32 protein-coding genes and 2 pseudogenes are annotated in these 48,329 nt (G+C 57.6%); 22 read left to right on the forward strand and 12 right to left on the reverse strand.

The window, feature by feature from the left end:
- The first annotated feature begins 298 nt into the window (after positions 1-298).
- Entirely contained in the window at positions 299-862 is a 564-nt protein-coding gene (gene ahpC / locus KSY55_RS08640; RefSeq protein ID WP_033501889.1) for an alkyl hydroperoxide reductase subunit C, read from the forward strand.
- 103 nt (positions 863-965) lie between these two features.
- A complete protein-coding gene (locus KSY55_RS08645) occupies positions 966-2,729 on the forward strand; it encodes an FAD-dependent oxidoreductase (RefSeq protein ID WP_217749707.1) in 1,764 nt (587 codons plus the stop codon).
- Positions 2,730-2,945: 216 nt separating this feature from the next.
- Here KSY55_RS08645 and KSY55_RS08650 read toward each other — a convergent pair whose 3' ends face one another.
- Positions 2,946-4,214 (reverse strand): OFA family MFS transporter, encoded by a 1,269-nt coding sequence (locus tag KSY55_RS08650; RefSeq protein WP_065447136.1) that lies wholly within the window; start codon positions 4,212-4,214, stop codon positions 2,946-2,948.
- 274 nt (positions 4,215-4,488) lie between these two features.
- Between KSY55_RS08650 and KSY55_RS09270 the strand changes: the two are divergent.
- The 5 genes and pseudogenes from KSY55_RS09270 to KSY55_RS08680 form a co-directional block, all read left to right on the forward strand.
- Positions 4,489-5,359, forward strand: a pseudogene (locus KSY55_RS09270) (helix-turn-helix domain-containing protein); the annotation flags it as partial.
- A 190-nt stretch (positions 5,360-5,549) separates the two neighbouring features.
- A pseudogene (locus tag KSY55_RS08665) lies at positions 5,550-5,866 on the forward strand (MFS transporter); the annotation flags it as partial.
- Positions 5,867-6,153: 287 nt separating this feature from the next.
- Positions 6,154-7,521, forward strand: a complete 1,368-nt coding sequence (locus KSY55_RS08670) for an ABC transporter permease (RefSeq protein WP_195327858.1) — start codon at positions 6,154-6,156, stop codon at positions 7,519-7,521.
- Positions 7,518-8,741: an ABC transporter permease gene (locus tag KSY55_RS08675; protein WP_004221017.1), complete on the forward strand. Its 1,224-nt coding sequence runs from the start codon at positions 7,518-7,520 to the stop codon at positions 8,739-8,741. The genes KSY55_RS08670 and KSY55_RS08675 overlap by 4 nt, the downstream gene beginning before the upstream one ends.
- Positions 8,742-8,753: 12 nt before the next feature.
- Positions 8,754-9,389: an ABC transporter ATP-binding protein gene (locus KSY55_RS08680; protein WP_055063844.1), complete on the forward strand. Its 636-nt coding sequence runs from the start codon at positions 8,754-8,756 to the stop codon at positions 9,387-9,389.
- Between the two features lie 245 nt (positions 9,390-9,634).
- Here the strand turns inward: KSY55_RS08680 and KSY55_RS08685 are convergent, their stop codons facing one another.
- Positions 9,635-10,072, reverse strand: coding sequence for a GNAT family N-acetyltransferase (locus KSY55_RS08685; RefSeq protein WP_081291361.1), 438 nt, complete (start codon positions 10,070-10,072; stop codon positions 9,635-9,637).
- Positions 10,073-10,275: 203 nt separating this feature from the next.
- Here KSY55_RS08685 and KSY55_RS08690 point away from each other — a divergent pair, with 203 nt between their 5' ends.
- From KSY55_RS08690 to KSY55_RS08700, 3 genes are all read left to right on the forward strand, one after another.
- Positions 10,276-10,977: a phosphatase PAP2 family protein gene (locus KSY55_RS08690; RefSeq protein WP_065435269.1), complete on the forward strand. Its 702-nt coding sequence runs from the start codon at positions 10,276-10,278 to the stop codon at positions 10,975-10,977.
- A 232-nt stretch (positions 10,978-11,209) separates the two neighbouring features.
- Entirely contained in the window at positions 11,210-13,639 is a 2,430-nt protein-coding gene (locus tag KSY55_RS08695) for a glycoside hydrolase family 3 C-terminal domain-containing protein (protein WP_217749708.1), read from the forward strand.
- Complete coding sequence (locus tag KSY55_RS08700; RefSeq protein WP_055063846.1) at positions 13,632-14,189, forward strand: GtrA family protein; 558 nt, start codon at positions 13,632-13,634, stop codon at positions 14,187-14,189. The genes KSY55_RS08695 and KSY55_RS08700 overlap by 8 nt, the downstream gene beginning before the upstream one ends.
- A gap of 70 nt (positions 14,190-14,259) precedes the next feature.
- Here KSY55_RS08700 and KSY55_RS08705 read toward each other — a convergent pair whose 3' ends face one another.
- Positions 14,260-14,733, reverse strand: a complete 474-nt coding sequence (locus tag KSY55_RS08705; protein WP_217749709.1) for a hypothetical protein — start codon at positions 14,731-14,733, stop codon at positions 14,260-14,262.
- Between the two features lie 413 nt (positions 14,734-15,146).
- Between KSY55_RS08705 and KSY55_RS08710 the strand changes: the two genes are divergently transcribed.
- The 8 genes from KSY55_RS08710 to KSY55_RS08745 all read left to right on the forward strand — a co-directional run bounded on the left by KSY55_RS08710 (position 15,147) and on the right by KSY55_RS08745 (position 29,960).
- The gene (locus KSY55_RS08710; RefSeq protein ID WP_217749715.1) at positions 15,147-22,892 is read left to right on the forward strand and encodes an LPXTG cell wall anchor domain-containing protein; all 7,746 of its coding nucleotides are present in this window, start codon (positions 15,147-15,149) and stop codon (positions 22,890-22,892) included.
- 97 nt (positions 22,893-22,989) lie between these two features.
- Complete coding sequence (locus KSY55_RS08715; protein ID WP_065440061.1) at positions 22,990-24,618, forward strand: SpaH/EbpB family LPXTG-anchored major pilin; 1,629 nt, start codon at positions 22,990-22,992, stop codon at positions 24,616-24,618.
- A 91-nt stretch (positions 24,619-24,709) separates the two neighbouring features.
- Positions 24,710-25,696: a class C sortase gene (locus tag KSY55_RS08720; RefSeq protein WP_217749710.1), complete on the forward strand. Its 987-nt coding sequence runs from the start codon at positions 24,710-24,712 to the stop codon at positions 25,694-25,696.
- Entirely contained in the window at positions 25,680-26,468 is a 789-nt protein-coding gene (locus KSY55_RS08725; RefSeq protein WP_217749711.1) for a cell surface protein, read from the forward strand. The genes KSY55_RS08720 and KSY55_RS08725 overlap by 17 nt, the downstream gene beginning before the upstream one ends.
- Positions 26,469-26,479: 11 nt before the next feature.
- Positions 26,480-26,812 (forward strand): HTH domain-containing protein, encoded by a 333-nt coding sequence (locus KSY55_RS08730; RefSeq protein ID WP_226557207.1) that lies wholly within the window; start codon positions 26,480-26,482, stop codon positions 26,810-26,812.
- A gap of 171 nt (positions 26,813-26,983) precedes the next feature.
- The gene (locus KSY55_RS08735; protein ID WP_065447125.1) at positions 26,984-27,325 is read left to right on the forward strand and encodes a DUF4143 domain-containing protein; all 342 of its coding nucleotides are present in this window, start codon (positions 26,984-26,986) and stop codon (positions 27,323-27,325) included.
- Positions 27,326-27,402: 77 nt separating this feature from the next.
- Entirely contained in the window at positions 27,403-28,761 is a 1,359-nt protein-coding gene (locus KSY55_RS08740) for a chloride channel protein (RefSeq protein WP_217749712.1), read from the forward strand.
- A gap of 77 nt (positions 28,762-28,838) precedes the next feature.
- Positions 28,839-29,960 (forward strand): FIVAR domain-containing protein, encoded by a 1,122-nt coding sequence (locus KSY55_RS08745; protein ID WP_217749713.1) that lies wholly within the window; start codon positions 28,839-28,841, stop codon positions 29,958-29,960.
- 29 nt (positions 29,961-29,989) lie between these two features.
- On the opposite strand, the gene KSY55_RS08750 is transcribed toward KSY55_RS08745, so the two are convergent.
- Complete coding sequence (locus KSY55_RS08750; RefSeq protein WP_217749716.1) at positions 29,990-31,333, reverse strand: sensor histidine kinase; 1,344 nt, start codon at positions 31,331-31,333, stop codon at positions 29,990-29,992.
- A gap of 104 nt (positions 31,334-31,437) precedes the next feature.
- Positions 31,438-32,190 carry a LytTR family DNA-binding domain-containing protein gene (locus tag KSY55_RS08755; protein ID WP_217749714.1) on the reverse strand — a complete coding sequence of 251 codons (753 nt, stop codon included), beginning with the start codon at positions 32,188-32,190 and terminating at the stop codon, positions 31,438-31,440.
- Between the two features lie 283 nt (positions 32,191-32,473).
- On the opposite strand from KSY55_RS08755, the gene KSY55_RS08760 reads away from it, so the two are divergent.
- Positions 32,474-33,601 (forward strand): ABC transporter ATP-binding protein, encoded by a 1,128-nt coding sequence (locus tag KSY55_RS08760; protein WP_004220968.1) that lies wholly within the window; start codon positions 32,474-32,476, stop codon positions 33,599-33,601.
- A 363-nt stretch (positions 33,602-33,964) separates the two neighbouring features.
- Positions 33,965-35,374, forward strand: coding sequence for a DUF4032 domain-containing protein (locus KSY55_RS08765; RefSeq protein WP_004220967.1), 1,410 nt, complete (start codon positions 33,965-33,967; stop codon positions 35,372-35,374).
- A gap of 386 nt (positions 35,375-35,760) precedes the next feature.
- Here the strand turns inward: KSY55_RS08765 and rlmB are convergent, their stop codons facing one another.
- The gene (rlmB, locus tag KSY55_RS08770) at positions 35,761-36,762 is read right to left on the reverse strand and encodes a 23S rRNA (guanosine(2251)-2'-O)-methyltransferase RlmB (RefSeq protein WP_004220965.1); all 1,002 of its coding nucleotides are present in this window, start codon (positions 36,760-36,762) and stop codon (positions 35,761-35,763) included.
- 79 nt (positions 36,763-36,841) lie between these two features.
- Here rlmB and KSY55_RS08775 point away from each other — a divergent pair, with 79 nt between their 5' ends.
- Positions 36,842-38,152, forward strand: coding sequence for an MFS transporter (locus KSY55_RS08775; protein WP_065440894.1), 1,311 nt, complete (start codon positions 36,842-36,844; stop codon positions 38,150-38,152).
- Positions 38,153-38,286: 134 nt separating this feature from the next.
- Here KSY55_RS08775 and KSY55_RS09230 read toward each other — a convergent pair whose 3' ends face one another.
- The 5 genes from KSY55_RS09230 to KSY55_RS08795 form a co-directional block, all read right to left on the reverse strand.
- Positions 38,287-38,409 carry a hypothetical protein gene (locus KSY55_RS09230; RefSeq protein WP_004220960.1) on the reverse strand — a complete coding sequence of 41 codons (123 nt, stop codon included), beginning with the start codon at positions 38,407-38,409 and terminating at the stop codon, positions 38,287-38,289.
- Between the two features lie 232 nt (positions 38,410-38,641).
- A complete protein-coding gene (locus KSY55_RS08780) occupies positions 38,642-38,971 on the reverse strand; it encodes a type II toxin-antitoxin system RelE/ParE family toxin (protein WP_004220956.1) in 330 nt (109 codons plus the stop codon).
- Positions 38,968-39,285 (reverse strand): type II toxin-antitoxin system Phd/YefM family antitoxin, encoded by a 318-nt coding sequence (locus KSY55_RS08785; protein WP_055063854.1) that lies wholly within the window; start codon positions 39,283-39,285, stop codon positions 38,968-38,970. Before KSY55_RS08785 ends, KSY55_RS08780 begins: the two co-directional genes overlap by 4 nt.
- Positions 39,286-39,472: 187 nt before the next feature.
- Entirely contained in the window at positions 39,473-40,381 is a 909-nt protein-coding gene (locus KSY55_RS08790; protein ID WP_117650235.1) for an HdeD family acid-resistance protein, read from the reverse strand.
- A gap of 324 nt (positions 40,382-40,705) precedes the next feature.
- Entirely contained in the window at positions 40,706-43,825 is a 3,120-nt protein-coding gene (locus tag KSY55_RS08795) for a glycoside hydrolase family 2 TIM barrel-domain containing protein (RefSeq protein WP_254881899.1), read from the reverse strand.
- A gap of 406 nt (positions 43,826-44,231) precedes the next feature.
- On the opposite strand from KSY55_RS08795, the gene KSY55_RS08800 reads away from it, so the two are divergent.
- Positions 44,232-47,228 carry a cation-translocating P-type ATPase gene (locus KSY55_RS08800; protein WP_022245465.1) on the forward strand — a complete coding sequence of 999 codons (2,997 nt, stop codon included), beginning with the start codon at positions 44,232-44,234 and terminating at the stop codon, positions 47,226-47,228.
- Positions 47,229-47,406: 178 nt separating this feature from the next.
- Here KSY55_RS08800 and KSY55_RS08805 read toward each other — a convergent pair whose 3' ends face one another.
- On the reverse strand, positions 47,407-47,868 hold the full coding sequence (locus tag KSY55_RS08805; protein WP_004220947.1) for a helix-turn-helix transcriptional regulator: 462 nt from the start codon (positions 47,866-47,868) through the stop codon (positions 47,407-47,409).
- Positions 47,869-48,329: the final 461 nt, after the last annotated feature.

The following is a 48,329-nucleotide window of genomic DNA, read 5'->3' on the forward strand; positions in this document are numbered from 1 at the left end:
GCGATGGTACTGCACTCGAGAGGGTGTGGGAGAGTAGCACGCCGCCGCATTCAACGTCGGGGTTCCCGTCGAGCGTGACGCTCCGGGAACCCCCTTTTTTTGTCTTTTGGTTCTTGTTTCCCGCGGCGCGCGGGAGGCTCCCAATCCACAACACCCTTGCATCGCATGGTCCGTCAGCGTGACTGTTAGTAATGATGTGATGAGGCTCACGCGTTACGCCCGCGCGGGTTCCAGAGAATCACGTTACGATGGAAAACGGCAGAAGCCCGATAATTGACAATCAGCGAAAGGACCGATGATGACTCTCCTGCAGCATGAACTGACCGATTTTAAGGTGAACGCGTTCCAGAACAACGAGTTCCATGAGGTGACCAAGGCTGATGTGCTCGGCCACTGGTCCCTGTTCTTCTTCTACCCGGCTGATTTCACCTTCGTGTGCCCCACTGAACTTGAGGATCTGGCCCGCAACTACGCCAAGTTCAAGGAAATTGGATGCGAGGTCTACTCTGTCTCCTGCGACACCCACTTCGTGCACAAGGCATGGCATGACGCCAATGAAAAGATCGCCAAGATTCAATATCCGATGCTTGCCGACCCGACCGCTCTATTGGCCAAGGATCTCGACACCTACAACGAAGTCGATGGCATGGCCGAACGCGGTGACTTCATCGTGAGTCCCGAAGGCAAGGTCGTGGCTTATGAAGTCATCTCTTCCAATGTGGGCCGCAATGCCGAAGAACTGCTACGCCGTGTGCAAGCTTCTCAGTTCGTCCACGAACATGGCGATCAGGTTTGCCCTGCCAACTGGACTCCAGGCGAGGACACTATTGAACCTAGCCTTGATCTTGTTGGTCAACTGTGATCGTCGCTTGGCGGACGGCTTGTCAAGCTAATCCGACGGGGTGCCCAGGAGAATCCTCTGGGCACCTCCTGAATAGCCAGATCAAGGCACGAAGGGAGTCGTTATGTCTCGAAATGATTTGTACGATGTCATAGTCATCGGCGGCGGTCCCGCTGGTCTGACGGCGGGATTGTATTTGGCCCGTGCCCGATATCGCGTACTGATTCTCGAGAAAGATGATTTTGGCGGACAGATCACCATCACCAATGAGGTGGTCAACTATCCGGGCGTTGGCCGCACCACTGGCCGTGCGCTTACCCAGACCATGCGTCAGCAGGCGCAGGATTTCGGCGCTGAATTCCTTTCCGCCGAAGCCATCGGCCTCGACGTGCATGGCGATGTCAAAACCGTGCATACTTCGCGCGGCGACTTGAAAGCTTTTGGTATTCTCATCGCCACCGGTGCCAGCCCACGCAAACTAGGGTTCGAAGGGGAGTCCGAATATGCTGGCCGCGGTGTGGCCTACTGCGCCACCTGCGATGGCGAGTTCTTTGCCGGCAAGGAAGTACTGGTGGTCGGCGGAGGGTTCGCAGCAGCCGAGGAATCCGTGTTTCTGACCACATACGCCTCCAAAGTTACCGTTCTCGTACGGGAACAGGACTTCACTTGCGACGCTGTGGTGGCCGCCGCAGCAAAAAACAATCCGAAGATCGACGTGCGTTACCAGGTCGAGCTGCAAGGTGTCACTGCCGGGCAAGGTGGTTTACGTGAAGCTTCGATCCTAAACCGGGCCACTGGCCAGACCGAAACGTGGAAATCTGCTGACGGTGGCACGTTCGGCGTGTTCGTGTTCGCAGGATATGTGCCCGCCACGAATCTGGTGCGCGGCGTGGTGGAACTGGACGATTATGGTTACGTGGTCACGCACGGCTATCTCGAAACATCGGTGCCGGGCGTGTATGCGGCCGGTGATCTGCGGGCCAAAAACCTGCGGCAAGTGGTTACTGCCACCGCCGATGGTGCTATTGCCGCGGTGGAGTTGGAACGGTACGCCAAGCGGATGAGCGAGAAAACCGGTTTGATACCACAGCGCCCGACCTCTTGCGTCTACGAGCAGTCCACGGCGAAGACAGATGCCGCCTCGTTGGCTGACACCACGCCCGCACCGGCACCCGTCAAACGCAGCACCGATGCCGCTGCCGCAGCAAACGCCGTTAGGAAGCCCGGCGAATTGTTCTCCGACACTACCAAACAGCAGCTCAACGTGGTCTTTAACCGTATGTCTCGCCCGGTCACGCTTGCTTTGGAACTGGACGATACGCCGCTGTCCACGGAACTGCGGGGATTCATCGATGCGATGGTCGCGTTATCCGATGGCAAGCTGAAATCGGTAGTGGTCGATGGTGAGTACGAGAAGGATGATACGGGGCGTGCGGTATTCGACGTGGAACACGTGCTGCCGGCAGCGCGTCCATGCGTGCGCATGGTGGTGGATGGCGAGCCGACTGGTCTCGCCTTCCATGGCGTGCCCTCCGGTCATGAATTTAATTCGTTCGTGCTGGGCCTGTACAACGTGGCTGGTCCTGGTCAGCCGTTGGGCGATGATCTGATCGAACGGGCAAAGTCCATTGCAAGCCCGCTGAGTATCATGATTCTCGTCTCGCTCACCTGCACGATGTGCCCGGAGACAGTGCTCGCCTCCCAACGCCTCGCCTCGCTAAACCCTGCCGTGCGCGCCGAGGCCTACGACGTTTCGCATTGTCCTGAGCTTAAGGACCAATACGGCGCAATGAGCGTGCCCTGCATCGTCATCAACCGTGGTGGCGAGCAGACCGTCGAATTCGGCAAGAAGAGCATTCCTCAGATGCTTGATCTCATCGGCGCGTGACAAGCTGTGACAAACGGTGATAAGCGCGTGAGCACGCTTCGGCCCACGGGATTCCGTCGCCTGATTCTGTGAACCGAATGCCACGCGATGACGAATATGCCCGGAATCAGGTTTTGGCTTGATTCCGGGCATATTTATATGCGATGGCGCAGGCACCCAGTTCGTGGGATTATCCGCTGTAATCCCACGAACTAGGAACCACGAACCTATGGGGGACTAGGCGACGGCGACGCGCTTGCCTGCGGCCTTGACCAGCGAAATACTGATCAGCGCGATTATGAACAGCACGATGAGTACCGGAATCAACGCGGCATAACGGTGCGCCTGATCGGGGGTGTGCGTGACGACGAACGACGCCAGCTGATTGCCGGACAAGCCGGCGAATGCCCAGGCGCTCAAGGTCAGCCCATGCGTGGTGGATACGGTTTTCGTGCCGAAGTGCTGATCGAGCAGTACCGGCAGGGTGGAGAAGCCGCCGCCGTATCCGGCGTTGACGAGGAACAGCATCATCAACACGGCCCACAACAAAGCGCGGTCGATACTGTTAGTGCAAACCTGCAGCAGGCATACGGCGATCGATATCACGAAAATCACCTGATATACGGTTTCGCGGCGCTTGAGGTGATCGGACAGCGTGGAGAAGCCCACGCGGCCGGCGGCGTTGAACACGGAATCCACGGCGAGCACCAAACCGATAATGCCGGAAATGGCGGCCGCGAACGCGCTCGGGCTTAGCGGAGCGTACTGCGGGAACGCCTTCAGCACATCATGCAGGATGTCTTTCTCTTGGCTGATAAGAGCTAGACCACAGGTGATGTTGATGTAGAAGGCGAGCCAGATGCCCCAGAACACGGGTTTCTTAAGAATCGAGACGCGGCTGACATAGGAGGTCGCGGGATCATAGACCCAGCCGGCGGGGCGGCGTATGAGCAGGAATCCCACGAGCATCATTATCGCGTAAACCACGGCGAGCGTATAGAACATGTTCACCAGGCCGATCGAGCCGATCAGGTATTCCATCACCGGACTGGCAATGGCTTTGGCCAAGCCGAAACCGGCGACTGCGATACCGGTGGCGAGGCCCTTGTTGTCGGCGAACCACAGCATCAGGTTCTTGACCGGGGTCAGGTAGCCGATGCCCAGGCCGACACCCATGATCGCGCCGTAGCAGATGAACACGCCGGGCAGGAATCCCAAGGCGATGCTCACGCCCGTACCGGCGAAACCGACCACAAAGCAGACCATTGAGATAAGAGCAGATTTCTTGATGTTTTTCTCAACCATCGGCCCGGCGAATGCAGCGGACATGCCGAGAAAGAAGATGGCGAGAGAGAAGCCCCATTCCACGGAGGCGGGGCTGGCGTGAAGCTGGTCCGCGATCAACTGCTTGAACACGCTCCAGCAATAGACGGTGCCGATTGGGATATGGATCAATAGTGCGGGGATGATTGCGCTGGTCCAACGATTCTTGGTAAACCTTGCCATGTATAGGCGAATCCTTTCGCAACTGGCGTACGATGACCTGCCGGTTGGAACAAGAGGAGTTTCGTCGAGGAAACGGATGCACACCACATGTACTGCGAACAATTCGCTGAACATCTTTGGTGTTGTTTTCATCGGCGCCGCTGGCTCTTGTCGACGCCGACAAACAGCACTATAACGCCGTTACGGTGATTCCGTGGCCGATTATCGTGGGTTGCGACCGTGAGCTTATTCACATCGAAAACGGTTATGGAATGGTATCAATGTGAGTAAACTTGTGCTGCTGAACCATGAAAGCCTGACGGTTGAGTTTACAAGCGAGGCATCCCGACCTCAGATTGACGATGAGCTCGTGGACAACGTGGTGGCGTTGGCCAATACCGAAAAACGGGTCGTTGTACCTTGGCATCGAAGACAATGGCACGGTAACCGGTGTTAGCGGGGAACATCGCAGCGTTGACGGGCTGGCGGTGTTTATCTTCTTCAGCAAGACGGTGCCGCAGGTCGCGTGGTGCGTGCTGAAATCATCCATGCGGACAACGGGTTGCCGGTGGCGTGTATCGAGGTAGACCGCAACTTGCAGATTGTGTCCAGTATCCAGGGGGCGGGACAGCGCCGTCTGAAGGCGGATGGAACGCCCGAGGTGGTGCCGCTGTTCCCGAGCCGGTTCGTCAGTCGCCTATCCCAGTTGCGCAACTACGACTACAGCGCCCAGCCCGCGCGGAATCACGATTGGAAGACTGGGATCCTGCCGCGCGCGAACGGTTGCGCGACAGGATTCGTCTCACCAATTCCGGCGATACATTGCTGCTGTTAGATGACGATGACCTCGACCATGCGTTGTTGATGGTGGTGGACGGTCCCTACGGTCCGCAACCATCGCTTGCCGGAGTGCTGACCATCGGCAAGGTGGATGCGATCCGACGTTCCATGCCCATGGCATCGGAAGTGTTTCAAGTGGATGAAAGGGGCGTCTTTGGCCGTCAACGCCGAGCCCTTCGCGGATGCCGTTGGTTGATATGTTCTCGCACATCAACGCATTGAAGCCTTGGAATCCGAATCACGAAATCATGAGCGGTCTGGTTCATGTCAATCTGCCTGATTTTGACCGTCAGGCGTTCCGTGAGGCAATGGCCAATGCGTTCTGCGATCCTTCGTCGCCATTGAGCAATGGCATTGTCGGGAAAGTTGGACGAAGTCGGCGAAGCGGATAGGTGGATTTGGGAACGGCTGGGGCATATATGGGAACGCCTCGGCTGCTGGACCGGTTCATCACAGCAGCCGAGGCGTTTGATAAAGACTCAAATCTTACTTGCTGAAAACCTTCTTGAACAAGGTGTCGGTGGCGCCATGTCCAACGGCATCGTCGGCTTCATCGCCATTGCCGCGGGCATGACCGGTGACGCGACCGCCGCCGACATGACCGCCGCGAACATCAACACCTTCAAGACCTGCGCGTTCTACGTGCCGCTCGCCCTAATCGTGCTCAGCCGCCTGATGTTCGCCTTCAAGGTGAAGATCAACGAGAAGATGCACGCCGAAATCGTCGAGCAGCTCGAAGCCAAGCTCGCGGCCGGTGAGATCCCCGACGAGGAAGTCAAGACGGTCGAGACGGTTGAAGCGTCAACGAGAAGGCCAAGATTCTGACCGAATAAATAACCAATACTTGCCACTCCTTCCTTTCTCTCTGATGGAGGCCCCAATTTCGATTGGGGCCTCCATTGGTATATGCACTGTTTTATAGCCGTTCAAAGTTTGTCAAATGAACAAAACGACCGATGTCCCGGAGCATAATGCAACCAATGTTGTTTCGTTTTTTCGCTCAAGGCATATCTTGCCATGTTCCGAGGTGAACCATGTATTTTGGCGAATGACCAATCGAAGAATCGAATTAGATTTCATTGTTTCGGATGAGAAGGTCCCAGCTTCACAGGGGGTATTAATGACATTCATCTCACGAGCGGCGCGCTATGTGCTCAGAAAGCGAGTGCGCACCGCAGTGCTGTTCATTGTGCTGACCATCATAACGGCGAGTATGCTGTCCGCAACCGCAGTTTCTCGGGCAGCGCAACATGAGGCCGGACAGATTGAGAAACAGGCGGTCGGCGGATTCGTGCTGGCCAGTAACCTGCAAGGCAGCATGCTGACACCTCGCGGAGGCGGAATGGTTCGTCCCGCTGATGTGCAACGAATCTCGAAGCTGTCCGGTGTTGACTCGTACATGGTCAGGCAGAACGCCACCGCCGATCTCGTGGGAGCCAGCGTGGTGAAGGTCCCCGGCGGCGATGATTACGATGCGGAGAAAGAACAGCAGTTCGGCAATACGGCCAACGTCATAGGCACAAACGATTCGTCAAAACTCAATGTGTTCACGTCGCACACGCTCAGCATGGTCGACGGACGTCATCTCAAGGCATCCGATAAGCATATGTCGATGGTCCATGAGGATCTCGCCAAAACCAATGGGCTTAAAGTCGGCGATACCCTCACGCTCAAGGCCAATCCATATGATGCCGACAATGAGTCGCATTCGACGGCAACCGTCAAAACCACCATCGTTGGAATATTCAAAGGAGACAGCGACAGAAAGGTATCCAGCCGCGCGGAACTCACCTCCAACACTGTGTACACCGATTTGGACACTACAAGTACTCTGTACCAGTACAAGGCCGGCAAGGAAATATATCAGGATGCCACTTTCGTTCTGGACAAGGGTGTCGACGTGGAGAAAACCATGGAAGCGGCGAAGAAGCTTCCAGTGGATTGGAACAACTACCAGATCACACGCAATGACCAATATACGTCGAGCATGCTGAATGCCGCCCGAGGTGTGCGTTCCATGATGCTCGGCGCTTTGATCGGCGTGATCATTTCGGCCGTGATAGTTCTCAGTCTCATGCTCTTACTGTGGATGAACGACCGACGTCAGGAGATGGGCGTACTGGTGTCCCTTGGCATCGGCAAGCCATCCCTGATCGCCCAATATCTAACCGAGATGATTCTGATCGGTCTGCCGTCCCTGGCCCTCGGATGGTTGTGCGCACGAGGAGTGGCCCAATGGCTTGGCACTTCGGCCCTCCGTTCCGTGAACGCCTCCGCGGCGAAGGAGCTGAGCAGCATGGGGCAGGTTGGCGGCGATCTCGAATCCAATATGTCGGTTCGTACCTTGGATTCGCTCACGGTATCGATCGACACGACTGCCGTACTGTATGTGTCGCTCGGCCTGCTGGCGGTGATGCTGGTATGCGTCGCCATATCGTGCATACCGATGCTGCGCAAGTCGCCGCGAAGCCTGTCGGAGCTCCGATGACGGGCATGAACGTGTGGAATCGTGCCACGCTGGCAATCGTGCGTAAACCGGTACGCAGCGGAATCATCGGACTGCTGATGCTGATGGTTTTCACCAGTCTTGTGGCTCAGGTTGGAGTGTCAACGGCACTTCAGAAAATGTCCGACGATATCGGCAGAAGCATGGGAATAGGTTTTACTGTCGACACAGGCGAGAATCCTGCAAGTCTAAAGGAAGCGAGCCGGTTCTCGCGCATCCCCGGCGTAGGAAAAACCGTTTACGAGCGTAAGACCTTGGCAGGGGTGGATGGAGCGCATCCGGTTGTCCCCGAACATGGTCCTCGGCTGGATTCCGGTCTATCCACGCAGGTCAGCGTGCTGGGCACCACTGACTCCTCGTTGTCCGAAGAGTTCCAAAGCGGTCTGTACCGGTTGGAACAAGGACACCACATTTCAGGTAATGGCCGGAACGTACTGATTCACCGGGATTTCGCACGTGAGAATGGGCTATCGGTGGGATCAACACTCCGGCTCAGTCAGGAAGACCGCGATTCCACCGTTCGCGTGGCCGGAATCTTCTCTGGCAATGTGCAGGCACAGAGCCCTATGCCATCGGACGCATCGGAGAATCTTATCTATGCGGGTGCCCAAGTGGTTTCCGCGCTGACTGGAGAGGAACGGGTCGGCACGATCCGGTGTCTTTCGGATAATCCGCAGGCTCTCTCCGCCGCAGTGGCCCAAGCGAAAAAAATCGCTGGAAGCAAGTATGGCGTCACCGATGACTCGGCGCGGCTTTCCGGCGTGCTGCAGTCGGTGGAAACGGTGCGCGATCTGGTTCGTATGGTGCTGTTGTCCGTTTGCTTGGCTGATGTGTTGGTACTGGGCATGGCGCTTGTCTTCTGGATCCGCTCACGTATTCATGAGATAGGCACCCTTCTGGCTCTCGGCATCGGCAAGATGCAGATTATCGCCCAGTTCGCAATCGAAACCGGTCTCATGGCTGTGGTCGCAGCCCTGTGCTCGCTGGGCACGGGCTCCCTATTGTCTGGATACGTGTCCTCGCTTCTGCTGCACGATTCTGGAGTCGCGCCTCTTGAATCATTGCAGGTGGAGGCTCTGCCGCCAGAACAGACGCTGCTCATCCTGCTGCTCGGATGCGCGGTCATCGCAATCGCGCTTGCCGTATCGTGCGCCGCAGTGCTGGCCAAATCCCCGAAATCCATTCTTTCCTCTATGCGTTAGGAGATATTAATCATGACTGTCTGTCTGCAATTGGACCATGCCAATTACTCATATGGCGCGGCGAAGATCCGTGTTCTTTCGGATGTGAACGCAGATTTCGAATCCGGAAAGATGTATGCGATAACCGGCCCATCTGGAGCGGGAAAGAGCACTTTGTTGTCCCTGTTGGCCGGTCTGGATGCCCCCTCTGATGGAGTGGTTCGTTTTGAGGGCGAGGATATAGCTACGACGGGTTATTCAAAGCACCGTCGCGAACACGTGTCCTTGGTATTCCAGGACCATAATCTGATCGACTATCTCACTCCCGAAGAGAATCTGCGTTTGGTCAATCCCAAGGCCGATATGAAGATCCTCGAGGATCTGGGACTGAGCCGTGAGGAATCGAAGCGCAACATCATGCACCTGTCGGGCGGTCAACGTCAGCGAGTGGCGGTCGGCCGTGCCCTAGTGGCGCCCGGCCGCGCGATTCTGGCGGATGAACCGACTGGCAGCCTGGATCCGGAAATGACTGATGAGGTGATTGATCTTTTGCGGCATGCCGCTCATCAACTCGGTAAATGTGTCATTGTGGTGACGCATTCCAAGCGTGTCGCCGATTCCGCCGATGCCGTTTACACTCTCAGGCACAAGAAGCTAGCCAAGGCATAGTTCGCTCGTACAGGCTGCGTCTTCCGTCTGAACAGCGATCCACCATCGGTGGCCTCTCGGACTTCCGTTACGGCAGGGGCCTCTTGACACGTGGCTGCTGTGCCACGTAATGAACGCGTTGGGCCGCGGCATCGCCGCCGCTGCCTACGTGTCCATGGGTGGGGCGGCATGCTGGCCGGCTTCTACTTGCTGTCCGCGAACAACGTGGGCTGGGCGACGTGCACGGCATCGTGGATGGTTCGTTATTACAACGGCAGTTCTCGATAAACCAAATCGTCACGGACTGCAAAGCCCTGCCGTTCCCAGAAATCGTTGCCGGCGTCGTTGTCTGCGGGCACTCCGACAGCGACTTTCGGCAGACCGATTGCACGAAGCGTTTCAACCACACGGCCCACCAACATCGAGCCAATGCCCCTACCGCGTGCGTCGGGGTCGACCGCCGTGTGGTAGATGCGTGACCGTCTTCCGTCGTTGCCGGCAAGAATCGCGCCAATGATCCTTCCGTCATCGTCCTCGGTTACGAAACAGGTGTCGGGATTGCGTTTGAGAAACGTCTTTATCGCATCCTCGCAATCGTCTATATCCCTCATAGTGAAACCTGTGCATCGTGTCCACAGTCCGTATACCAGCGGATAATCCTCGATTTTCATATGGCGTATGGTCATTGCGATTGGTTCGGTCATATTTCCTTCTTCCTTCTTAAACGCCAATTCCGATTCTCGCATCGTTCGCGGTACTTCCCGTGTGGGTATGCCATATTTGTGTTGCGCGGCCGTCTGCAGCGCGCGTGTCGGGGAAGCCCCCTGAAGGATAATCCTCGATTTTCGGGGATACCCCGGATGTGAACATACGGCAACGGTATGGTGAACTGTGCTTAACTGGAATCATGCATACGAAGAACGGAAATAACGCGAGAGCGACAGCTGTGGTAATCGCAACCGCCATATTGTGCGGCATTGTGCCTATGATTGGCGTCGCACTGCGCAATTCGGCAATCGCGACAATGCGTGAGACCAATATTTTGCAGGCTTTAGCGGCGCTGCCAGAAGGGTTGCGCGACTGCTCTACGGTACTTGCGTATTTGTTTTCAACGGTAGGCTGCATCGCAATCGTCGCCGCGCTTGCCGCTGTCGATTTGCGTATTACCGGCAGCAGGCGCGTCGTCATCCGCGATGTCGTCGTGTCGGCGGCGCCGATACTGTACGTGACCGGTGTCAAATGGCTGGTCGAACGCCCCCGTCCGATCACGTCCGTCGGCAGTGATCTATTGCCGGGCGATCCAAGTTTTCCGAGTGGTCACACGGCAGCCGCGGTGATCGTATCGGTCATGATGATTCTTACCGTGCGTAATTTCGCGCGCAAACGCTTTCCCGACGGAGAAGATGACGGGCGTGCAAACGGAAGACGGGTGTTCCTCCGCAGGGCGGTCATCGGCGCTGTCGCGCTTGTCGCGGCGGTCGCCTGTTCGCGATTGCTGCTCGGCTTGCATTATCCGACCGACGTGATTATTTCCGCCACCATCTGTCCACTCATTTCCTACGCCGTATGGTGTGTATGGAACGCATACGAAAGCGCGGCGGAGCGGTAAAAACGTATCTGCCATGTGAGTTCCTTTGATTCCCAAATCAGTTAAGGAATGTCCGATTGTGCGGGCAAAACGACAGGTTGTGTAATGGAGCGCAGGTTGGCGGCGAAAGGCTGGTTCAATCAAACTAGCGGCGGATGCTCACATGCGATGCAGCCAAGAACATCCGCAACAAGAACAGCGCAGGCTCAGGGAGGGCCAAGCGGGTTCGAGGAGTTAGTGCAAGGGAGAACCAATGGAACTCGAAGAACTTTCGGTCGTTGAAAAGGCCGCAATGCTTTCCGGTGGATCCGAATGGGATTCGCGAGGCAACGACCGCGCAGACATCCCCAGCTTCGTGATGAGCGACGGCCCCCACGGCGTGCGCCGCCAGCTCGGCGAAGGCGATCATCTCGGCATCGGCGCATCCAAGCCGGCCACCTGCTTCCCGACCGCAGGAACCGTGGCCAATTCTTGGGATCCGGCGCTCGCCGAAGAAATGGGCGAGGCCCTCGGCAGCGAAGCGCACGATCTTGACGTGAACGTGCTGCTCGGCCCGGGTCTGAACATCAAGCGCAACCCGCTGTGCGGACGTAACTTCGAATACTATTCCGAAGATCCGATCGTCGCCGGACGTATGGCGGCAGGCCTGATCCGCGGCATCCAGAGCAACGGCATCTCCGCATGCCCGAAGCATTTCGCGGTTAACAGCCAGGAACTGCGCCGCCAGGCCAGCAACTCCGTGGTCGACGAGCGTACCATGCGCGAATTGTATCTGACCGGTTTCGAAATCGCAGTGCGTGAAGCCAAGCCGCTGACCATCATGACCTCCTACAACGAGATCAACGGCGTCTACGCGCACGAAAACAAACATTTGCTCCAGGAGATTCTGCGCGACGAATGGGGCTTCGACGGCATGGTCGTCTCCGACTGGGGCGGATCCAACTCCGCGGTCGCAGCAGTCAAGGCAGGCGGATCGCTGGAAATGCCGTCTCCGGGCTTCACTTCCGTGCGTGAGCTGGAAGGCGCGGTCAAGGCGGGAACTCTGTCTGAAGCCGATATCAACGCGCGTGCCGCAGAAGTCGCAAAAATCGCGGCAGCGACCAAGCTGGTCGGTGTTGGACGTAACGATCTGCTCAAAGACGATATCGCAGCAGCGCATCACGACGTGGCACGCAAGGTGGCCGAAGGCTCCAGTGTGCTGTTGAAGAACGATAACGCGACCCTGCCATTCAAGGCCGGCACCCGCGTGGCGGTGATCGGCGATATGGCCGCAACCGCACGTTATCAGGGTTCCGGCTCCTCCAAGGTAAACGCCACCAAGGAAGAGAACATTCTTGAAGAGGTCAAGAACGCCGAAGACCTCGTGCTTGCCGGCTATGAGCAGGGCTATGACCGCCAGGGCAAGGCTGACCGCGTGCTCGTGGAAGACGCAGTCGCGCTGGCTGGCAAGGAAAGCGTTGATGCGGTGCTTGCAGTCGTCGGTCTTGACGAACGCAGCGAATCCGAAGGCCTTGACCGTTCCACCATGGCGATTCCGCAGGTGCAGAACGATCTGGTCGAAGCGCTGAAGGGCGCGGGCAAGCCGATCGTGGTCGTGCTTGTCGCCGGCTCTCCGGTGGAACTGCCGTGGATTGACGACGTTGCCGCAGTGCTTTACGTGGGTCTGTCGGGTCAGGCCGGCGCTTCCGCGACCGTGCGCGCGCTGACCGGTGAGATCAATCCGTCCGGCCACTTGGCCGAAACCTGGCCGATGCATTACGAGGATTGCCCGAGCTCCGGTTGGTATCCGGCGATTGGTCGCGATGCGATCTATCGCGAAGGCCCGTTCGTTGGCTACCGTTATTACGAGACCGCCGGTGTGCCCGTGCGCTTCCCGTTCGGTTACGGCTTGAGCTACTCCACGTTCACCTACAGTGCCGCCACTGCTGGTGAGAACGGCATTGACGTGATGGTCAGCAACGATTCCGATGTTGCCGGTTCGACCGTTGTACAGCTGTACGTGCGCGGTCCGCAGGGTGGTGTGTTGCGTCCGGATCGCGAGCTCAAGGGCTTCGCCAAGGTTTCGCTTGCCGCACACGAAAGCAAGAGCGTGCACATCGATTTCGACCGTTACACCTTCCGTCACTTCGACGCTGCCAGCAACGAATGGAAGACGGAAACCGGCGAGTGGACGCTGATGGTGGGCGACAACGCCGAACACCTGCCGCTTACGATTCCGCACACCGTCGCAGGCGATGTCAATCCGGTTGCCGCGGATACTGCGCTCGGCCATTATCTCAGCGGCCACGTCAAGGAAGTGACCGACGCCGAAATGGCCGTGCTGTTCGGCCATGAGGTTGTGGCACCGGGCAAGCCGGTGACGTTCGGCGTGAACGATCCGATCATGTCGTGGGTGGATTCCAAGGGCTTCGTGGCGCGTACCGTCGCCAAGACGCTCACCAAGCAGGAGGCCAAGATTCGTCAGAAGACCGGCGCTCCGGACCTCAACACCCTGTTCATCCTGAACATGCCTCCGCGAGCCATGAGCAAGATGACCCAAGGCATGGTCGATTCCGCGATGGTCGACGCCATCGTCAAAATCGCCAACGGACACACCTTCCGCGGATTGGGCGGCGTCATCGCCGGCTTCTTCCGCAACCAATCCGCAAACAAGCGTACTGCAAAGGAGCTGAACAATGACTGATAACAACGCAACGCAGCCGGCTGAGAAGGTCGGTCCGATCCGCCAGTGGATCAAGGACCACCCGAACATCTGGGAGTTCATCCTGTTCAACGTGCTGTCGAACATCTCCACCATCACCCGTTTCGTGGTGACGTGGATCGGCACCGCCATCTTCATCAGTGGCATGGGCCTGACGCAGCCGTTCCACTTCCTGATCTTCAACTACGACACTCAGGGCAACGGTCTGGGCGGCTTCCTCACCTTCCTGCTTGCCGAGGCGCTCGCCCAGGTGGTGAACTTCTTCGTGCAGATGAAGTGGGTGTTCAAGTCTGACTCCAGCTTCAAGGATGCCGCTTGGAAGTACGTGATCCTCGCTGTGATCATCGTGGTTGTGAACCTTGTGCTGCCGGGCTATGTGACCGGTCTGTGCCAGGGTTGGGGCATGGGCGCTGGCATTGCTGGCACCATCGCTTCCGTGGTCAACACCCTGCTCGCCGTGATCGTGAGCTACCCGCTGCTCAAGTTCTGGGTTATGCCGAAGAACAAGGACTCCAAGGAGGCCGCCAAGTAATCCATAACTGACCTCCTTTTCTTCCCTTCCTCAACCCGCCCAGTCTTCCCTCTTTCCCGGGCGGGTTTTCTTATGACCTTTTGCTGCTTTCTTGTGATTTCTCAATATCGAAAGTGTAATCGTCAGCAGTGTTGTCGGCGTAAACTTGAAAGCGAGATTGGCGTAAACTTGAAAGTGCGGAATGATGAGTGATTTGGCGAGGTCCTAAAGCTTCGTCAACCATTAAACGGGGTCGTTCTCTTCCTCTCTCATGACCTCGTTGGAAAAGCCCTGCATAGCTGCGGGGCTTTTCTTTTTGCTCAGAAAGACATACGCTAACCGGCCCCAGCAAATGAACGTTTTTTGTTCTTTTGTCAATCTCTTCCGTATAGTTGTATGCAGTAATCTCCCGAAAGGGGATTGCGAATCTATGAGGGGAGACAATGAGCTCGGAATTGAAGTTCGTCCGTTGCGGGTTTAACGGAGGAACGGAACAGGAATCTGGACGGCAGTGCCTGTCTTTGAAGCGTTGCCTTGCTTCGGTTATTGCTGTTTCCTTGTCCATCGTGTGCATGGTGCCTGCAGCATATGCTCAGAATATAGACGATGTGAGTAGCTCTCCTAACGCCGTAATTTCTGGAGGGGGGGGATAATACTGTCGTAGCTGCTCCTTCTGCCCGCAATGTCAACGTTGACGATAAGACGTCAGAAGAGGCCAATACATCAAACGGTGCGCCAACACCTTCCGAAACGAATCAAGACGCACAGCAGGATTCATCTCCTTCATCTTCTACTACTGGTGATTCTTCCGAATCCTCAAATGGTGCGACAGACAATAAGGCGGACGACTCAGCAGAAGCTACCGCTGGCAATTCCGCTAATGATGGAGCCCAAACGCAGGCTCCAAACGATGCTTCTTCTCAAGATGCCAAGAACGATTCCTCAAATGCGATGGATCAATCGCCGGCGAAGGCCGATGTGCAGGTCGCCGCGACGGCGCTTGGCGGCCGTGACTTTGAGGGTCAGGCCACCAAGGAGATCAACGGCAAGACCTACATCCTGATTGGTAACGAGCAGCAGCTGCGTGCGATTGGTTCTGGCAAGAAGGTTATTGGCCGCATCAACAAGGTCACGCAGACTTGCATACAGCAAGGAGCCCTCAATTATCAGTGGGTGGACGGCACGCCGTCTTCCGAATACGCCGGTGACGCCGATCTCTCCGATTCAGATATTTTGCGCGATACTGATGCCTCCGACCACGACAGTCCACTGCTGGCATGCACGGCGTTAAGCGTCAACAGGACCCGCACCAAGTATTACGGCGTGGGTGCTGATGGCACGCAAACGGACTACTCCGCTGCCAACACCGGCCTGACCTATTCCGCAGACGCCAACTACCTGATCTTCCGTGACATCGACCTGTCCAAGAACGCGGCGGATACCAACAACACCGAGTGGACTCCGCTCATGTTCTCCGGCACTATGCTCGGTGCGGTCTCCAATGACGGCGACACCGAAGCCAGCCTGTGGAAGGCTGTTGGTGCCGATGGCGCAAGCGTGGTTCACGCTACCGCAGCTCGGCCGGTCATCAGCCATGTGGTCGTCAATCAGAAAGATATGGTCTCTAATGTCAAAGGCGACCAGCTGGATGTCAGCAAGCAGCAGGGCATCGGCTTCTTCGCCTCGATCACGAACAAGACCGTGATGAACAGCAACAGTCTGGGCAGCGCCGGTACGGCCGTGGTGTCGAACCTCAAGCTGCAGGATGTGTCGGTGACGAATCATACGAGTGAATCGTATATTCCGCCGACCTTGCTCAGCGCACTCACTTCGGCAGTGGGTGGACTTTTGGATCTTCTGCTTAAGGCGTTGAAACTGCTGACATTCGGACAAGTAAATCTTGACCTCAATCTTCGAGGTCTGCTCACCCTGCACAAAGACAATCCCTCCAATCTCGCCACTGGCGCATTTGCCGGCCGTATCTACGGGGACACCAAGGTTACGGACTGCGAGGTAGCAGATGTTTCGGTATCCAGCGTAAGCCGTATGACCGGTGGTTTCGTGGGATATGTTGAGGGCGCAACCCGATACGATGCAGTCTCCGACATCGTAGGAGCGCTCACCAATGTACTCTCGAAGATCTTGGGTGTCATCCCGTTCCTCGGGCTTGGCGATCTGGTGAATTGGCTGCTGTCCGGCACGCTCGGACTGAATGCCTTGGTTCCGGTCGGCTACTACAACCCGGTCATCTCGAACAGTTCGGTGAACGGGTTCAAAGAAAACGTGGTGATCGGCAACAAGAATAATCCGCAGGCCGGTGGCTTCGTCGGTGCGCAGATTGGCGCAATCGTCGAGAACTCCTCGGTGACGAGCACGAACGGTTTCACCGTGCAGGCAACGCAATACGCCGGTGGCTTCGCCGGAGTAAGCCGCAACGGCAACGTGGGTGGTCTGCTCAATTCGCTTGGTATTGATTTGCTGTCTGCGCTGCGTCCGCAGAGCCTCATCGAGAACAGCAACCTGACCGTCGACGGCGATGGCAAGGTCACTGTATCTGCCACGGACTATGCCGGTGGATTTAGCGGCGCGATGGCCAATGCCTACGCGGTCAATAATACGATTTCAGCCACGGCTGCCGTGTCTACTGATAAATCCCATGCCGGCGGATTCACCGGATTTGCCTCCGTGGGATGGGGCCTGGAACTCGGCACGGACGATGCCGCGAACGCATCGCTGCTGAAACAACTCACCAAGGCTGTGGCCAAATTGCTGAGCGGCAGCGGTAGTGGTGCGGGAGAACTGCTGTCCATCGTCGGTGTGAATCCCTCCGTGATTCTCGGCACGCAGATGAAGGGCTCCCTCACCGTTAAGGCTGGTGGCGATTACGCGGGCGGTCTCGTGGGCGAAGGATCGGGCACGGTGATCGGCGACTCCTCACAGGATCATCTCAAGAACCTTACGTTCTGGAAGTACAACAATCCTCGTGACTTCCCTCAGCAGCGCTCCACCACCATAGAAGGCCTTGAATCGGTCACGGCCACGGGCTCCTACGCGGGTGGTATCGCCGGCAATCTGCAACCGACAACGGTAGCTGGGTTGCTCAACAGTGTGGTGAAAATTGGCGATATCGCCACGCTCAAGAAGTTCGACCAGTTTGCCGCGTTCACCGTGGAGAACATGTCTGTCACCGCTCCGGCATCCGGTTTGACGGTGACGGCTGGTTCATACTATGCGGGCGGTGCCATCGGATGCGCCACCGGCGGCGACGTGGCCAACACGAACCTTACCAATCTGGCCACGGTCTCGGCCAGGGGAGAAGCCGGCGGTTTTATTGGCTTCTCTGGACCAGGCGACGCCGTTGGTGCCGGCGGGCTCAATGTGCTTGGGCTTATCAAGCTTTCCGGTCTGCTATCGGTTGCCCAATATTCTTCGGTTGCAGTCACTGCATCGAATGTGAACGGCATCGCCAACGGATTCACGGTCAAGGCGACCGGCAAGAACGAGAACAACGAGACCACCGATTACGCTGCGGGCGGTTTCTATGGTCAGGCCAACAGCACCAAGACCCGGGAAAGCCATGTGACGAACCTCAAATCGGTCACAGCCGATACCAGCACGTCCGATGGCATCGCGGGTGGTTTCGTGGGCTTCTCCACCACCGGCGGCCTCGCCGACGCACTTAGCAACGCCGATGATTCCAGCGTGTTGGACAACCTCATCAAGGGCGGACTGCTGTCCGTGAACGACCTGCTCGGTGCCATGCCGTATCTGATTCCAAGCTATACGTATACCACCGTGACGTACGTCAACGGCGGTTACGTCGAAGGTGATATCGCGGGCGGCTATGCGGGAAACTTCCAAAGCGGCAAGGTCAATCAGTTCTCCGAAACCGATCTCGAGAACGACTCAACGCTGGCAGACGTGCAGTCCCGCGTTCAAGCCAACCCCGTGGCCGTTGTCAACCTTGACCATGTGACCGGCGGCGCATACGCAGGTGGTTTCGGCGGCAAGGTCGTTTCCGGCGCGCTCGCTTCGGCTGGCAACGGCGGCCTGAGTTTGCTCGGCAAATTCGGTACGGTGGATCTCGCCAACCTGTTGCAGGTGGTGCAGGGCTATGTGCCGTTCATCTCCTACGCGGGTGTGCATTCCGATGCCACCACCGTGGAGGCAACTAGCGGTAACAAGATTTCCGACCCGGATGATCCCGGCTTCACCGTTTCCGCCACCCGATTTGATCAGTCCGATACGCAATCCGGTTCCGCCGGCGGCTACATTGGATACGGTTCCGGTGTGCAGGTGTCCCATTCCAGTGTGACCCAACTGCGCCGTACTGATGTCAAGGCACCGAAGAATCTGGAAACCACCGGATCCATCGACGACACCTATCTGAGCAAAGACAGCTCGTATGCAGTCACCGCCGCTCGGTATGCCGGCGGCTACATCGGCAAAATGGACATCGGCTCGGCGGCGGCCGTGGGCGGCGGCTTGAGCCTGCTCGGCCAGAACGTCAATCTCAACGATGTACTCAGTGTGCTGGATGTCGTCGTCTCGACGATTGAACATTCCGATGTGACCGGCGGCATCGGCGGATACTCCGTGCTGGCCGGCACGGCAGACCATAGGAACGCCAACAACAAGCCCGATCCACTGGGTATGGCCGGCGGCTTCGCCGGAGACATCGAAGGCGGCCATATTCAGGACTCGAGCTCGCATGAGTTCGTATACATCATCGGCCAGGTTTCGGCCGGCGGCTACGTGGGCACCATGCAGCCGGGAGCCGTGGCAAACGTACTCGGCGACGGCAGCGTGCTCAAGAAGCTCGTCAACCTCGACAACCTGCTCTCGCTCGTGCAGGACTTCGTGCCGACGATTCGCAACAGCTCGACCGATGCCACAGTGTGCGGCGGCGCGGTGCGCGCACAGGCGGCATCGGATACGACCACACGCCGCGGCATGGCCGGCGGCTATGCGGGACGTAACCGCGGCGGCCATATCTGGGGCAACAACACCGCAGCATGGAAGCAGGAGAACACCGACGGCAAATACAACGGGCCGCAACGCGTAGCCTATGCCGCGCGCATCCGCAGCGTATACGGTGCCGAAATCGCCGGCGGCTACACCGGCTTCATGGAAGCGGCCGATACCGCTCAAGGCGGTTCGCTCTCCTTGCTCGGCGGTCTCATCAAGGCCGGCAACCTCGCTGGCGTGCTGTCCGTGGTCTACCCGACCGAGGAGCACTCGAAGGTCACTGGTCCGCTGCGCAATATGAGCTACGACCAGTGGAAGACGTGGGTCGACAACATCGGCAAGTACGGTGCGTATGGCAAGGAATTCACCGATGTGACCACGGCTGATGGTGCGGGCTCTGTTACCGACCAGGATTCCCTGGACAAGTTCCTCGAATCCTACATCTTCGGATTCAACGTCGTCGCAGGACGTGCGGAGTATCGGACTGGCGCGAACTTGCATGATTCCGGCGTCGCCGGCGGACACGTCGGTCTGATGCGCACCGGCACGATCACCGATGGCCAGTCGATGGATGTCAAGACCGTCTCTGCCATGCGTGCGGCAGGCGGTTATGCAGGCACGATGGAATCCGGCTCGGCATCCTCGTTCGGCTCTATCCAACTATTCGGCGACAAAGGCATCAAACTTGATTTGGGACAGATGCTCGACGTGGCACAGGTATTTGTGCCCGTCGTCAAATCTTCGAGCGTGGCCGGCTACCGCAAGGGTATGAAGGTCGTGGCCACCGGTGAAGACATCACGCACGGTACCGGTAATGCCGGAGGCTATGCCGGTCTCGCGGTCGGTGGCCAGGTCTGGGGCGATCTCGACCAGAGCGGCCAGAAGCTTGTCGAGGGTGTCACCGCTGCCGGCGCCAACGTTTCCAACCTGCGCAAGGTGGAAGGGCGCAACAATGTCGGCGGATTTATCGGCGTGGCCACTGCCGGTGCGGTTGCGGATGTGGACACCAATGCGTCCGAGGGATTCCTGCAAGGAATCCTCGACTCGCTGGTATCGAACCCGGCAAGTCTGGTCAGCGTATTGCAGGCCACGGTTACGACGATTCGCGGTGCACATGTGAGCTCGGATGACCCGGCATGGGGATACACGGTCAATGGCGCATATGAGAGCAAGGACGATAAGGGTAATACCACAACCAAGTATGCCCTGAACGCCGGCGGTTTCGCTGGTTCGTTGCAGGCCTCGATCCTCGGTGACAAGGATTCCGCCAAAGGCACCGGCAGTGAAGCGGATCCGAACAATGACCCGGCTTCTCTTACTGTTAACGGGCTGCGCGCTGTCGAAGGCGGGCAATACGCCGGTGGCTTCTTTGGTCTTGCTGATGTATCCAGCGTCGCTTCCGTCGGCGGTGGCGAGGCCGGCGATAAGCAGGATACCAACCTGCTGCTCAAACTGCTCAAGGTCGGCAACGTGGGCGTGCTCGAAGCATTCCGCACCTTCATCTATGACGGTCAGGTCAACGGTGTGAGCGACGGCATCCAGATTGTCGCCCATGATTCCACCACAAAGGGCATGCTTGACTCGAAGCGTTACACCGGTGCGGTCGGTGGCTTCGGCGGTGGACTGATCAATGGCTCTGTGAAGCAGTCTGCGGTCACCAACCTCAACAGTGTGACCGGCGTGAACTACGTGGGCGGCTTCATCGGGCATCTTGGCAAATCCGGCACGGTCGCCGCCGACAATGCACAACTCGGCACGGATGCGCTCAATCTGCTTGGTGCCACGGCCGGCGTACTTGACATCTGGGGCTCGCACGTTGGCGATTCGCGCGTCACCGGCATCCCGGACGGTTATACCGTCACCGCCACACACCATGGCGACAATTACGGCAAAGCCACCGACAAGGCTACCGGACGCGAGGTCGCAGGTGGTTTTGTTGGATACGTGGATTTGGCCAGGGTGAAGGGCTGCGCGTCTGACAATCTCAAGAAGGTCACTAGCGGTGAGATTGCCGGCGGATTCGTCGGTGAAACCAGCCGTGCCTATTTGGTTGACGCGAAGGTCAACTCTGTACTTGTGGAACTGCTGCTGCAAGTGGTGAACGCGCTGGTCAAGCTCCTGTACCTCGACAAGGCGGAACAGGTCGGCGTCATCGATTTAGGCAAGTGGTTCCCGGCCATCTTCGGCAAGGTATTCGATCTCAAGGTGCTTTCGGAAGGCGACGTGCTGTACGTGAACCTGTTCGGACTGAAGGTGAGCGTTGCTCTGTCCAAGGCTGATGATGAAAACCAGCAGCAGACCGATGTGGCGATTGTCACCATCGGCGATAGTGTCATCAAACTGCCTTGCAGCAAAGACGGCATTGATATGGATGGGTCGGGCAGCAACCTGACCGTCCAGCTCATCAAGGGCAACCGTACTCGCGTGGAACAGTCCACCGTAACGGGCATCGCCAATGGCTATGACGTGTTCGGCGGAGGGGCAACTCAGGATACCGACGGTGTGAAGGATCTTTCCACAGGCTACACGGGCGGCTTCGCCGGACTGAACGACGAGGGCGTGCTGGCAGACGACCACATGGTCTACGCCGACACGATCCGCGGTGCCAGCGGACTGGTCGACCCGTTCTCGAACACCAAACTCAAGTCCGTATGGGACTTCAACACCATGAGCGACATCCTCGGACCGGTCGATGACGGCAACGGCGACAAGGCATACAACACCTATCGCATTTACCGCAAGGCGGCCGCGAACGCTAGTGAGGCCCGCACCTCCGCACAGGACGGCAACAAGATCTTCTCGCAGAAGAACACGGCAGACGATGCGCTGAACACCGGACTCGATCGTTGGGAAGTGAAGCTGTTCGACGTGGTCAACACATACGACAGCAGCGCTGTGCACAGCTCCGCATCCGGCGACGCTGGTACCACATGGGTTGGCATCAAGGATGCCGTGGTCGACTCCACGGACGGCAGCACCAAGACGAAGCTCGATGCCTACCAGTCCCCGGCCAAGGCCGTGCTCATGCTCGACGCGACCGTGACCGACAACAACGGCGGACTCACCCCCGAACCGGACGACGGCCAGGACCCATGCGGCAAGGACGGCTGCAAGACCGTGGACCTCACCCTGCAGAAGGTGTGGCGCAACGGCCAGCTGGAACGCCCCGACGCCATCACCCTCGAGGTAACCGCCACGTACACGAATGCGGCGGGCGAACAGGTCAAGGCCGGGAAGCTCGAATGCTTCAAGGACGACTGCGCCACCGAGGAGCGGGCCAACCCGTTCACGGTGACCATGACCGCCAAGGAGAACGGCTCCGCGTGGAGCGACACGTGGCGCACGAAGCTCACCGGCCTGCCGGTCGCCTTCGTTGATAAGGGTTCCGGCCCGAACGGCGAGGACGTGACGCGCTACTACACGTACACCGTCAAGGAGCTCAACATGACCTACGCCTCCGGCGACACGGACGGCAACGCCGAGACGAAGACCCCGGCCGAGGCCGGCTACTCGGTGTCCGTCAAGTACGGCACGGACAAGGACGGCAAGTATGTGGTCACCGTCACGAACTTCTCGCCCCTGCCCGAGACCGGCGGCAACGGCACGCTCCTGTTCGTCATGCTCGGCGTGCTCATGCTCGCCCTCGGCACCGCATGGTACCTGCGCGCCAACCGCATGGAACCGGCCGCGGCCGGGGGAGCGGGCGCGGGAACCGCGCTGCCGGTCGGCCGCAAACGCGGTCGGCACACCCGATAACCAGACTTCCCGCCGTCGCACGGCGGCGGGGCAACCAATGTAACCAACTCGAACCGGCCCCGACCGGGACCGATGCAGTACAGAGAAAGGAACAGTGATGAAGTCACTAGTCAGGAAAGTAGCGGCGGGCGTCCTCGCAGCCGCCACGATGCTCGGCGTCGCCGGCCTCGGCGCCACCACCGCCAACGCTCAGGAAGCCAACGGCAGCATCAAGGTGAGCAGCACCAACGCCGAGTTCGCCGGCAAGGAAATCAAGGCCTACCAGATGTTCTCCTACGATCTGGATGCCGTCAACGCCGGAACCGCCGACAACGGCGGCTTCACGCTGAACTCCGAGTGGAACCAGTTCTTCATCTCGAACAAGACTGAGTTCAACCTTGGCGATGACACCACCGTCGACAACGTCGCCCAAAGGGCCTATGACTACGTCTCCGGCCTCAAGGACGGGAAGACCCAGGTCGTCCCGTTCGCCAAGAAGGCCTCCGATTGGGCGAAGACCCAGACCGGCCTGACCATTAAGACCGAGAGCGCGGCCAAGATTGCCGTGGACGGTAAGTACACGGCGACGTTCACCGATCTGGCCTACGGTTCCTACCTCGTCAGCCCGAAGGCCGGTTCCACCGATACCAGTGACAAGCGTGGCACCGATGCCATCCTGCTCAATGTGCTGAACAGCACCGCCGTCGAGCAGGACCTCAAGAGCACCTACCCGACCATCCAGAAGACCGTCAAGAACGGCACCGACGACAAGAAGCACAACAGCGTCGAGATCGGCGACACCGTGGACTTCAAGCTCGCCTCCACCGTGCCGGACATGACCGAGTACACCAACGGCTACACTTTCAAGTTCACCGATACCCTGTCCAAGGGCCTTACTCTGAACGGCACCGCCGAGGGCGGCACGTTCGCTCCGACCGTCAAGATCGGCGATACCACGCTGACCAAGGACCTCGACTACACCGCTACGTACACCACGGACTCCGATACTGGTAAGACCGCTCTTGAAGTCAACATGATGAACTTCAAGAATCTGCACCAGAATGACGCCGGCAAGGCCATCACCGTCGAGTACTCCGCCACCCTGAACAAGGACGCCGAGGTCGGTTCCACCGGCAACCAGAACGACGCGAAGATCGAGTACAGCAACGACCCGGCCTCTAACGGCACCGGCACCACCAAGGAAGACAAGACCTACACCTACACCTTCAACTTCGACATCGAGAAGGTCAACGCGGTCGACCACAACGATAAGCTGAAGGGCGCCCAGTTCGAACTGCAGCGCGAGAACGGCACCAAGATCAATCTTGTGAAGGTCTCCGATGGTGTGTTCCGCCCGGCCAAGGGAACGGAAACCGTCGCCGATGACAAGACTGTGGTCACCGACAATAACGGCAAGCTGCAGTTCACCGGTCTCAAGGAAGGCACCTACAAGGTGAAGGAGATCAAGGCTCCGACAGGCTATAACCTGCTGAAGGATCCGATCACGGTCACCATCTCCGCCACGTACGACGAGAACACCGGCATCCTGGAGTCCTGGAAGGTAAACAACGCCAACGCGCAGGGCACCACCGTCCCGGTCATCACCGTCGAGAACAACAAGGGCGTCACCCTCCCCGAGACCGGCGGCATGGGCACCGTGCTGTTCACCGTGTTCGGCGTGGCCATCGTGGCCCTCGGCGCGACCTGGTACGTCAAGTCCAACCGCAAGTCCCGTCACGCGGCCTGAGACCGCCACTGACCCCCGGTTCCCCTGACCCGCGTCAAGGGGACCGGGGCGCCGGCCTTCCCTGACCGGGGAAGCCCCACCAAGGAGATCCATGGTTAAGAAGCTGCGCGGCCTCGCGCCGTTGCTGGTCATCGTGATCGGACTGCTCGTCCTGTTCTACCCGACGATCAGCAACTTTCTCGTCATGAAGAACGCCTCGCGCGTCGTCAGCAACTACGACGCGGCCGTCGAGGCACTCTCCGACGAGGAATACCGCAGCATGATCGACGCCGCGCACGCCTACAACACCAGACTCGCCGAGGAAAGCTCCGGCACCACCAGCGCCCTCACCGGAGCGGTGAACACCGAAGCCACCGACGCCGAGTACATGAAGCTCCTCAACCTCGCCGGCGACGGCATGATGGGATACATCACTGTGCCTAAGCTCAAGGAGACCCTGCCTATTTATCACGGCACTTCCGAGAAAGTACTGCAATCCGGCATCGGTCACTTGGAACAGACCTCACTACCAGTTGGTGGCGCGTCCACTCATGCGGCGCTGTCTGGCCACCGAGGGTTGCCCACGGCAAAACTGTTCACGGACTTGAACCTTATGAAAAAAGGCGACAAGTTCTATATCACAATACTTAAAGACACGTATGCGTATCAGGTCGATAAGATCACTACCGTTCTGCCGACTGATGCCAAACAACTGGCGATTGAGCCCGGCAAGGATTTGGTCACGCTCATTACCTGCACACCGTATGCGGTCAACACGCATCGGCTGCTGGTGCGCGGTCATCGTATTCCATACACACCACAGCAGCAGAATGACGCCAAATCCACATTCCACGTGGACATTCCGCTGCAGTACTTGTTGCCGTCTCTTGCACTGATTGCCTTGCTCATCGCATGGCATTTATGGCAACGGCATGAGCGGCGACGCCGGCAGAGTGGGAGCGCCAAGGTCGCGTCTGATGATTCTAGCTCCGCAGCCATCGAGCCGGACGGTGACTTGCCTCCTCAGCCAGCCAATACAAATAACCAATCACATTCATCACGGCGGAAAGGACCGGGCAGACATGTTAGACCTGCATAGCGGAAACGAATATGGTGCGGTGCGCATTGCTGCCATGATTGCCGCCGCCGTTACTATCGTCCTCACTGTTCTTGCAGCCTTCGGCTCTATGGTGCCGTATGCGCAAGCTGATTCTTTCGGCGCTCTCACCATCAATGCCGTATGGGGCCGAGACACGGCTTCGCCCAAATCGCTTGCCGGCGATACCTATTCCATCGTGCGCGTCGCCACCGTCACAACGAACAATGATGGTAGCGTCTCCTCATATAAAACCGTCGGCGATTTTTCCGGCCTCGCTGCCGATTGGGAACGCCTGACATCAAGTGAATATCACGATGCTGCCAAGAAGCTCGCTACGCACGCGGCGAAAAACAAGCTGTACCAGCATGCCGGCACCACTAACGTAGCTGGTCAGCTCACTTTCCAGAATCTGCCGCTCGGCCTATATCTGGTCTCCCGCACAAGCTCGGCGAAAGTCAACAAAGCATACGACTGTGATCCGTTCCTCATCTCGATTCCTGGCAGTGGAGACACATCCGCTGATCTCAACATCACAGTAGAGCCGAAATTTAGCACTGGAACTCCTATTGTCCCGCCCGAAAATAACCCGAGCGAGGAGCCGGGCAATCCTGGCCTTATCGGTCGTACGGGTGCCGCCGTAGGCAGCATTGCCGCGGCAGCGGGGCTCATGTTACTTGTTGCGTTCATTTTGTTCAGATTGCGCATGAGGCGTCGCATACGGGACGTCAATTCGGCCGGCAAATCCCATACAGATGATTGCACGATGAAGTGAAAAAAGTAAGCATGAGCGACGAACGATTCTCTCCGGAACAAGCACAGTATCTGGCTTCGCTGCCTGCGGTCATAAGTATTACTGGTTCACGTATCCGATATGCAGAGTGGTTCAAGCGTGAATGCGTTTCGAGTGCTGAAAATGGTGAATCTCCCACTGTGCTGTTCCGCGAAGCGGGGCTCGGTCCTGAGTTGATAGGCGAAAAGCGTATTGAACGGTGCATGCATCGTTGGAGGAAGACAATACGAATAGAAGATCCAGGCACGGTAGACAGAGTGAATCTCCCCGATTCTGAGGTTACTTCCAGTCGCGCGAATGAAGGTAACCCTGAAACCGGTAAATGATATGCGTGATTTGATTATCCGTCGACAGGCGCTTTATATCAGACGTTTGGAATTAAAAGTCGATGACCTAAAGATGCAGCTCTCGCAGCAATCCCTATCAAATGATGTGCAATGAGTTGTGCTGGATAAGCTGAGAGCGTCATCACTATTGTCTCTGATTCAGTATGAGATTTGTTTGAAACATTGGTGATTCGTGATTTGCGCGTGTATCTCGAATCGATGGGTGGCACGAATCGAATCGCATATTATCGGGATGAAAAAGGCCTTGAAGTTGATGTGATTCTTGAATTGGTGGATGGTCGCTGGGCTGCGGTGGAGATTAAGCTGAGCGACTTGAAAGTCATGGAGAAGAATGTGGACAAACTACATGCTTTCAAAGAAAAAGTGTGCGGAAATCCTCTATCTCAAGTTCGTGAGCCTGAATTCATGGCATTTATTGTCGGGCGTGGTGATATTGCATACCGGCGTGATGACGGCATTCTGGTGCTGCCGATCGCCACGCTCGGGGCGTAACAAATGAACGTTGCGGCAGGTGGGACAATTGGGGGAATGAATTGAACGAAGGAGACGGTGTGCAAGGAGTGCGGCAGATGCGGGAATCGCAGGAATCGCAAAAAACACGAGAATCGCAGGAGTCGCAGAATCCTCAAGGAACGCAGCCAAAGATTGGCAGAATTCCGGCGCTGATTGCGGCGGTGGCGATTGTGGGTGTGGCCATTGGCGCGGCCGCTGGCCTGCTGACGCTTATGCTGTACGGCGTCGAGCATCTTACGCTCGGTTATGTTGAAAATTCGCAGGAATCCGGCCCGTTCAACGTTCCTGTGATTCGTCGACTGATTTCCGTGACCGTTGGCGCGACCGTCGCGGCCGTGATTTGGTGGCTGTTGCGTACGCGCAGCACGAAGGTGCCGTCCGTTAAAAAGGCGGTAAATGGCGATATTATGCCGATTTGGCAGACCGTCGTGCATGTGCTGCTGCAGATTTTCATCGTCGGCACGGGCATGTCGATCGGTCGAGAAGTGGCGCCGCGCGAGTTGGGCGCGATGTTCGGTCAACGGTTCGCGCGTTGGGTGCATCTTGACGCAAAAGACACTCGCATGCTGGTGGCGACCACGGCTGCGGCCGGCCTTGCGGGCGTGTATAACGCGCCGCTTGCGGGCACGTTTTTCGCGGTCGAGATTCTGCTCGCCGACATAACCCTCGAAACGGTGACGCTCGCATTCGCCTGTTCCGCGCTGGCTTCGTGGGTGGCGTCGCTGGTCAAAGGCACGCACGCGTTCTACCTGATCGGCAAAGCGGACGGCCTGTTCACACCCGATTACATGGCGTTCGCACTGGTTGCGGGGCTGGTTCTCGGTGCGGCCGGCGCACTGTTCCGTCGCGGCTCGCAGTGGGCTGAGAAATCCAAGCCGTCGGGCGTTGGCATTCTGTGGATGCTGCCGCTCGCTGGCTTGCTGACCGGCGTGGTGGCGATTTGGGTGCCGCAGGTTATGGGCAATGGCCGTGCCACCGCGCAGTTGAGTTTCTCGTCCGACGTTGATTTGGCTGTGCTGCCGATTTTGTTGGTTTCATTCCTGGCGAAGGCGATTGTCACATTGCTGACGATCCGTTCCGGCGCTTCCGGCGGTGTGCTGCAGCCGGGTATTGCGCTCGGCGCTTCGGGGGGTGCTGTGCTGGGTGTTCTGTGGATGCAGGTGTTTCACACGAATTCGATTGGCATGTACGCTCTGCTGGGTGCGTGCGCATTGCTCGCAGCTTCCCAACAGGCTCCGCTTATGGCGATTTGCTTGGTGATGGAACTTGCGGATGCTCCGATCAATCTGTTTGTGCCCATTGGATTCGCGGTTGCGGTGAGTGCGTTCACCGCATCGCGTTTAGGGGAGCCGCTTGCCGCTTTGCGCCTATCGAAAAGTGCGGAAAAGAAGGTAATTAAGGCGAATGCGCGTTGAAGGGTGTGTTAGGCGGTAAGCTAGGGGGTCGGCGTATAGATGGTCGATGCTGAGCGCCCGATGATGAAGAAGGACGTATGACGAAAGACAACAATTTCAGGCTGGAATTTCCGACGGATACCGAGGTGATGGGGGCTGACATGTCCGAACCGCCGAAGCCTCCGACGGTCGCTTCGCAAGAAAGCGATGTGAACGGTGTAAGCGATTTCAGTGTTTTCGAGGATTACGGCGATTACAGCAATGAAATTCCGGTACCACCGAAGAATACCGGCAAAATCGTCGCTATCGTGATTGCGGCTATCGTCGTGATTGCTTTGATTGGCGGTATTGCATGTTGGATGCTTTCGAATAATTCCAAGAAATCAGCCATTACCAGCGCAGCCGCGCAATGCAAGGATTCCACAAGCCAGCTGCAAAGTGCCAATAACACGCTTTCCGACGCTTTGGAAATCGGAAAAACCGGCGCGAAGGTCACTGCCGATCAAGTCGCCGACGCCAGCACCGTCACTAAGCTCAATGCGGCCATATCTAACGCGAAGGAAGCGAAAATCCTGTCGTGCGACACGTCGCAGGGCATCAGCAAGCTGAAGAAATCCGCGAAAGCCATGGCATCCGAGGCACGGAGCATGAACGACAAGGCCGAAAAGATTACAAATGCGGCCGAAGCCGTCGACGCTTCCAAAGTGCTGGCCACGCAGAATCGTCTGAAGGGCCAGCTCAATGACGCGATCGAGCAGGCGCAGTCCGTGCTCGACAATTCCGACGGTATGGTGGCCGATGACAGCGTGCGCGTGGCATTGCAGCAGGCGATTGACTCGGCCAGAAACCTTGCCAATGGCACCAATCTCAAGGAAAACGACGTGACGGCCGCCGTTGACGCGCTGAATGCCGCCAAAGACGCCGTTCAGCAGGCGATGGACCAATACCAGGAGGCGTCGTCGACTCCCAACACCGTGACGAACAACACCAATATCGGCACTAACGGGGGCTCTAACGGTGGTGCTGCGAATAGTCCGGACAATACGGCTGGAGGTGCTGCGGCGGGCGGTGCGGCTGGCGGTGCTGCGGCGGGCGGTGCGGCGGGCGGCGCGGCTGGAGGTGCGGCGAATGCCGGCGATGCTGGTGGCGACGCATCGGCAGGCGGTGATGCCGGTGATGCGTCTGACGGCGATGCCGCTGCGCAGAATCTTGAAAACTAGCGGAGCCGCCTTAAGCCTTATGGCCAGTCCTACATGGCCATAAGGCCGGTTTTCCGCGGAATAAGCGCGGTCAGCACAAACCAGTGGTCTTCGGTGCGAATCGTCACTTCGCCGCCATACTGCTGCGCGATATGACGAATCGACTTCACGCCGAAACCATGCCGATGCTGATCGTCGCGCTTGGTGGTGCGCAGATTGCCTTCCGCATCCTTCTTCAATCGGGAATCGTAATAATTCTCAACCCGGATAACAATAAAGCGATTCTGCTCGTATAACGCAAGTTTGATCAGACGCTGCTCACGTTTCGGCAATTTCGACGTCGCTTCGATCGCATTGTCAAGCGCGTTGCCGAACAATGATGCGATATCCATCGACGACATGCCGCTTAGCAGCGAGCCGTCCGCGACCGCCGTGAACGTAATGCCTCGATCGGCGCACGTGCGCTCTTTCGTGGTCAAAATAACGTCAAGCACGGGATTGCCGGTATGCTGCTGCGCGCTATAGCGCTGCACCGATTGCTCCAGCTGCTCGAAGCCGGCCGCGGCATGCTTCGGATCGACTTCGGCACGCAACGCCGCAAGCTGATGCTTCAGATCGTGCGCAAGACGGCCTAGCGATTCGATATTTTCCTTCGATTGCAGGTATTCCTGATGCTGGCTTTCCAGCTGCGCGTTGATCGACGCGAGTTCCGTATTCGCCTCAATACGGCGCGCCTGCTCCTGCTGCGCATATAGGATCGCGAAACCGCAGAAATCGACCAGCGTGCGAATGTAGAAGATTTCTTGGCCGACCGAACCGGAAAACGGCGTGTTCGTCGACACGAAACTCAAATTGCTCATGGCGAATGTGACGATCATGATGGCCATCGTCGCAATCGCGGCGGAAGCGGTCGGCAAGGTAGGTGTGGTCTGGCTGAAATTGCCGCGTTCAACCATCCAAGCTAGACCGAAGCACAATGCATACGTAACGACCAGCAGCGCGATCGCACGCCAATCGTAATCGGCGAATCCGTCGCGCACGCCAATGAACGTAACGATCTGCCAATGTAGTGACGCCACCAATTCGGCCAACACGAATGCGCGCGCCGTAATATACAGGCCCTCGCGTTTGCCGGTGCCCGCGCCGAGCAGAATCGTCGCATACATGCAGGCGAATGCGAGCAGCATACCGATGATCCAGAACCAGATCGGCATACTGCCGTCGAAATACTGCACCGCGACCAGCGATGCCAATCCGGCCGCACTGACGATGATCGACCGTCGGAGCGGCACGCGACGATACGACACCGCGATATACACCATGCACGCGGCCCATTCGCAGATCGCCGTATAAGAACGGGGGATGTCGGGCAGAGCGTTGGTGATTGGCGTCATCGGCGGCACCGAAAGCACGGTCACCAAAACGGAAGGTATGGAAGGGGAGCCTCCTGCCAGTCCTCCTGCCAATCCGGCCAGCGCATTCGGCAATATCACGCTGGTCACCTGCCACCTCCTATATAGTCGGTCAACGCGGCGAGGAACGCCTTCTTGCGTGGTCGGCTTACGCGCAACTGTTCGCCGTTCGACATCACGCAATCCTGGTCGGCGACGCCCGTCACATGCTTGAGATTCACCAGATAGCAGGAATTCGAGCGGAAGAAATGGTGGTCGGCGAGTTTCGTTTCCATGTCTTTGAGCGTGCCATTGATCGACAGTTTGCCTTCCAACGTGTGGATGACGATGGTATGCCGGATCGATTCGAGATACAGAATATCGGCAAGATTCAGCCGCATCTGCCCGTTGCTGGTTTCGATAAGCATGGAATCGTCGCCATTGCGCCTCACCATGTCGATCGACTTCTTGAGTTCCTGTGAAAACGCGAACCACGGCAGGGGCTTGAGCAGATACGACAATGCGCGCACCTCGTACCCGCTGATCGCATACTGCGGTGCGGCGGTGATGAACACGATCACGACCTTGTCGTCGCGCTCGCGAATGCGTCTCGCGGCGGCCATGCCGTCCATTTCGCTCATTTCGATGTCGAGCAGTAAAATATCGTAAACAGGGGTATATTTCTCTACGATTCTCGCGCCGTCGTCGAATACGGAAACGGTGAATTGTTCGTCATTTTCCTGCTGATATCGGTTGAGATAGTCAAGTACCAGCTGGCAGCTTGCGGGATCATCCTCGACCACGCCGATTCTAATATTGCGCACTGCAACCTCCCTGTTCTGTCTTTCGCTCCGCACCATTGTCTTGCATGATGGCGATAAAGGCGTGTATTTACTACGCCGTTAACCCCCTTTTGCCAGCGTAGGTAAACAGCGCGACTCGCGACACGCATTGACAGTTTTAGCGTTGTATGTATCATGGAACGTGGCTCAACGAAGAGAACCTTCGCCAAACCAAAGAAATAAATTAACGCTTTGAATTGTGGCTTTGTCGAAGTCGTAAGCCGCAAGGCGAGGCACCGAAAAGAAATCCCTTTACAACGGATCGTGAGGCACGTACCTGCCTCTGAAAGGATGACAAATCATGGCAGAAGTCGTATTCGACCATGTTACTCGTATCTACCCGGGCAACGATAAGCCGTCGGTGGATGATTTGAATATGGACATCAAGGACGGCGAGTTCCTGGTGCTGGTTGGCCCGTCTGGCTGCGGCAAGTCCACCACTCTGCGTATGCTCGCTGGCCTTGAAGAGGTCAACAAGGGCCGCATCCTCATCGGTGGCAAGGACGTCACCACGATGCAGCCGAAGGACCGCGACATCGCAATGGTGTTCCAGAACTACGCTCTGTACCCGCACATGACCGTGGCCGACAACATGGGCTTCGCTCTGAAGATCGCCGGCACCCCGAAGGAAGAGATCCGCAAGCGCGTCGAGAAGGCCGCTGAGATCCTCGACCTGACCGAGTACCTCGATCGTAAGCCGAAGGCTCTGTCCGGTGGTCAGCGTCAGCGCGTGGCCATGGGCCGTGCAATCGTCCGTGAGCCGAAGGTCTTCCTCATGGATGAGCCTCTGTCCAACCTTGATGCCAAGCTCCGCGTGCAGACCCGTACCCAGATCGCTGCTCTGCAGCGCCAGCTGGGTGTCACCACCCTGTACGTGACCCACGATCAGACCGAAGCTCTGACCATGGGTGACCGCATCGCCGTCATCAAGCTCGGTGTCCTGCAGCAGGTCGGCGCTCCGACCGAGCTGTACGATCGCCCGGCCAACGTCTTCGTCGCTGGCTTCATCGGCTCCCCGTCGATGAACATCAACACCCACCCGGTGGTCAACGGCAAGGCAAAGATCGGCGAAGACACCGTGGATCTGCCGGCCGAGGCCGTCAACAAGCTCACCGCTGAAGACAACAACCAGATCGTCGTCGGCTTCCGTCCGGAAGACGCTTCCCTGGCCGCCCCGGATGACGCCAACGCCTTCTCCCTCAAGGTCATGAACGTTGAGGATCTGGGCTCCGATGGCTACATCTACGGCAACATCATCACCGATGGCTCCGCTGCCGAGGCATCCACCATGATGTCCGATCAGAACAAGCTCACCACGATCCGCGTGAACCCGCGTGCTCTCCCGAAGGTCGGCGATACCGTCAAGATCAAGATCGACCCGTCCAAGATGCACCTGTTCGCTCCGTCGACCGAGCTGCGTCTGAACTGAGCTGATACCGAGTAACCAACCGTTGGCTGTTTCTTCAGGGGAATATCCTTTACGGAAATCGGCTGGCGGGTGGCTGAATAAAAACTTGGCGGAAGCGCGAACTTCCGTCAACCATTAAACGAGACGTGCTCTTCCTCTCTTATCGTCTCGTTGGAGAAGCCCCGCGTCGGTGCGGGGCTTCTTTTGTTTTCCGCAAGCACGATATCGGCTTGTAATGTCTGTTTGTAGCATCGATCGTAATATTCGATCGTAATATGAGATGGATAGTGAGATTCCAGTATTGAGATCATCGCATATCGGCAGGTGAAACGGATTCGTCCATACTTGCTTCTTCGGGTAGGTCAACAGGTAAATTGTTGATTCATGGAATCTCTTGAATTGCCACAGATGGATCCCCGTGTGCTGAAAGCAACTTCCGTGAAGGCCGAAGATCCGGCTGCCTCATCTCCGGAGCCGCATGCGCTGAAAATCACCGCCGCAAGCTCGAATCCAAAGATGTTCACCCTGCCGTGGGAAAAGCCGCTGGCTACTTGGCCGGAAGACCTGCTGGCCAATCTTCCGCGTGGTATTTCCAGGCATGTGGTGCGTTTCGTGCACGTAGGCGACGAAGTGTACGCCATGAAGGAAATCACGCGCAATGTGGCGGAACGAGAATACGAGCTGCTGCGTCGCCTGCAGAAGCTGGAACTGCCGACCGTGCAGCCGATCGCCGTGGTCACAGGCCGTCATAGCCGTGAAGGCGAGCCGCTGGAAGCGATCCTTGTCACCAAGCATTTGAAGTTCTCACTGCCGTATCGTGCGCTGTTCGCGCGTAATCTGCGCCCTGATACCGCGGAACGACTGATCGACGCGTTGGCCGTGCTGATGGTGCGTTTGCATTTGGCTGGCTTCTATTGGGGCGATGTGTCACTGTCGAACGTGTTGTTCCTGCGCGACGCCTACGCGTTCTCCGCATTTTTGGTTGATGCGGAAACCGGTGATCTGCAGATTAATCTGACGGAAGGCCAGCGCGAGTACGACGTTGATTTGGCCCGTACGAACATTATTGGCGAATTGATGGATCTTTCGTCCGGTTCGCTGCTGCCGAGCGGTGTTGACGAAATTGCGATCGGCAACCGTTTGGTGGATCGTTACCATTCGCTGTGGAGCGCGCTGACTGATACCGACAAGTTCGGTCCGGATGAGATGTGGAAGATCGAGAAGCGCGTCAACAAGCTCAATGAGCTTGGTTTTGATGTGGATGAGCTGGAGATGAAGACCGCCGAAGATGGCAAGCGTGTGCTGGTGCGTCCGCGTGTGGTCGATGCCGGCTATGCGAATCGTAAGCTGCTGCGATTGACTGGTCTTGATGTGCAGGAGAATCAGGCTCGTCGACTGTTGAACGATTTGGATGCCTACCGCGCTTCCACATGGCGTGAGGGTGAGGATCTTGAGATTGTCGCCACTGATTGGATGCGCGAAGTGTTCGAACCGACCGTGCGCATGATTCCGCGTGAATACCGTTCGCAGATCGAACCGGCTCAGTTCTTCCATGAAGTGCTTGACCACCGTTGGTTCCTGGCCGAGAAGGCGGGTCATGATGTGCCGATGGCCGAGGCGGTGCAAAGCTATGTGGAGAAGGTGCTTCCGCAGTACAAGCTCACCACGAAGGATGTGGACGCGTTGAACGCCGAAGCCGATTCCGGTGTGATCGACGACGAATACACCTACGACGATCCCGACGACGGCTACAACCCCGACGACGATCCCGACGCAGCTGTATGGGCACATTGATAGAAAAAGCTCCAGTGGAGCTTTTTCTATCAATGTGCCCTGAGACGAGGCGATAGCCGCGCCGAAGGCAGTATTGAGTCTGCGGCGTAGCCGCAGTCAAAAATTGCAGGGCCGAGCCGTTAAGCGGAGGACCACTAATAATCCTCCGCTTTTTGTTATCCCTTCACACCCCTCACTTTCAAAACTCAAAAAAATTTTGACTTTTGAAAGTGAGAGAACGTGTTGCGAGAGATCGTTGGCGGGGGAGTGGGTCTGCGGTAAGCGCAAAATCAATCCAAGTACAGATTTGCGCAACAAAATGAGCGGATAATCCGTATGGACTATCCGCTCATATGTATTTCGGACTTGCTGCCTTGTTGTGCTTACTTCCTGTTGCTTCGTGTTGATTACTTCGCGTCAGCGGCGGCACCGGCCTCGCGGCGGGCGCGTGCGACGGAATACAGCGTGATGCCCGCTGCGACGGAAGCGTTCAGCGATTCGACCATGTTCGACATTGGGATGCCGGCGATGGAATCGCATGTCTCGCGTACGAGACGGCTCAGGCCGTTGCCTTCGGAACCGAGCACCACAACCAGCGGATCGGTTTCGAAACCGGTTTCGCCAACGAGGGCGTCGCCGCCACCGTCGAGACCAACGCTGTAGTAGCCGCGTTCCTTCAGGCTTTCAATGGCTTTGGTGAGGTTCACCACGCGGGCGACCGGCATGTGCGCGGCTGCGCCTGCGGACACCTTCCATGCGGCTGCGGTGACCGAAGCGGAACGACGTTCCGGCAGGATCACGCCGTTGGCGCCGAATGCGGCTGCGGAACGGATGACCGCGCCCAGATTCTGCGGATCGGTGACGCCGTCAAGCGCGATGAACAGCGGACGTGCCGCAATGCGTGCGCTTGCGGAGTTGGCCGCTTCCATGGCACGAGACTTCTTGTCCGCGCGTTCCACCAGCTCGGCGAGCGAGGAATACTGGAACGGCTGCGCCTTCATCACCACGCCCTGATGGTTGGAGGAGCGTGCGATACGGTCCATTTCCAGTCGGTCGGCTTCCATGAGGTTCAGTCCGTGAATGCCGGCGAGACGAATGATTTCGCGCGTGCGATCGTCGTGCTCGATGCGTGCGGCCACATACAGCGTGCTCGCGGGCACGCCGCAGCGCAACGCTTCGAGAACGGCGTTGCGACCGATGACGAGATCGTCGGATTCTGAGCTGAACTTTGCCGCGCGACGGCGTGCCGCCAGTCGCGGATCAGCCATCTTACGACGATTGGTAGCCTGCTTTTCCTTGTAAGCCTTGTGATATACGCGATCTTCGGCCTTGGGGGTCGGTCCCTTGCCCCTCAGCGCGTTACGATGCTTTCCACCCGACCCCTTGGTCGGTCCTTTTTTCATTGCCATAGTTGTCCATTCTCCCAGCACCCCGGGAAAAGGCTACTGGCGTCGCGTCCGCTCGATATTGCTCGATATGATGGCAAGAATGGAGAAGAACAAAGAGATTTTCGGATTGCCCCTCATGTTCTGGGGCTTGTGGGTCACGCTGCTTATCCTGTGGATGGGCCGCTTCGTCACGTCATTCCTTTCCATGTATCTGGTGTCTGACATGCATGTCAGCGCGGGCGTGGCCGGCACCATCGTCTCCATGTACGGTTTCGGCGGCATCTTCGGCTGCCTCTATGGCGGCGCGCTGTCCGACCGCTTCGGCCGCCCGGCGATGATCGTCATCGGCAATCTCGGCTCCGCCGCGATGCTGGTCCTGCTGGCGTTCATCGGCAATCCGTGGATCATGGCGATCGCGCTGCTGGTCTACGGCGCCATCTCATCCATGCCGACGCCCGCGGTCGCGGCGTACGTGTCCGACGTGGTGCCGTTCCGCAAACAGAAGCGCGCGTATTCGCTGCAGACGTGGGCCGCGAATTTCGGCTTCGCGATCGGCCCGATCATCGCCAACCAGTTGGTGAAGATCTCCTATGCGCTGATGTTCTACGCGGAAGCCGCGGTGCTGGTGTTCGCCACGATCTTGATGATCGTGTTCTTCAAGGAAGTCGGGCTGGGCAAGCGCCCGCGGGGCGAGGTCGCGCCGGCGCGGGCGTCGCAATCCGCGGAATCAGCTGCGGGAAATGCCGTGGAACATGCTGTGAAACAAACCGGCGAATCGCAGCGGCCGCAGCGGTTCTCCGTATGGCGCAGCTATCGTCGCGCATGCGCCGACGGCGCGCTGATGTCGATGGTGGTGCTGATGTTCCTGTACACGCTGGCGTATTACCAGATCGTCAGCGGCCTGCCGATTTCCATGACGCAGATCGGCCTTGGCACGGATGAATATTCCAGTCTGCTGACCATCAACGGCGGTCTGCTGTGTCTGCTGCAGATTCCCGCGATCGGTCTGTTCCAGCGGATGAGCAACACCCGAGTGCTGGTGCTCGGCATGTCCATCACGGCGGTCGGATACGCGTTCCAGATCGGCGCGAATTCGTGGGTGGCGTTCGCAATCGCGACTGTGCTGTGGACGCTTGGCGAGCTGGGCACGTTCCCGATTGCCGCCACAACGGTGGCGAACATCGCGCCAAAGGATGTGCGCGGCACCTACCAAGGGTTATACAACCTGGTGTGGTCGCTGTCGAACGCGTTCTCGCCGTTGGTCGGAGGCTGGATTCTCAACGCGTTCGGCAGCCGTGTGCTGTGGATCTGCTGCACGGTGATGTTCGTCATCGTGGCAATCGGCTTCTACGTGACGCGCGGCCCACGCGAACGCGCCGCCGCCCGCAATCTCGCTGTTGAGGAGGGGTAGCCGGCGTACGTGAAAAGCGGGAGGCCGCGATTCCGTTTGGAACCGCGGCCTCCCGCTATGTGATTTAAGGATTGGAAAGAAGAGGGGCGAGGTGCTGTGGCGCCTGCGCCTTGCCTCCCGTCTAGGAAGCGGTCTTACTTGTTGAGGACCTTCTTGAAGAGGTCGGAGGAAGCCTTGGCGAGTGCGAACTGGCCGAAGCCCGGATCGATGGAAGCGAGGTTGGCGTTGATGACCTGGTTGAAAGTGTTGTTCTTCATGATGTTTCCTTTCGTTCGGCTTGGCGGCGCGTATCTGTTTTCTTGTCCATTCCTCTGGCCGCTGCCGTAAGTCTGTGTTTGTTGTCTATTTTCTTTTCTTCGTTCTTCTGTTGTGCCTTCATTCTAAGCCAAGCAAACCATCAATGTCATGCGACGATCGTCACTTCTTTTGTAAAATCATCGGCTAATCTTGAAGAAAAAGTAACGTTCGCCGAAAATTGGCGGACGCATCTTATAGTCCATATTCTTTGCGTCTCTTGTTGGCTTTGATGTAAGCGTCACTATCGGAACGAATGCCAACGACGATGATGGTCATGATTCCATTTCGCAGTAACGGTTTGTAAACAACGCGAATGCCGATATCCCTGAATTTGATTTTGCAAAGCCTGGAAAGTTTCGTTCGTTCGGCATTGCGTAACGGTTTGCCATACCCGCCTTGCGAGGTGGGCAGTGGGTTTGTGCGAACTTTCTCGATTCCCTTGAGTACTTGGATTTGCTCGGCTTTGCCGAGTTTGCGCATGTCTTTCTTGGCTTCGTCAAGCCATTCAACTTGCCAGTTCATGCGAGTTCCGGCTCAGGTGCCTCGGCGAGGTCGCTTGGGGAAATGCCGAGATCGAGCATGACCTCTTCGTTGCTGATAGTTGTGCCAGTACTGTTGGCGAGTCTTTTTTCGGCAAGAAGCAAGTCTTCGTTGTCTTCGATTCGTTCCATGAGAGCGCGATAGTTTTCGATATTCATGAGAACGTAGGACGGCTTGTTTCGTTTGATCAGAATGACTGGATCGTGGTCGGCCCGCTGCAACAATGCGGAAGTACGACCATTGCTGAGCTCGCTGATTGGAGCAAGGTCATCGAGTATGTCAAGTGCGCTTGCCATGATAAACCTTTCTTAAAACCGAATTTCATACCCAATTATATACCAGTATTAATACCAAGATTCATGGTTGTGCGACTTTGAATCTTGGTATAAAAAGCGATTTCGCTATGGAAAGGGCACCGAGCTGTTGCTTGGTGCCCCTGGGAAAACAGAGATAATCAGACTTTACGGCCCGCGCCGCAAAAAATTACTTGCGCTTGGACTTGCCGAAGGTGAACGCACGTACGATCGCGACGATGCCGATCGCCACAAGCGCGCATCCGCCGAACAGGATCAGCCAGGTCGTGGAGCTGACGGGGGAGAACAGCACGATGAAGCCGGCGACGATCGACAGCAGTGCGTAGATTACGGCCCATGCGGAGCTTGGCATGCGCCACGATTCCACGAGCGCCATCACGCCTTCCAGCATCCAGCCGAGACCGACCACCATGGTGATGAGCACGGCGAGTGTGGCTCCGGAAAGCGCCGCGTTTTTCAGCATGACCACACCGCCGACAGACAGCATCAGGCCGATCAGAATGTCAAGCACGCGCCATCCTCCCGGAAGCCCGAGTTCCACGATTGCGGTCACAATGCGGACCACACCGGAAACCACGAAGTATGCGCCGAGCGCGATTGCGGCGACCTTCAGTGTGGCACCGGGCCAAATCAGCAGTGCCAGGCCGAGAATGACGGCGGCGATGCCGAGTACCGCATACGTGCCGCGGATCGCGTTCTTTGCCTTCTTCGGGAGCCATTCCTCCATGAGCTTGAACGGGCTGATCGGCTGCCAATTGTTGGTGCCGTTGTCAGCGTCGGATTGGCTGTTCTGCTGTCCGTATGGTTGGCCGTACGGCTGACCGGTGGTGTAGCTCGCGTAGAAGAAGCCGTTCTGGTTGGGATTCGGGTTGGCGTTGGGACCGTCGAAGTAGCATGGGGTCTGAGGCTCGCTTTGATACGGATTGCCCGAATTGTTGGGATTGCCGCCCTGCTGCTGGGATTGCGATTGCTGGTTTGGTGCGTATGCCCCGTATTCCGGCTGGCCTTGCGGCTGCTGTCCGTTGCTGCCATTTTGATTCGGATTGTTCGCATACGGGTTGTTCATTGCGTCGCTCATGATGGCCCCTTTCCTGAAAGAGCGTGCTTCGTGACGCTCGGACGCGCGCGAATTTGCCCGCCTGCGCTCGAACGTTTCGGAAGTTCTGCCCTCATTCTAGGCAATCCGTCTAATTTAAGCCATCAACAAAATCCCCCTCATCGTCCATTTTGATGGTCTGATCGCATGTTTTTTCCGAATTGTCGCACGATCTTGCGAAATCGTGAGACAGAACTGCGAATCGTGAGGCCGAAAGTCACCTTGCGGCACAACGAATGCCTCCCGATCCTTGAAATCAAGAATCGGGAGACATTTCGCACGTAGGAATCGACTGAATCCTTGAAACTAGAACAGGTCGAGGGCTACGTCGAGGTTGAGCGGCTGGTCGGCGGGCAGCTGATACTGCTCGTGCACCGGGCTCATCCAGGAATCGTCGCCGCCGACACCCATCTGAGCGGCGAGCACGCGCAGGAACATGTGCTTCGGCTCCGGCAGCTCGTCCTGATGCAGCGCCTCCTCAAGCATCGTGCTCGAATACGGCAGCAGGCTCATCGCAAACGGCTTCGTAACGCCGGTTTCAGTATTCGCAGTCTGGCTCACGCGCAAGCCATGACCAGAATCGTCCGTAATCTCAGCCCAACGCACGTCCTCATGGTTGCCGGTTTCCTGCGGCAGCAGATACGGCGCGCGATCGCGGAAGGCGTTCGTATCCCAAATGCCCAGCTTCGCATGCTTGCGGTCGGCATACGTTTCCTCCGGGCCGACGCCATAGAATCGCAGATTCGAATACTCGACCGGCAGCATCCATTCAATGCCGAACGCCGGAATCGTCGGCAGATCGCCGTCCTTTTCACCCGGATACGCAACATGCAGATCGACGTGGCCAAGCACGTCGGCAACGTAACGAATGGTGACCTTCGTGCGCTGCGCAATCGCAAGCTCATACGTGTAAGTGACGGAAACTGCGGTTTCGCCGAGCGGCTCAACCTTCGTATCAACGCAACGCGCATACTTTCCGGCAACCGCCCACTGCGCACGCTCGAACGCATGGCCCGCGCCGCGATCATTGTCGGTCAGCGCACGGAACGTGGTGATCAGCGGCTTGCGCAACACGAATTCGCGCTCGCCAAGCTTGTACGACACCATGCCACCCTGTGCAAGGGAGAACAGGGCTTCACGGCCCGCACTGCGTGCGCCGATATTCCAGCGGCCCAAGGTGATCGCTCCATCGGAAGTGGTGTTAACTGCATCGCCCGCAGAGACGTTCTTGCCACCCGCAACCACGCACTGGCCGAACGAAAGCTCATACCCAGCCGGAGCCCAATCGCAAGCGGAAGTCAACTGCTGGGACGCCTCCAAAACCAGCTCCTGCGCACTTGCACGGTAATCGTCAACTGGCCAATCGATCTCAACATGTTCACTTGCTCCTGCAGCAACATCGAAGCGGCGCGAAGAAGACCAAACCGTCTTGCCATCAGCCAAAATACGCAACACAAACGTGGAATCAGCCGTCGAAACAAACAGATTGTCGTTGGTGATCGTAATGCCGGAAGCATCGACGGTCATATGCACGTTCGCGTACAGCTGCTTGACGTCCTGCGCCTTCGGCGACGGCGTGCGGTCGGCGAATAGCAGGCCGTCGCCGGAGAATTCGTAGTCGCTCGGACGGTCGCCGAAATCACCGCCGTAGCACATGCGACCGTTGCTGTCGAGAATCGCCTGGTCGATGAAATCCCAAATAAATCCGCCCTGATACTGCGGATAGCGTTCCAAAGCCGTGTATTCGTCCATGTTGCCGACGGAATTGCCCATGGCGTGCATGTATTCGCAGGAAATATACGGTTTCTTCGGATCGGACTTGAGATATTCCTCGATTTCGTCGGCATGCGCGTACATGCGGCTTTCGATATCGGTCACGTCGTCGAACGCGCGATCATGCACGGAACCTTCGTAATGCACGGGGCGGTTCGGGCCGATCGCGTGCGCGTGGGCGTGCATCGCGCGGAACACTTCGCCGGCGAACGACTCGTTGCCAAGCGACCAGATGAGCACGCTCGGATGGTTGTAATCGCGGCGCATCATGCTGTTGATACGGTCCACGCACGCGTCCTCCCACTGCGGTTTGCTGCCCGGCACCGCAGTTTCGGGGGTTTCGATGTTGTTCGCAACCCAGCTGCCGTGCGTTTCAAGATTGGTTTCGTCGATCAGGTAGATGCCGTATTCGTCGCACAGGTCGTACCAGTATTCCTGGTTGGGATAGTGCGAGGTGCGGATGGCGTTGATGTTGTGCCTCTTGCAGAACGTGATGTCGTCGATCATGTCTTGCCTGGTGATGGCGCGGCCGCGCTTCGCGTCGAATTCGTGGCGGTCGGCGCCCTTGAAGACCACGCGCTTGCCGTTGAGCTTCATGATGCCGTCTTCGATACGGAATGTGCGGAAGCCGATACGCTGCACGATTTTTTCGACCAGCGGGCCGTCATGGCCGACGACAAGCACCGTCAGCTCATACAGGGTTGGCTCTTCGGCGCTCCATGGCGCAATGTTCTTCAGCGCGCCGGAATTGAGGGTGATGGTTTCGTTGGCGCATTGCGTGGATTCCCACACCACAGTGCCGTTTGCGTCACGCAGTTTCGCCTTGACGGTGGCCGCGTCGTTTGCATTGCGCAACTGCAGGGTTGCATTCAGCGTTCCGGCGGCCATGGAGGGATTGTAGTCGGCTTCGATCTGCACGGTTTCGACATGCACGCGAGGCTGTGCGGCGAGCTCCACGGAACGGAACAGGCCGTGCAAACGCCAGAAATCCTGATCTTCCAGCCAAGAGGCGCTCGCGTATTCGTAGCAGGCGACGGTGAGCACGTTGTCGCCGTCAACGTTCAACGCTTCGGTGATGTCGAATTCGTTCGGGGTGAAACCATCCTCGCCATAGCCGACGAACGTGCCGTTGACCCACACGTAGATCGCGGTGGCCATGCCGTGGAACGTGATGCTGACGGTGCCGCCATTTTCCAGCGTCGCGGCGAGCGGACGGTCAAGCGTGAAGGAACGGCGGTAGATCGCCACATGATTGTTTTCGGGAACGTTCGGTTCCTGCGGATCCTCATGGCCATCCCATGGATACTGCACATTCACATATTTGTTCTTCAAATAGCCGGCCATCTGCAGGTGTTCGGGCACGTTGATCGCGCCGAAACCGGCATCGTTGAAGTCAGCTGCGGCGAACGGCGCGTTTTCCACGTCGATGGATGCGGCCTGAGTAACGTTTACTTTCCATACACCGTCGAGATTCTGCTTCGGTTCGGTGGCTTCGCCCAGGAAATACCGATGATTGGAGTGCGCGGGCTTGCGATTCACCGCGAATACGGTCGGATCGGTGAGCCAGCTTGCGTTCGCCTGCCGCGCCTGCAGGATGCGCGATTCCGGAACCCCTTGCGTTTGCTGTGATTGCGCGGCTTCTTGAGCTGCCATGATAACTACCCCTATCCATTGCGACGTTGCCAATGTACGCTACGAATCATAGCGTAAGTAATTTTGTTTACTAACATCCGATAACATATCACACTTCCGCCAAAGATGGTAGCGACATTGCCGTCGGTGTTGCCGTGTAATCGAATGCGCGGTCGAAATAAGATTGCAGATTATGTTTCACGATTTTGTGAAATCTTGACAAAAGACGGTGCGTTGCGCTCTTGCAAAATGGTCACGGTGTGTAATAATGGCAGGAATGCACCGATGGCGCACGTCCGGTGTCCACAACCGCGCAGCATTGCCCAGTTCGGCGAGTGGTTGCGAAAATCGCAATTTTCCGCTATTTCGCACTATCGCAACGGCAGGGGAGTGCTGACTACTCCGCGGCGCTCCCAAGGAGATCATCATGGTTGATCGCAAGGAAGATCAATCCACCCAATTCCGCGATACCAGTTCGGGAAATTTCGAACAAGCAGCAAAAACCGCGACGCAAACGCAAGTCGATCCGTCGCTCGCCGATGCGCAAACCGTAGCGCAATCGCTTGGTGTCGATTTGAATACCGGCCTGAGTCAAGCGGAAGCCAAGCGTCGACTCGACAAGTACGGACCGAACGAACTCGCGTCCGCACCACCGGTGCCGAAATGGAAGAAATTCCTCGAACAATTCAAAGACCCCCTCGTCTACCTGCTGTTGGCCGCAACCGGCATTTCGCTCGTCGCATGGTTCATCGAACGCGCCAACGCCGTACCGGGTGCGGAAGGCGGCGAAGCATTGCCGTTCGACGCCATCGTCATCGTGCTGATCCTCATCGTCAACGCAGTACTCGGCTACATTCAGGAATCGAAGGCGGAAGCGGCCGTCGAAGCGCTCTCCAGCATGACCGCGCCGCAGACCAACGTGCTGCGTGACGGCAAAATCGAACGCATCAACACGGTTGACGTGGTGCCGGGCGACATCATCGTGCTCGGTGAAGGCGACTCCGTTTCCGCGGACGGACGCCTCTTCGCCGCCGCCAGCCTACGAATCGCGGAAGCCAGCCTCACCGGCGAAAGCGTGCCCGTCGGCAAAAAGACCGATACCCTCGCACAGGCGAAGGCCCTCGGCGACCGCGCCAACATGGTGTTCAACGGCACGTCCGTAACGCAAGGCACCGGCCGTGCCATCGTAACCAGCACCGGCATGGGCACGCAGGTCGGCAAAATCGCGGATCTGCTGCAAGCCACGGAAGATGACGAAACCCCGCTGCAAAAGGAAATGAACTACGTTTCCAAAATCCTCGGCAGCGCGGTATGCATCATCGCGGTCGTGGTGCTGGTCGCGCTCGCGCTTACCGAAGGCTTCCAAGACGTTCACGATGTGATCGATTCGCTACTGTTGGCCGTCTCGCTGGCGGTCGCGGCCGTGCCGGAAGGTTTGGCTGCAATTCTTACGGTGGTGCTCGCGCTCGGCGTGCAGCGCATGGCCATGCACAATGCGATCGTCAAGAAGCTGCATTCGGTGGAAACGCTCGGATCCGCGTCGGTGATCTGCTCCGACAAAACCGGCACGCTCACCCGCAATGAGATGACCGTGGAGCGCGTGGTCACTCCGAGCGGCGAAGTGCAGCTTACTGGCACCGGCTATGCGCCGGAAGGCCGCATGGTGGTCGATCCACAGACCATGGAACATGCGCAAATACGCGGGATCATCGAATCGGAAGCCGTTGCGACCCTTGCCGTGGGCGCGTTGGCGAACGACGGCGAACTGCGCGAATCTGCTGCTTCTGCCGGAAATGCGGAAAACGTAACGTGGGAGGCGGTCGGCGACCCGACCGAAGTCTCACTCATCGTCGCAGCACGAAAAGTGAAGGCGGATCGCAAGTACGCCAACTACGAGCGCGTTGGCGAAATCCCGTTTACTTCCGAACGTAAGCGCATGTCCATCGTGGCGCAAGACAACGCTGACGCCGGCCGCCTGACCGTCTTCTCCAAGGGTGCCCCCGATGTACTTCTTGGATATTGCAGCAGGATTGCGGTCGGCGGTGCCGTTCGCCCACTTACGGAAGGTGATCGTCAGCAGATTCTTGCGACTGTCGAACAGCTTTCCTCCGACGCATACCGCACGTTGGGTCAGGCTTATCGTCCGCTCGGTACCGCTTCTCTTGCGCAAGTGCCGGGAATCATGCTGAATTCCGCAGGTCATGTTGCCGATATTGCGGAACAAAGCGATGTGCTTGAGAACGATTTGATTTGGGTCGGCATGATCGGCATCATCGATCCGCCGCGCACGGAAGTGCGTGATTCGGTTGCCGAAGCGCATCGCGCCGGCATTCGTACGGTAATGATTACCGGCGATCACCCGCTGACCGCGGCGCGCATCGCCACCGATCTGGGCATTATCGACAAGGGCGGCACGGCCATGACCGGCAGCCAACTCGACGAACTGCCCGACGAAGCGGCATTCGACAAGGTGACCAGCGGAGTGTCCGTCTACGCGCGAGTCGCGCCGGAACACAAGTTGAAGATCGTTGAATCCTTGCAACGGCAAGGCAATATCGTGGCCATGACCGGTGACGGCGTGAACGACGCTCCCGCAGTCAAAACCGCCGATATTGGCGTCGCCATGGGCATTACCGGCACTGAAGTGACCAAGCAGAGCGCGAAAATGATCCTCGCCGACGACAACTTCAGCACCATCGTCGCAGCCGTGCGTGAAGGACGCGGCATTTTCGACAACATCCGCAAGTTCCTGCGCTACCTGCTGAGCTCTAATGTGGGCGAAGTGTTCACCGTGTTCGGCGGGGTGATGCTCGCCGGATTCCTCGGTATCACCCAGCCCGGCAGCCAAGGCGTGACCGTGCCGCTGCTTGCCACGCAGCTGCTGTGGATCAACCTGCTCACCGACGCGGCACCCGCGCTCGCCATGGGCGTCGACCCGTCCACCGACGATGTGATGGCGCGCAAGCCGCGCAAACTCACCGATCGCGTGATTGACGCCGAAATGTGGGGCGACATCATTTTCATCGGTGTGATTATGGCGGCCGTCACCCTGATCGGCATGGACATGCACTTGGACGGCGGTCTGTTCACCGACCGTTCCGTCGATGCGATCGGTCACGACGCACAAATGACGGAAGCACGCACCATGGGCTTCACGATTCTCGTGTTCGCGCAAATGCTGAACGCGCTTGCCTCGCGCTCGCACTTGCAGTCAGCGTTCGTCGGACTGTTCTCCAACAAGTGGCTATGGGGCGCGATCGCGCTGAGCATGGTATTGCAGCTGGCGGTGATTTACATTCCGTTCCTCAACACCGCTTTCGGTACGGTACCGCTCAGCGTCGGCGCATGGGTCGAATGCCTCGGCCTTGCCATGATCGTGCTCATCGCTTCCGAACTGCGCAAATGCGTCCTCCGCGCCAGATAACGTCCGAAAGTGCGCAAAATCTCGGACGTTATCCAGCTTTCTGGAAGGGAAAGGTTTGTGAAGTCAATGATTGATGGGCTTCTTTCTTGCCTAATCTTTTTGGTGAGATGGGAGGTGCGCGGGATGCATTCGTTTGTTGAAGTATGGCGTCCGATGAAATTTAAGTGTTTGTTTTAAATCAGATACAACATTTATTTTCATATCGGCTATACGCTTCTTTTAGGAAATCTGTCGGATCGCATCGAAGCGCTTCCGACAGACGCCTGGCTGTATCCAGCCGCATGCCTGAGGTCGAGCGATAGCCTGTCTCAAACCAAGAGATGTTCGGCTGGGGAATCCCTGTCATCTCTGACAACTCGTTTTGCGTATAGCCGCGAGTCCGACGAATGTCTCTTAGCCCGGATTCAGCGCAGTGGATTCCGCCTCTCCAACCTTCGTCGGGATGGAGCTCCAACACGTTGCAGTGCAATGCTTTGGCAATTTGGCGAGCGGTGTCCAAATGCATATTGCGTATGGTTTCCGGATTGTTTTCGAACATGACGAGACGATCATGATCCACGCCGGAGAGCTCGGCCAGCTGTTCTAGAGACATTCCTTCCTTGAGTCTCAGGTCCTGTAGCCTCATAGGCTGCGCCTCCATGCCGTTCCCTCCCTTCACGGTATCACTGCGGAATATTCGATCCGTCTTCTATTTTGAGTCAAAAGCCTGCTCATGAAAGGGACCATCCCGTCTTGGCAGGTCATTGTGCTCCGCTGCGCCCCACAGGATAACAGAATCCCCTCAACGTATCGTTCCGTCAATTCCTGATAAGGCGACTCATACGACGAACATGTTTTCCGGAAGGATGAGCTGGTTTCTGTGGAAAAGGAGAAAGACGATTCAGATGGACGGAATCGGGACACGCCGAGGGATGTGTTTATTTGCAACGGTTTTAGGGTATCTTTGGAAGGGTCGATTTGCGTGATTGCCGGGGTTCGTGTAAATTGACTCTTCGCTGCCGCTCGGCGAGTGGTTCCCCGGTTGGGGTGCCTCGAGGCGGGTGAGCGGTGGTGGTTTGAGAACTCAAGAGCGTATTTGTACTACTTCTTTATAGTCAATGA

Origin of the sequence: Bifidobacterium sp. MSK.13.1 (assembly GCF_019131435.1) — a bacterium.
Taxonomy (GTDB): domain Bacteria; phylum Actinomycetota; class Actinomycetes; order Actinomycetales; family Bifidobacteriaceae; genus Bifidobacterium; species Bifidobacterium pseudocatenulatum.

What these genes read in the sequence shown, in the direction of transcription:
- ahpC (WP_033501889.1), top strand. Translation starts at nt 299, where the DNA reads ATGACTCTCCTGCAGCATGAACTGACCGATTTTAAGGTGAACGCGTTC.
- KSY55_RS08645 (WP_217749707.1), top strand. Translation starts at nt 966, where the DNA reads ATGTCTCGAAATGATTTGTACGATGTCATAGTCATCGGCGGCGGTCCC.
- KSY55_RS08650 (WP_065447136.1), bottom strand. Translation starts at nt 4,214, where the DNA reads ATGGCAAGGTTTACCAAGAATCGTTGGACCAGCGCAATCATCCCCGCA.
- KSY55_RS08670 (WP_195327858.1), top strand. Translation starts at nt 6,154, where the DNA reads ATGACATTCATCTCACGAGCGGCGCGCTATGTGCTCAGAAAGCGAGTG.
- KSY55_RS08675 (WP_004221017.1), top strand. Translation starts at nt 7,518, where the DNA reads ATGACGGGCATGAACGTGTGGAATCGTGCCACGCTGGCAATCGTGCGT.
- KSY55_RS08680 (WP_055063844.1), top strand. Translation starts at nt 8,754, where the DNA reads ATGACTGTCTGTCTGCAATTGGACCATGCCAATTACTCATATGGCGCG.
- KSY55_RS08685 (WP_081291361.1), bottom strand. Translation starts at nt 10,072, where the DNA reads ATGACCGAACCAATCGCAATGACCATACGCCATATGAAAATCGAGGAT.
- KSY55_RS08690 (WP_065435269.1), top strand. Translation starts at nt 10,276, where the DNA reads ATGCATACGAAGAACGGAAATAACGCGAGAGCGACAGCTGTGGTAATC.
- KSY55_RS08695 (WP_217749708.1), top strand. Translation starts at nt 11,210, where the DNA reads ATGGAACTCGAAGAACTTTCGGTCGTTGAAAAGGCCGCAATGCTTTCC.
- KSY55_RS08700 (WP_055063846.1), top strand. Translation starts at nt 13,632, where the DNA reads ATGACTGATAACAACGCAACGCAGCCGGCTGAGAAGGTCGGTCCGATC.
- KSY55_RS08705 (WP_217749709.1), bottom strand. Translation starts at nt 14,733, where the DNA reads ATGGACAAGGAAACAGCAATAACCGAAGCAAGGCAACGCTTCAAAGAC.
- KSY55_RS08715 (WP_065440061.1), top strand. Translation starts at nt 22,990, where the DNA reads ATGAAGTCACTAGTCAGGAAAGTAGCGGCGGGCGTCCTCGCAGCCGCC.
- KSY55_RS08720 (WP_217749710.1), top strand. Translation starts at nt 24,710, where the DNA reads ATGGTTAAGAAGCTGCGCGGCCTCGCGCCGTTGCTGGTCATCGTGATC.
- KSY55_RS08725 (WP_217749711.1), top strand. Translation starts at nt 25,680, where the DNA reads ATGTTAGACCTGCATAGCGGAAACGAATATGGTGCGGTGCGCATTGCT.
- KSY55_RS08730 (WP_226557207.1), top strand. Translation starts at nt 26,480, where the DNA reads ATGAGCGACGAACGATTCTCTCCGGAACAAGCACAGTATCTGGCTTCG.
- KSY55_RS08740 (WP_217749712.1), top strand. Translation starts at nt 27,403, where the DNA reads ATGCGGGAATCGCAGGAATCGCAAAAAACACGAGAATCGCAGGAGTCG.
- KSY55_RS08745 (WP_217749713.1), top strand. Translation starts at nt 28,839, where the DNA reads ATGACGAAAGACAACAATTTCAGGCTGGAATTTCCGACGGATACCGAG.
- KSY55_RS08750 (WP_217749716.1), bottom strand. Translation starts at nt 31,333, where the DNA reads ATGACGCCAATCACCAACGCTCTGCCCGACATCCCCCGTTCTTATACG.
- KSY55_RS08755 (WP_217749714.1), bottom strand. Translation starts at nt 32,190, where the DNA reads ATGGTGCGGAGCGAAAGACAGAACAGGGAGGTTGCAGTGCGCAATATT.
- KSY55_RS08760 (WP_004220968.1), top strand. Translation starts at nt 32,474, where the DNA reads ATGGCAGAAGTCGTATTCGACCATGTTACTCGTATCTACCCGGGCAAC.
- KSY55_RS08765 (WP_004220967.1), top strand. Translation starts at nt 33,965, where the DNA reads ATGGAATCTCTTGAATTGCCACAGATGGATCCCCGTGTGCTGAAAGCA.
- rlmB (WP_004220965.1), bottom strand. Translation starts at nt 36,762, where the DNA reads ATGGCAATGAAAAAAGGACCGACCAAGGGGTCGGGTGGAAAGCATCGT.
- KSY55_RS08775 (WP_065440894.1), top strand. Translation starts at nt 36,842, where the DNA reads ATGGAGAAGAACAAAGAGATTTTCGGATTGCCCCTCATGTTCTGGGGC.
- KSY55_RS09230 (WP_004220960.1), bottom strand. Translation starts at nt 38,409, where the DNA reads ATGAAGAACAACACTTTCAACCAGGTCATCAACGCCAACCTCGCTTCC.
- KSY55_RS08780 (WP_004220956.1), bottom strand. Translation starts at nt 38,971, where the DNA reads ATGAACTGGCAAGTTGAATGGCTTGACGAAGCCAAGAAAGACATGCGC.
- KSY55_RS08785 (WP_055063854.1), bottom strand. Translation starts at nt 39,285, where the DNA reads ATGGCAAGCGCACTTGACATACTCGATGACCTTGCTCCAATCAGCGAG.
- KSY55_RS08790 (WP_117650235.1), bottom strand. Translation starts at nt 40,381, where the DNA reads ATGAGCGACGCAATGAACAACCCGTATGCGAACAATCCGAATCAAAAT.
- KSY55_RS08795 (WP_254881899.1), bottom strand. Translation starts at nt 43,825, where the DNA reads ATGGCAGCTCAAGAAGCCGCGCAATCACAGCAAACGCAAGGGGTTCCG.
- KSY55_RS08800 (WP_022245465.1), top strand. Translation starts at nt 44,232, where the DNA reads ATGGTTGATCGCAAGGAAGATCAATCCACCCAATTCCGCGATACCAGT.
- KSY55_RS08805 (WP_004220947.1), bottom strand. Translation starts at nt 47,868, where the DNA reads ATGGAGGCGCAGCCTATGAGGCTACAGGACCTGAGACTCAAGGAAGGA.